Annotated in this window: 53 protein-coding genes (2 of these 53 running past the window's edge); 28 read left to right on the forward strand and 25 right to left on the reverse strand. The window is 70.4% G+C overall.

The genetic code is table 11. From position 1 onward, the window contains the following. Nucleotides 1-1550, reverse strand: partial view of an amidohydrolase family protein gene (locus ACFWXQ_RS39205; protein WP_386270291.1) — the start only. 1663 nt of this gene lie to the left of the window's left edge; only the first 1550 of its 3213 coding nucleotides appear in the window; its start codon is at nt 1548-1550; its stop codon lies beyond the left edge, outside the window. A 79-nt stretch (nt 1551-1629) separates the two neighbouring features. Further along, nucleotides 1630-2832, reverse strand: coding sequence for an FAD-dependent monooxygenase (locus tag ACFWXQ_RS39210; protein ID WP_383955620.1), 1203 nt, complete (start codon nt 2830-2832; stop codon nt 1630-1632). Nucleotides 2833-2999: 167 nt separating this feature from the next. Here ACFWXQ_RS39210 and ACFWXQ_RS39215 point away from each other — a divergent pair, with 167 nt between their 5' ends. Together ACFWXQ_RS39215 and ACFWXQ_RS39220 are read left to right on the forward strand one after the other, a co-directional pair. After that, entirely contained in the window at nt 3000-3275 is a 276-nt protein-coding gene (locus ACFWXQ_RS39215) for a YkvA family protein (RefSeq protein ID WP_189839133.1), read from the forward strand. Between the two features lie 61 nt (nt 3276-3336). Further along, on the forward strand, nt 3337-4083 hold the full coding sequence (locus ACFWXQ_RS39220) for an MBL fold metallo-hydrolase (RefSeq protein WP_383955613.1): 747 nt from the start codon (nt 3337-3339) through the stop codon (nt 4081-4083). Between the two features lie 5 nt (nt 4084-4088). Here the strand turns inward: ACFWXQ_RS39220 and ACFWXQ_RS39225 are convergent, their stop codons facing one another. Next, the gene (locus tag ACFWXQ_RS39225; protein WP_383955610.1) at nt 4089-4490 is read right to left on the reverse strand and encodes a MerR family transcriptional regulator; all 402 of its coding nucleotides are present in this window, start codon (nt 4488-4490) and stop codon (nt 4089-4091) included. Between the two features lie 64 nt (nt 4491-4554). Here ACFWXQ_RS39225 and ACFWXQ_RS39230 point away from each other — a divergent pair, with 64 nt between their 5' ends. Continuing rightward, nucleotides 4555-5772, forward strand: coding sequence for an MFS transporter (locus ACFWXQ_RS39230; protein WP_383955607.1), 1218 nt, complete (start codon nt 4555-4557; stop codon nt 5770-5772). 130 nt (nt 5773-5902) lie between these two features. Here the strand turns inward: ACFWXQ_RS39230 and ACFWXQ_RS39235 are convergent, their stop codons facing one another. After that, nucleotides 5903-6886 carry an aldo/keto reductase gene (locus ACFWXQ_RS39235; protein ID WP_383957124.1) on the reverse strand — a complete coding sequence of 328 codons (984 nt, stop codon included), beginning with the start codon at nt 6884-6886 and terminating at the stop codon, nt 5903-5905. A gap of 61 nt (nt 6887-6947) precedes the next feature. Next, complete coding sequence (locus ACFWXQ_RS39240; protein WP_383957127.1) at nt 6948-7883, reverse strand: SDR family oxidoreductase; 936 nt, start codon at nt 7881-7883, stop codon at nt 6948-6950. Between the two features lie 120 nt (nt 7884-8003). On the opposite strand from ACFWXQ_RS39240, the gene ACFWXQ_RS39245 reads away from it, so the two are divergent. The 5 genes from ACFWXQ_RS39245 to ACFWXQ_RS39265 all read left to right on the forward strand — a co-directional run bounded on the left by ACFWXQ_RS39245 (nt 8004) and on the right by ACFWXQ_RS39265 (nt 12592). Beyond that, nucleotides 8004-8684, forward strand: coding sequence for a TetR family transcriptional regulator (locus ACFWXQ_RS39245; protein ID WP_383957129.1), 681 nt, complete (start codon nt 8004-8006; stop codon nt 8682-8684). A gap of 107 nt (nt 8685-8791) precedes the next feature. Then, entirely contained in the window at nt 8792-10375 is a 1584-nt protein-coding gene (locus tag ACFWXQ_RS39250; protein ID WP_386270292.1) for a CAP domain-containing protein, read from the forward strand. A gap of 140 nt (nt 10376-10515) precedes the next feature. Beyond that, nucleotides 10516-11520: a cation diffusion facilitator family transporter gene (locus tag ACFWXQ_RS39255; protein ID WP_386270293.1), complete on the forward strand. Its 1005-nt coding sequence runs from the start codon at nt 10516-10518 to the stop codon at nt 11518-11520. 128 nt (nt 11521-11648) lie between these two features. Beyond that, complete coding sequence (locus ACFWXQ_RS39260) at nt 11649-12083, forward strand: hypothetical protein (protein WP_383955175.1); 435 nt, start codon at nt 11649-11651, stop codon at nt 12081-12083. A gap of 71 nt (nt 12084-12154) precedes the next feature. Continuing rightward, nucleotides 12155-12592, forward strand: coding sequence for a helix-turn-helix domain-containing protein (locus ACFWXQ_RS39265; protein WP_383955178.1), 438 nt, complete (start codon nt 12155-12157; stop codon nt 12590-12592). Between the two features lie 91 nt (nt 12593-12683). Here the strand turns inward: ACFWXQ_RS39265 and ACFWXQ_RS39270 are convergent, their stop codons facing one another. From ACFWXQ_RS39270 to ACFWXQ_RS39285, 4 genes are all read right to left on the reverse strand, one after another. Then, nucleotides 12684-13292 carry a ClpP family protease gene (locus ACFWXQ_RS39270; protein WP_384089846.1) on the reverse strand — a complete coding sequence of 203 codons (609 nt, stop codon included), beginning with the start codon at nt 13290-13292 and terminating at the stop codon, nt 12684-12686. A gap of 49 nt (nt 13293-13341) precedes the next feature. Further along, the gene (locus tag ACFWXQ_RS39275; protein WP_383955180.1) at nt 13342-13983 is read right to left on the reverse strand and encodes an ATP-dependent Clp protease proteolytic subunit; all 642 of its coding nucleotides are present in this window, start codon (nt 13981-13983) and stop codon (nt 13342-13344) included. 186 nt (nt 13984-14169) lie between these two features. After that, the gene (locus tag ACFWXQ_RS39280; protein ID WP_383955182.1) at nt 14170-14913 is read right to left on the reverse strand and encodes a GntR family transcriptional regulator; all 744 of its coding nucleotides are present in this window, start codon (nt 14911-14913) and stop codon (nt 14170-14172) included. Between the two features lie 21 nt (nt 14914-14934). Next, the gene (locus ACFWXQ_RS39285) at nt 14935-17130 is read right to left on the reverse strand and encodes an alpha-N-acetylglucosaminidase (RefSeq protein ID WP_386270294.1); all 2196 of its coding nucleotides are present in this window, start codon (nt 17128-17130) and stop codon (nt 14935-14937) included. A 197-nt stretch (nt 17131-17327) separates the two neighbouring features. On the opposite strand from ACFWXQ_RS39285, the gene ACFWXQ_RS39290 reads away from it, so the two are divergent. The 4 genes from ACFWXQ_RS39290 to ACFWXQ_RS39305 all read left to right on the forward strand — a co-directional run bounded on the left by ACFWXQ_RS39290 (nt 17328) and on the right by ACFWXQ_RS39305 (nt 21237). Continuing rightward, entirely contained in the window at nt 17328-18062 is a 735-nt protein-coding gene (locus ACFWXQ_RS39290; RefSeq protein ID WP_383939261.1) for a sugar isomerase domain-containing protein, read from the forward strand. A 70-nt stretch (nt 18063-18132) separates the two neighbouring features. Continuing rightward, the gene (locus ACFWXQ_RS39295) at nt 18133-19479 is read left to right on the forward strand and encodes an ABC transporter substrate-binding protein (protein ID WP_383939258.1); all 1347 of its coding nucleotides are present in this window, start codon (nt 18133-18135) and stop codon (nt 19477-19479) included. Next, nucleotides 19469-20413, forward strand: coding sequence for a carbohydrate ABC transporter permease (locus ACFWXQ_RS39300; RefSeq protein WP_383939255.1), 945 nt, complete (start codon nt 19469-19471; stop codon nt 20411-20413). The genes ACFWXQ_RS39295 and ACFWXQ_RS39300 overlap by 11 nt, the downstream gene beginning before the upstream one ends. Further along, complete coding sequence (locus tag ACFWXQ_RS39305) at nt 20410-21237, forward strand: carbohydrate ABC transporter permease (RefSeq protein WP_383939252.1); 828 nt, start codon at nt 20410-20412, stop codon at nt 21235-21237. The genes ACFWXQ_RS39300 and ACFWXQ_RS39305 overlap by 4 nt, the downstream gene beginning before the upstream one ends. Nucleotides 21238-21325: 88 nt before the next feature. Here ACFWXQ_RS39305 and ACFWXQ_RS39310 read toward each other — a convergent pair whose 3' ends face one another. After that, entirely contained in the window at nt 21326-21559 is a 234-nt protein-coding gene (locus tag ACFWXQ_RS39310; RefSeq protein WP_383939249.1) for a hypothetical protein, read from the reverse strand. A gap of 123 nt (nt 21560-21682) precedes the next feature. Beyond that, the gene (locus ACFWXQ_RS39315) at nt 21683-22843 is read right to left on the reverse strand and encodes an ROK family protein (RefSeq protein ID WP_383939246.1); all 1161 of its coding nucleotides are present in this window, start codon (nt 22841-22843) and stop codon (nt 21683-21685) included. A 161-nt stretch (nt 22844-23004) separates the two neighbouring features. On the opposite strand from ACFWXQ_RS39315, the gene ACFWXQ_RS39320 reads away from it, so the two are divergent. From ACFWXQ_RS39320 to ACFWXQ_RS39335, 4 genes are read left to right on the forward strand one after another with little or no spacing between them, the layout of a single operon-like run. Then, a complete protein-coding gene (locus ACFWXQ_RS39320; protein WP_383939243.1) occupies nt 23005-23973 on the forward strand; it encodes a carbohydrate ABC transporter permease in 969 nt (322 codons plus the stop codon). Nucleotides 23974-23990: 17 nt separating this feature from the next. Next, nucleotides 23991-24914 (forward strand): carbohydrate ABC transporter permease, encoded by a 924-nt coding sequence (locus ACFWXQ_RS39325; protein WP_383939240.1) that lies wholly within the window; start codon nt 23991-23993, stop codon nt 24912-24914. Between the two features lie 10 nt (nt 24915-24924). Continuing rightward, a complete protein-coding gene (locus tag ACFWXQ_RS39330) occupies nt 24925-26274 on the forward strand; it encodes an ABC transporter substrate-binding protein (RefSeq protein ID WP_383939237.1) in 1350 nt (449 codons plus the stop codon). Nucleotides 26275-26318: 44 nt separating this feature from the next. After that, the gene (locus tag ACFWXQ_RS39335) at nt 26319-27521 is read left to right on the forward strand and encodes a Gfo/Idh/MocA family protein (RefSeq protein ID WP_383939234.1); all 1203 of its coding nucleotides are present in this window, start codon (nt 26319-26321) and stop codon (nt 27519-27521) included. Nucleotides 27522-27573: 52 nt separating this feature from the next. On the opposite strand, the gene ACFWXQ_RS39340 is transcribed toward ACFWXQ_RS39335, so the two are convergent. Beyond that, nucleotides 27574-28269, reverse strand: a complete 696-nt coding sequence (locus ACFWXQ_RS39340) for a L,D-transpeptidase (RefSeq protein WP_200400703.1) — start codon at nt 28267-28269, stop codon at nt 27574-27576. A gap of 311 nt (nt 28270-28580) precedes the next feature. Here ACFWXQ_RS39340 and ACFWXQ_RS39345 point away from each other — a divergent pair, with 311 nt between their 5' ends. Together ACFWXQ_RS39345 and ACFWXQ_RS39350 are read left to right on the forward strand one after the other, a co-directional pair. After that, complete coding sequence (locus ACFWXQ_RS39345) at nt 28581-29147, forward strand: hypothetical protein (RefSeq protein WP_383939229.1); 567 nt, start codon at nt 28581-28583, stop codon at nt 29145-29147. Nucleotides 29148-29292: 145 nt separating this feature from the next. Next, entirely contained in the window at nt 29293-30687 is a 1395-nt protein-coding gene (locus tag ACFWXQ_RS39350; RefSeq protein WP_383939226.1) for a pyridoxal phosphate-dependent decarboxylase family protein, read from the forward strand. Here ACFWXQ_RS39350 and ACFWXQ_RS39355 read toward each other — a convergent pair. Then, complete coding sequence (locus ACFWXQ_RS39355) at nt 30674-31936, reverse strand: MFS transporter (RefSeq protein ID WP_383939223.1); 1263 nt, start codon at nt 31934-31936, stop codon at nt 30674-30676. The genes ACFWXQ_RS39350 and ACFWXQ_RS39355 overlap by 14 nt on opposite strands. 194 nt (nt 31937-32130) lie before the next feature. Here ACFWXQ_RS39355 and ACFWXQ_RS39360 point away from each other — a divergent pair, with 194 nt between their 5' ends. Continuing rightward, entirely contained in the window at nt 32131-33117 is a 987-nt protein-coding gene (locus ACFWXQ_RS39360; protein WP_383939220.1) for an SGNH/GDSL hydrolase family protein, read from the forward strand. Here ACFWXQ_RS39360 and ACFWXQ_RS39365 read toward each other — a convergent pair. From ACFWXQ_RS39365 to ACFWXQ_RS39375, 3 genes are all read right to left on the reverse strand, one after another. Beyond that, nucleotides 33086-34636 carry an AMP-binding protein gene (locus ACFWXQ_RS39365; protein WP_386270295.1) on the reverse strand — a complete coding sequence of 517 codons (1551 nt, stop codon included), beginning with the start codon at nt 34634-34636 and terminating at the stop codon, nt 33086-33088. The genes ACFWXQ_RS39360 and ACFWXQ_RS39365 overlap by 32 nt on opposite strands. Next, nucleotides 34633-36966 carry a CoA transferase gene (locus ACFWXQ_RS39370; protein ID WP_383939214.1) on the reverse strand — a complete coding sequence of 778 codons (2334 nt, stop codon included), beginning with the start codon at nt 36964-36966 and terminating at the stop codon, nt 34633-34635. Before ACFWXQ_RS39370 ends, ACFWXQ_RS39365 begins: the two co-directional genes overlap by 4 nt. Nucleotides 36967-37103: 137 nt before the next feature. Further along, entirely contained in the window at nt 37104-37964 is an 861-nt protein-coding gene (locus ACFWXQ_RS39375; protein ID WP_386270296.1) for an alpha/beta fold hydrolase, read from the reverse strand. 131 nt (nt 37965-38095) lie between these two features. Between ACFWXQ_RS39375 and ACFWXQ_RS39380 the strand changes: the two genes are divergently transcribed. Together ACFWXQ_RS39380 and ACFWXQ_RS39385 are read left to right on the forward strand one after the other, a co-directional pair. Continuing rightward, nucleotides 38096-38566, forward strand: a complete 471-nt coding sequence (locus ACFWXQ_RS39380) for a MaoC family dehydratase N-terminal domain-containing protein (RefSeq protein WP_383939208.1) — start codon at nt 38096-38098, stop codon at nt 38564-38566. After that, nucleotides 38563-38982, forward strand: coding sequence for an acyl dehydratase (locus tag ACFWXQ_RS39385; protein ID WP_383939205.1), 420 nt, complete (start codon nt 38563-38565; stop codon nt 38980-38982). Before ACFWXQ_RS39380 ends, ACFWXQ_RS39385 begins: the two co-directional genes overlap by 4 nt. Nucleotides 38983-39134: 152 nt before the next feature. Here the strand turns inward: ACFWXQ_RS39385 and ACFWXQ_RS39390 are convergent, their stop codons facing one another. The 4 genes from ACFWXQ_RS39390 to ACFWXQ_RS39405 are packed head-to-tail and all read right to left on the reverse strand — an operon-like array spanning nt 39135 to nt 42743. Continuing rightward, nucleotides 39135-40088, reverse strand: coding sequence for a zinc-binding alcohol dehydrogenase family protein (locus ACFWXQ_RS39390; RefSeq protein ID WP_386270297.1), 954 nt, complete (start codon nt 40086-40088; stop codon nt 39135-39137). Further along, nucleotides 40085-40903: an ABC transporter permease gene (locus ACFWXQ_RS39395; protein ID WP_383939198.1), complete on the reverse strand. Its 819-nt coding sequence runs from the start codon at nt 40901-40903 to the stop codon at nt 40085-40087. Before ACFWXQ_RS39395 ends, ACFWXQ_RS39390 begins: the two co-directional genes overlap by 4 nt. Further along, the gene (locus ACFWXQ_RS39400) at nt 40900-41745 is read right to left on the reverse strand and encodes an ABC transporter ATP-binding protein (RefSeq protein ID WP_383939195.1); all 846 of its coding nucleotides are present in this window, start codon (nt 41743-41745) and stop codon (nt 40900-40902) included. Before ACFWXQ_RS39400 ends, ACFWXQ_RS39395 begins: the two co-directional genes overlap by 4 nt. After that, complete coding sequence (locus ACFWXQ_RS39405; RefSeq protein ID WP_383939192.1) at nt 41745-42743, reverse strand: ABC transporter substrate-binding protein; 999 nt, start codon at nt 42741-42743, stop codon at nt 41745-41747. Before ACFWXQ_RS39405 ends, ACFWXQ_RS39400 begins: the two co-directional genes overlap by 1 nt. Before the next feature lie 251 nt (nt 42744-42994). On the opposite strand from ACFWXQ_RS39405, the gene ACFWXQ_RS39410 reads away from it, so the two are divergent. The 7 genes from ACFWXQ_RS39410 to ACFWXQ_RS39440 all read left to right on the forward strand — a co-directional run bounded on the left by ACFWXQ_RS39410 (nt 42995) and on the right by ACFWXQ_RS39440 (nt 49280). Beyond that, entirely contained in the window at nt 42995-44200 is a 1206-nt protein-coding gene (locus tag ACFWXQ_RS39410; protein ID WP_386270298.1) for a Rieske 2Fe-2S domain-containing protein, read from the forward strand. Nucleotides 44201-44315: 115 nt separating this feature from the next. Further along, nucleotides 44316-45719: a M20 family metallopeptidase gene (locus ACFWXQ_RS39415; RefSeq protein WP_383939186.1), complete on the forward strand. Its 1404-nt coding sequence runs from the start codon at nt 44316-44318 to the stop codon at nt 45717-45719. Beyond that, nucleotides 45716-46672 carry a catechol 1,2-dioxygenase gene (locus tag ACFWXQ_RS39420; RefSeq protein ID WP_383939183.1) on the forward strand — a complete coding sequence of 319 codons (957 nt, stop codon included), beginning with the start codon at nt 45716-45718 and terminating at the stop codon, nt 46670-46672. The genes ACFWXQ_RS39415 and ACFWXQ_RS39420 overlap by 4 nt, the downstream gene beginning before the upstream one ends. Beyond that, nucleotides 46669-47529, forward strand: coding sequence for an alpha/beta fold hydrolase (locus ACFWXQ_RS39425; protein WP_383939180.1), 861 nt, complete (start codon nt 46669-46671; stop codon nt 47527-47529). Before ACFWXQ_RS39420 ends, ACFWXQ_RS39425 begins: the two co-directional genes overlap by 4 nt. Nucleotides 47530-47539: 10 nt before the next feature. After that, nucleotides 47540-48352, forward strand: coding sequence for an IclR family transcriptional regulator (locus ACFWXQ_RS39430; RefSeq protein WP_383939177.1), 813 nt, complete (start codon nt 47540-47542; stop codon nt 48350-48352). Beyond that, nucleotides 48349-48870 carry a MaoC family dehydratase N-terminal domain-containing protein gene (locus ACFWXQ_RS39435; protein ID WP_383939174.1) on the forward strand — a complete coding sequence of 174 codons (522 nt, stop codon included), beginning with the start codon at nt 48349-48351 and terminating at the stop codon, nt 48868-48870. The genes ACFWXQ_RS39430 and ACFWXQ_RS39435 overlap by 4 nt, the downstream gene beginning before the upstream one ends. Continuing rightward, the gene (locus ACFWXQ_RS39440; protein WP_383939171.1) at nt 48867-49280 is read left to right on the forward strand and encodes an acyl dehydratase; all 414 of its coding nucleotides are present in this window, start codon (nt 48867-48869) and stop codon (nt 49278-49280) included. The genes ACFWXQ_RS39435 and ACFWXQ_RS39440 overlap by 4 nt, the downstream gene beginning before the upstream one ends. 74 nt (nt 49281-49354) lie before the next feature. Here ACFWXQ_RS39440 and ACFWXQ_RS39445 read toward each other — a convergent pair whose 3' ends face one another. The 5 genes in view from ACFWXQ_RS39445 to ACFWXQ_RS39465 are tightly spaced (at most 37 nt apart) and all read right to left on the reverse strand, a layout consistent with a single transcriptional unit that may run on beyond the window. Continuing rightward, entirely contained in the window at nt 49355-50608 is a 1254-nt protein-coding gene (locus tag ACFWXQ_RS39445; RefSeq protein WP_383939168.1) for a serine hydrolase domain-containing protein, read from the reverse strand. Between the two features lie 37 nt (nt 50609-50645). After that, nucleotides 50646-51461, reverse strand: coding sequence for an ATP-binding cassette domain-containing protein (locus tag ACFWXQ_RS39450; protein ID WP_383939165.1), 816 nt, complete (start codon nt 51459-51461; stop codon nt 50646-50648). Beyond that, complete coding sequence (locus tag ACFWXQ_RS39455; protein WP_383939162.1) at nt 51458-53446, reverse strand: dipeptide/oligopeptide/nickel ABC transporter permease/ATP-binding protein; 1989 nt, start codon at nt 53444-53446, stop codon at nt 51458-51460. The genes ACFWXQ_RS39450 and ACFWXQ_RS39455 overlap by 4 nt, the downstream gene beginning before the upstream one ends. 17 nt (nt 53447-53463) lie before the next feature. Then, nucleotides 53464-54405 (reverse strand): ABC transporter permease, encoded by a 942-nt coding sequence (locus ACFWXQ_RS39460; RefSeq protein ID WP_383939159.1) that lies wholly within the window; start codon nt 54403-54405, stop codon nt 53464-53466. Between the two features lie 24 nt (nt 54406-54429). Continuing rightward, a protein-coding gene (locus ACFWXQ_RS39465; RefSeq protein ID WP_383939157.1) for an ABC transporter substrate-binding protein crosses the window boundary here: on the reverse strand, nt 54430-55612 show its 3' portion. The gene runs 350 nt beyond the window's last position; the window shows 1183 of its 1533 coding nt (coding positions 351-1533); the start codon falls outside the window, past its right edge; its stop codon occupies nt 54430-54432.

A 55612-nucleotide genomic window follows, 5' to 3' on the forward strand; every position in this document is an offset into this window, starting at 1 on the left:
CGGAGGTTGAGGCGGTTGCGGTCGCAGAGGGCGAGGTGGCGGCCGTCGGGCGACCAGCTGGGCCGGCCGGGCAGACCGCCCCCGCCGAGCGGTGTCGCCAGCACCCGTTCCGTACCGGCCGCGAGGTCCCGGACGACGAGCCGCCCGCTCATGTCGAGGCAGGCGAGCCGTTTCCCGTCGGGCGAGAGCGCCGGATGCACCCGGCCGCCGGTGGCGAGCGCGGTCTCCTTGCCGGTGGCCAGATCTCGCCGGTACACGCCGAGCAGCCCGTCGCGGTCGTCCGCGTACAGCAGTGAACGTCCGTCGCGCGCCCACGAAGGGCCCAGCAGGTAGGTGGTGGGCTCCGCACGGCGCAACCGCTCCGGCGGCCGACCGCCCGAACTGTCCGCCAACCAGAGCGAGTTGAGCGCGGCGAAGGCGATCTGCCGCCCGTCGGGCGAGAGCGCGGGCAGATGGATGCCCCGCACCGGCCGCGCCCGTCCCGCCTCCCCGAGGTCGTACTCCTTGACCTGGTAGTGCGGCCGGTCCACTGGCAGTACGCCCTCGAAGGGGATCGCGTCCGCCTCGGCCGGCTTCTCCGGTCGCACGACGGTGAAGCGGCCGTCCACGGTGAGCAGCAGTTCCCCCTCGGGCGTCCAGCGGGGCGGCACCGGCGCGATGTCCCCGGCGACCGCGACAGGTTCGCCGTCGACGACGAGCGTGCAGGAGCCGTTGGGTGACGCGGTGGTCCGCAGGTACGCCAGGCGGCGTCCGTCCGCCGCGAGGGCGGGGGCCAGGATCTGGGCGGCCACGGTCTCGGTGTGCTCCACGACGACCGGGCCCGCGCCCGAGGCGGGGACGGCGGCGACGGTCCGGGCGTCGAGTCCGAGGCCGTTGGCGGTGGTGACGCCCTTCGCCCGGACGAAGAGGATCCGCTTCCCGTCCGGCGACCAGGTGGGGTCGAAGTCCTCCCACGCCCCGTCCTGCGACGGCCCCTCCTGGCCCGGCAGACCGGTCACGCGGGCGATGTCACCGGTGCGCAGGTCCAGTACATGGATGCGGTACGGGCTGCCGGTCACCTGGTCGCCGCCGCGCTCGGAGGCGAAGGCGATCCGGGTGCCGTCGGGCGACCAAGCAGGGCCCCGGTCGTCCCAGGGCCCGTCGGTGCGCTGCTGTACGTCCGAGCCGTCGGGCCGCATCGTCCAGATGTGGAAGCCGCCGCCACGGTAGGCGCAGAAGGCGATGAGCCTGCCGTCGGGGGCGTGCACGGGCCGGTTCGGTTCGAGGTCCGCCGGGGTGAGCGGTACGGCCTTGCCGCCGGTGCGCGGGAGGGACCAGAGCACGTTCTGGACCTCGGCGATCAGCCGGTCCCCGCCGGGCGCGAGGGTCGCCGAGCCGTTGGTGGCCGCCGTGAAGGACAGCGAGAGCTCGCCGGACGGCTGCGCGGCGGCCGGCGCGACACCTATGGCGGTGACGGCACCGGCGACGCCCGCGGCCGCGAGGAGCTGACGACGGGACAGGGGGAGAGCGAGGGCGGGGGTGAAGGCGGCGTTGCTCCGGTCACGGTCCATGACTCAGAACGCTCGCGCATCGCTCGGCGCCTGAGCAACACCGCCATTCTCGCCAAAGGGGTGGGATGTTGACGAGGCGTCAGCCCCTCTTGGCGTGCAGGGTCCGCGCGACCTTCGGGCCCAGCCACCGCTTGAGTCTGCGCAGCGCTTCGAGCTGTCCCGCCGCCCGGTCGATCCGGTAGTAGAGCTGCGGGGGGATGTACGGGAGCAGCGGGGAGTGCCGCTGGCCCAGGAGCGCGAACATCTGCGCCGGAGGCAGGCTGATGTAGCGCGGCAGGCTCTCGTACCACTGGGCGCTGTGCCGGGCCGCGCTCTGCACGGACAGCAGCTCCGCTTTGCGCTTCTTCTCGTACGCGACGAGGGCGGGGGCAAGTTCGGGCTCCGCGCGCAGGGAGTGTGCGAGTGCGATGGCGTCCTCCAGGGCGAGGGTGGTGCCCGCGCCGATGGAGTAGTGCGTGGTGTGGGCGGCGTCGCCGAGCAGGACGACGTTGCCGTGGGACCAGGCGCGGTTGGTGAGGGTGCGGAAGTTCAGCCACTGTGCGCTGCCGCCGGTGTTCGCCCGGCCGATCAGCCGGTGGCCGTCCAGCAGTTTGACGAAGAGTTCTTGGAGGCGGACGAGGCCCTCCGCCTCGTCGGCCCGGTCGAGGCCGAGGCCAGTCCAGGTCTCCGGGGAGCACTCGACGACACAGGTGCTGTGGTCCGCGCTGAACCCGTAGGCATAGCACCAGATCCAGCCGTGCGGTGTGTCCACGAAGGCGAAGGTGAACGCGTCGAAGACCTTCGTGGTGCCCAGCCAGATGTACTTGTTCCTGCCGAGCCCGACCTCCGGGCCGAAGTGGTCGGAGTGCCGCTCGCGCACCCCGCTGTGGACGCCGTCGCAGGCGACGACCAGGTCGGCTTCGGGCAGTCGGGCCCCGTCGGCGATCTCGTCCTCGTACTCGACGCGTACGCCCAGGGACCGGGCGCGCTCGGCGAGGAGGTCCAGCAGCTGCCGGCGGCCGATGCCGAAGCCCTCGTCGCCGTGGTGTGTCGTCGTACGGTCTACGACGTGCGCGACCCCGTCGCTCCAGCGGACCGAGTTCTCCTTGACGGCGCGCGCCGACTCGGGGTCGCCCTCGTGCAGTTTGTCGAGCAGGCTCCCCCAGTACGTCACCCCCCATCCGTAGGTCGAACCGGCCGGGTTCCGTTCATGGACCGTGATGTCGTGGTCCGGGTCCTGAAGCTTCATCAGGATCGAGAAGTACAGACCGGCGGGCCCACCGCCGACGCAGGCGATCTTCACACGCGCACCCCACTGTTCGCTCAAGGTGATCAATCGACAGCACAGAGTAGGGGGCGGGCCGGGGGCATGCCGACGTCCCGCGCCGCGTGTCGGACCGGCTCGCCGGTGGTGAAGCGGGCGAACCTGGGCATCCGAAGAGGAGCAGCGGACGAGTCGGGGAAGGGCTGATGGACACCAACACATGGATTCTGGTTCTCGTCGTCGCGGCCGTGCTGGCGGTGGCCCTCGGGGCGGCGGTCGTACTGCTGGTCCGGCTGGTCCGCACTCGGCGGGACCTCCGCCGGGCCGGGCTGCCGACCGGGCCCCGCTGGGTCTTCTGGGGAGCGGTCGCCTATGTCGTGCTGCCGACCGACCTCATGCCCGACCCCGCCTATTTCGACGACATCGGCGTACTGCTCCTGGCGCTGCGGTCGATGCGCGCTTCGTCCGACCCCCTGCGCTGAGGTGCCCGCGGATCTGCTTGGCTGTGTTCCGTCAGGCAGGGACCTCTAGGTCGGGACGATCATGCAGGCAGACATTCTTCAAGTCGCCGACGGCATCCATCTCGTACACGGCAGCAACACCAACTGGGTGATTCTCACGGAGGGGGACGCCGTCACCCTCGTGGACACGGGCTACCCCGGAGACCGCGAGAGCGTCCTCGCCTCCCTGTCGGCCGTGGGCAGTTCACCCGAAGCGGTCGCGGCCGTACTCGTCACGCACGCCCACAACGACCACATCGGCTCGGCCGAGTACCTCAGCACTACGTACGGCACGCCGGTCTACGCCCATGAGGCCGAAGTCCCGCACGCGCGCCGGGACTTCCTCCATCAGGTGACCATCGGCAAGGTGCTGCAGAACGCCTGGCGGCCCGGCGTGGTGCCATGGGCCGTGCACGCGCTGCGCTCCGGCGGCACCGCACACGTCCCGGTCACCGAGCCGCGGCCGTTCCCCGGTGAGGGCGCTCTCGACCTGCCCGGCCGACCCGTTCCCGTGCACACCCCCGGCCACACGGCGGGCCACTGCGCCTTCCATCTGCCGGACGCGGGGGTCGTCATATCGGGCGACGGGCTGGTCAGCGGGCACCCCACCTCACGCGCGAGCGGCCCGCAGCTGCTGCCCACCATGTTCCACCGGGACCTCCCCGGTGCGCTGTCCTCGCTGGACGCCTTCGAGGCGCTCCCGGGTGACATCCTGCTGCCCGGTCACGGTCCCGTGCACCGCGGTTCCGTACGCGAGGCGGCCCAGCGGGCCAGGGAACGGGCCGCCTGACCCGGTCAGGCCTCCACGGACCGGCCGTCGCCCATGGACCGACCGTCGCCGTCGCCGCGTACCACTTCGAGGTACGCGGCGATCGCGTCCCGGTTGCGGGCGAGGCAGTCGATGCGCCGGGTCATACGGTCGAGTTCGAGCTCCAGCGTGGTCAGCATCTCCGGGGTCGGATCGGGGAAGTGGATGGTGCCGGGCCCGTCGAGGCAGGGCAGGATCTGCTTGATGATCCGGGTGGGCAGCCCGGCGTCCAGCAGTCCGCGGATCTGCTGGACACGGTCCACGAGGCGTTCGTCGTAGGAGCGGTACCCGTTCTCGCAGCGCTCGGGCGTGATCAGCCCCTGCTCCTCGTAGTAGCGCAGCAGCCGCCGCGGGATGCCGGTGCGCTCCGACAGCTCTCCGATCCGCATCCGGCCGACCTCGCACTTCGCCGCTTGACCTTCTCATCAATGTGAGGGTTCGAGCATACGCGGCATGAGCACCCACACCACGGAACCGGCCGGTTCCTCCGAGCCCGCCCAGGGAGCCGAGAGGCGCGGGCTCCCTCTCCGGGCCCTCCTCGCCCTGGCCACGGCCGTCTTCGTCACGAGCCTCACCGAGACGCTGCCCGCGGGCGTGCTGCCCGCGATGAGTGCCGACCTCGGCGTCGGTGAGTCCGCGATGGGGCAGTCGGTCACCGTCTACGCGATCGGCACCGCACTCACCGCGATCCCCCTGTCCGCGGCCACCGCGGGCTGGCGGCGCAAACGGCTGCTGCTCACGGCGATGGCGGGGTTCGCCGCCGCCAACACGGTGACCGCCGTCTCCACCGACTACTCCCTGACCATGGCGGCCCGGTTCGTCGCCGGTGTGGCCGCGGGCCTGGCCTGGGCGCTGCTCGCCGGGTACGCCCGGCGACTGGCGCCCGCCCATCTGCAGGGCAGGGCGATCGCGATCGTGATGACGGGCATACCGGTCGCGCTGTCGCTCGGGGTGCCCGCGGGGACCTTCCTCGGCGAAGTGCTCGGCTGGCGGGTGACGTTCACGCTGATGACCGTGCTCGCGGTCGCCCTGCTCGGCTGGATCGCGGCGGGCGTTCCTGACCAGCCGGGTCAGCGGCGCGGGGCGGGCCGGGTCCCGATACTGCGGGTCCTGACGATTCCGGGGGTGGCACCGGTCCTGTTCGTCACGCTGGTCTTCGTACTGGCCCACACGATCCTGTACACGTACATCGCCACGTTCCTGGACGGACTGGGCATGGGCGGGTCGACGGATCTCGTACTGCTGGTGTTCGGCGTCGCGTCCCTGTTGAGCATCTGGTTCGTGGGTGCGCGCATCGACCGGCGTCTGCGCGCCCTGACACTCGCGAGCGCGCTGCTCGTCGCCGTGGCGGCCGCGCTCCTGGCCGTGCCGGCCGACAGCCCCGCGCTCGTCTACGCCGCCGTGGCGCTGTGGGGGCTCGGCTGGGGAGGCGCCCCCACGCTGTTGCAGACGGCCGTGACCGACGCGGGTGGTGACGCGGCGGATGCCGCGCAGGCCGCGCTCGTCACGCTGTGGAACGCGGCGATGGCCGGCGGCGGGGTCGCCGGAGGCGTCCTGCTGGACCACCTCGGCACGGGTTCACTCCCGTGGGGTGTGCTGTTGCTGGTGGTTCCGGTGGTGAGTGTGGTGGCTGCCCGGGCCCAGGGGTTCCCTGCGGGGGGTGAGCGGTAGTTGTGAGGCTGCGGGCCGTCGGTGGCTTGTCGCGCAGTTCCCCGCGCCCTGAAAGGGGCGCGGGGAACTGCGCAGTCTTTGGGGGCGCGGGGAACTGCGCGACAAGCCCCCACCGGCCGGCAGCCGACAATCACCAGCGAGCTTCGACCTGCTCCTTGATGCGCCCGTCGTACAGGTCAGAGATCGCGGCCAGCGTCTCCGCGGAGAGCGGCGGCAGCTTGCCGGCCGCCGCGTTCGCGCGGGCCTGCTCGGGCGAACGGGCGCCGGGAATGACCGTGGTCACGCCGGGCTGCTGGACGATCCAGGCCAGCGCCAGCTGGGCCGGGGTGACACCCTCCGGGGTGAGCCCGGAGAACTCGGCGGCAGCCTCGACCCCGGTGGCGTAGTCGACGCCGGAGAACGTCTCGCCCTGGTCGAAGGCCTCACCGTGGCGGTTGAACGTACGGTGGTCGTTCTCCGCGAAGACCGTGTCCTTCGTGTACTTGCCGGAGAGCAGCCCCGAGGCGAGGGGCACGCGGGCGATGATGCCGACGCCGGCCTCCAGCGCCGCGGGCAGGACCCGCTGAAGGGGCTTCATACGGAACGGGTTGAGGATGATCTGGACGCTGGCCACACTCGGCCGGGCGATCGCGGTCAGCGCCTCGTCGCACGTCTCGACGCTCACGCCGTACGCGGCGATGCGCTCCTCCTCGACCAGGGTGTCGAGGGCGTCGAACACCTCGTCCGACGAGTAGACGGGGGTCGGCGGGCAGTGCAGCTGCACCAGGTCGATGCGGTCGACACCGAGGTTGCGGCGCGAACGGTCGTTCCAGGCGCGGAAGTTGTCGAGTACGTAGTTCTCGGGAATCTGGTCGACCCGACGGCCCATCTTGGTCGCGACCAGTACGTGCAGGTCGGGCCTGCTCTGCACGAAGGTGGAGATGGTCTCCTCGCTGCGCCCGTCCCCGTACACGTCGGCCGTGTCGAAGAACGTCACGCCCGACTCCGCGGCGGCCTCCAGGACCGCGAGGGCTTCCTTGTCGTCCACGTCGCCCCAGTCGGCACCGAGTTGCCAAGTGCCGAGTCCCACGACCGATGCGTGCTGTCCTGACCTGCCGAATACGCGCTCATCCATGGGGGCAGTCTGGCACCCGGTCGCGGGTTCTCCGGACGCCGCCCCCGTGCGGCGGGCCCGTTCAGGCGACGGCCGCGGAGAGGGTGACTCCGGTGAGGCGTTCGGACTCGGCCCACAGCCGGCGGTTCGCCTCGGTGTCGAGGGCGCGGCGTGTGACGCGGGCGGTGGTGGTTGGGCCGACCAGTCCGAACCTGCCGCCCGGGCCGTAGTACGCGCCCGCCGTGGCCTCAGGGCTCGTGGCGGCGTGCAGCAGCGGTTCGGCGCCCTCCTCGACCTGCTGCTTGGGCAGGAAGTCGAGCGCGTTGAGCAGGGATCGCTTCGGCTTGTCACGGCCGAGGCTCGCGCCCGCGCTCTGGAGGTTGGTCACGGTGTAGCCGGGGTGGGCGGCCGTGCTCAGCAGGTTCCAGCCGCGCTCCGCGGCGATGTCGGCCAGCTGCCGGGCCATCATCAGGTTGGCGAGCTTGGACTGGGCGTACGACAGGTTGGAGCTGTAGCGGCGACGCTCCCACTGGAGGTCGTCGAAGTGGATGCGGCCGTAGTTGGCCGTGCCGCTGCTCATGGTCGTCACGCGGGGCGCCGGTGCCGCGAGCAGGGCGGGCAGCAGCCGGACGGTGAGGGCGAACGGGCCGAGGTAGTTGCTGCCCATCTGGAGTTCGAAGCCGTCGGCGGTGGTCATCCGGGTGGGCGGAGCCATCACTCCGGCGTTGTTCACGAGCAGGTCGAGCGGGGTGCCGTCGGCCAGGATCCCGTCGGCGAACGCCTCGACGGAGGCCAGGTCCGCCAGGTCGACACGCCGCACCTCCAGCTGTGCGTGCGGGTGCCGGGCGAGGATCTCGGCGCGGGCCTGCTCGCCCTTGGCGACGGTCCGTACGGCCAGGACGACACGGGCGCCGGCCTCCGCGAGGCGGCGTGCGGCCTCCTTGCCCGTGCCGCTGTTGGCACCGGTGACGACGGCGAATTTCCCGGTCTGGTCGGGGACGACATATGAGATGGCCACGATGACTCCTTCGGTGTTCGCACGGCACTCCCAGCGATAGGAGACCGGCGGTCTGTTGCATTTCAAGCTAGCAGACCGCCGGTCCGATAACAACAGACCGGGGGTCTGTAGACTGCGTGCATGGCAAACACCTTCCAGCGCGCCCGCAGCGAGGAGCAGCGCGCCGTGCGCCGCAAGGCGATCCTGGACACCACGGCCGCGATGCTGGGCGAGATGCCCGTGGCGCAGGTGAGCCTCAACGAACTGAGTCGCCGGGTGGGGCTCGCGAAGTCGAACGTGCTGCGCTACTTCGAGTCCCGCGAGGCCGTCCTCCTGGAGCTGCTCGCCGCCGCGTCGCAGGAGCTGCTGGAGCACCTCGACACCGTGCTCCCCGGGGCCGTCGCCGCCGACGCCCCGGTGACCGAGCGGGCCGACCAGGTCGCCGCGGCTCTCACCGACGCCCTCGCCGAGCGTCCGGTGCTGTGCGACCTGATCAGCGCGCAGGGCTCGGTCCTGGAGCGGAACGTGTCGACGGAGGTCGCCGCCGAGTACAAGCGCTCCACCATCGCGCACGTCTTCGCCCTGGCACAGCGGGTCCGCACACACGTGCCCGAGCTCCACAAGGAGGACTCCGTACGGTTCGTCGCCAGCGCGCTCATGGTGGTCACGGCCGCCTGGCCGCACGCGCACCCGTCGCCCGCCGTGCTCGCGGCCTACGAGTCCGATCCCGAACTGGCGGTCCTGCGCCTCGACTTCGCCACCGTCCTGCGCGAGTCGCTCGAAGTCCTGCTGTCCGGCCTGCTGGCACGGGCGGCACGCTGACAGAACCGCGGGGCGGCGCTCAGGAACCCTCACGCACCCGTGGCGCGTTGTCCGGGCAACGCCCCACGGGGCGCGCACAGTGATCCGGCACCCCGACAGGCGGCATGATGAGCGAGTTGGTTCCCGGCGGCAATCTGCCCCTGCCCGGCGGCACCCTGACCCTTCATGTGCCCGGCCCGTTCGACGTGTCGGCGCTCATCACCGACGACAGCGGCAAGGTGCGCGGCGACGGCGACTTCGTGTTCTACAACCAGCCGGCCGCACCCGGCGCGCGGCTGCACGGCGAGACGCTCACCGTGGACCCGCCCGCGCTGCGGACCGGGGCGAGCCGCGTCACCGTCGTCGTCAGCCCCGCCGAGCCCGGCACCGCACTGGGCCGGCTGCCCGCTCCGACCCTGCGCGTGACCGGCCCGGGCGGCGGTGTGCTCGCCCGCTTCACCCCGCCACGCCCCCAGCAGGAGACCGTGCTGCTGCTCGCCGAGATCTACCGCCGCGGGACCACGTGGAAGCTGCGCGCCCTGGGCCAGGGGTACGCCGACGGACTCGCCGGGATAGCCCGGGACTTCGGGGTCGAGGTGAGCGAGGACGCCGACGCGGGGGCGGGAACAGGGGCGGGCGCGGGCGGCGGTGCCTCTCCCGGTAGCTCCGGTGTCCCGGGTTCCAGGGGCGCCGGTGTCGCGACGGCCCTGAACGCCGCGCGTGCCGGGCTCGGACGGCTCCGGGGCTCGGGTCGCACTCCGGCCGGGAACACCGGTCGCACACCGGCCGGGACCGCGGGTCATCCCCCGGCCGGGAACACGGCTCGTCCGCCGGCCGGGAACACCGGACGCACGCCCGCAGGGAACACCGCCTGGAACACCGGCAGCGCTTCGGCCGGAGGTTCCTCTGCCGCCGCTCCCGCCGTCGCAGTGGCTGCCCCCGACGGCTTCCTCCGTCTCGTGAACTCCGCGCGCGCCGCCGTCGGCGCCCCGCCCGTGTCCCTCGACGCCCGCCTGACCACCGCGGCGCACACGCACGCCGCGGGCATGGCCGCGCGGGGCAGCCTGGGCTCCGAGGGCGCGGACGGGCTCTCGGTCTACCAGCGCCTCACGGCGAGCGGCTACGCGTATCTCACGGTCGGCGAGCACCTGGTCTCCGGCCCGCTCGACGCCGCGGGGTTCGTGGAGTACTGCCTGTCCTCGGAGCAGTCCCGGCGCACGATCCACGACCCGGCGTTCACCGAGGCCGGTGTGGCGTACGTGCCGGACAGCCGCTCCGGCACCCTCTACTGGACGGCACTTTGGGCCCGTCCCCTCACCCCCGCCGGACTGGCGCAGACGGCCGCCGAGGTGGTGACGCTCACCAACACCGAGCGGGCCCGGGCCGGTCTGCGACCGCTGGCCGTGGACACCCTGCTCACCAACGCGGCGCAGGCACACAGCGCGGACATGGTGGCCCGCGCGTTCTACTCCCACACCTCCCCCGACGGCAGCGAACCCTGGCACCGGGCCGCGGCCGCGGGCAGCACCCGCCGCACCATCGGCGAGAACATCGCGTGCGGCCAGCGCTCCGCCGCCGAGGTCGTACAGGGCTGGATGGACAGCCCCGGCCACCGCGCCAACATCCTCAAGCCCGCCTTCACCCACATAGGCGTCGGCTTCGAGGGCGGCGGCTCGGCGGGCACGTACTGGACACAGCTCTTCGGCGCCTGACCCGGACCCCACCGAGAAATCTTCGCCGCAGGTCAGAGCCCTGTTAACGATGATGACAACGGTCACCGGTGCAGCCTTTGCCGATCTCCGCCAGGTGCGCTTCACTGCGGAGGTCGGACACCGCATCGAGGGGGACACACATGACCAGCGCGCACCACGACCACCACGGGTCGGACGGGCACGCGGGGCACTCGCACGGTGTGTCGGCGGACGCGGACCGCCGCTGGCTCGCGATCGCGCTGACGCTGATCACCTCGTTCATGGCGGCCGAGGTCGTCATCGGCATCCTGGCCCAGTCGCTCGCCCTGATCTCCGACGCGGCGCACATGCTGACCGACGCCGTGTCCATCGTGCTGGCGCTCATCGCGATGCGGCTGGCCGCGCGGCCGGCCCGCGGCGGCTTCACGTACGGCCTCAAGCGCGCCGAGATCCTCTCCGCCCAGGCGAACGGGCTCACGCTGCTGCTGCTCGGCGCCTGGCTGGCGTACGAGGCGGTGCGGCGGCTGATCGACCCGCCCGAGGTGGAGGGCGGGCTGGTGTTCGGCACGGCCCTGGCGGGGATCGTGGTGAACATCGCGGCGGCCTGGTGCATCTCGAAGGCCAACCGCACCTCGCTCAACGTGGAGGGCGCCTACCAGCACATACTCAACGACCTGTTCGCGTTCATCGGCACCGCGATCGCCGGTCTCATCGTGCTGCTGACGGGCTTCGCGCGGGCCGACGCCATCGCCACACTGGTCGTGGTGGCCCTCATGTTCAAGGCGGGCTACGGGCTCGTACGGGAGTCGGGGCGGATCTTCCTGGAGGCGGCGCCCGCGCACCTCGATCCGGACGGCATCGGCGATCAGTTGGTCGCGCACCCCTCGGTCTCCGAGGTGCACGACCTGCACGTGTGGACCATCACGTCGGGGCAGCCCGCGCTGTCCGCGCATGTCCTGGTCGAGCCCGTCGCGGACTGCCACACGGTGCGCCGGGACCTGGAGAAGATCCTGCAGAGCGACCACGAGATAAGCCACACCACCCTGCAGGTCGACCACGCCCCGGCCGAGGTCCTGGAGGTCCGCACCGGGGCCGCCTACGACGACGGCTCGCACTGCGAGGCCCCGCACGGCCCGGTGCACCGCGACGAGCCGCACGCCCACTGAGCATCACTGAACACCGGGGGCGCGGGCGGGAGTTCACGAGGGACGGTGACCGCGCGCGGGAGAAATCCGGTCGCGCCCGGCCGACGTGGTCGTGCACGATGCCCGCATGACGTCGACCCGAAAGGGCCGTGCCGCGTAGGCGGCCCGGTGCCGTCCGCGCCGAGCGGTGGCAGCCCTCCAGACATGTGACCGTCCGCCGGATCGGCGGTGTCTCCTCGCGCACGCGCGCGGCCGTCCGCCGGGTGGAGGCGGACCATCTGTGGCCCGATGCCGTCGCGAAGGCGCTCGCCACGTACGAGTCCGTCCTTCGCCGGCCCAGGCAGGACCTGGCCGCCTGGCTGATCGATGTGAACTGCCCCTGCTGCTGCGCGCTCGAAGCCAGGGACACGCTGGAGGACGCCCTGTACCGGCTGCCCGCCGGCGCCCGCGCGGATCTTCGGCGCCGACTCGCCCGCGCCGACGAGGAGTTGGCGCGGCGGACCCTTCCCGAACCGTGGGGACGCGAGACCCCTCAGTGGCAGCCGCCCGGGGCGTGGTGGCGACAGCGGCTCCTGGAACGGTGACGCCCCGGCCTTCGCCGAGGGCAGAACGCGATGACCTCGCCGAATCGCGCCGCGCTTTCTAGGGTGGAGGGGTGAGCAGCCACGCGTCCGACGAAGCCCGTGTCATTCCCCTGCGACCCGTACCGGCCGCGCCGGTGAAGCCGGAGGAGCCCGCGCCCAAGGAGCCGTTGTGGCGGGACGTCGTGGGTGACGTCCTGCGGCGTGAGCGGCTCGCCCAGGAGCGGACGCTCAAGGACGTGGCCGATGCCGCCCGGATCTCGATGCCGTACCTCTCCGAGCTGGAGCGGGGCCGCAAGGAGGCCTCGTCCGAGGTCCTCGCGGCCGCCGCGCACGCGCTCGGGCTCGGCCTCGCCGATCTGCTCGCCCTGGCACACGGCAGGCTCGCGCGGCCGGCCCAGCCCGTCAGGTCCCGGCCCCTGACGTCCCAGCCCCTCAGGTCCGGGTCCAGCACCGCACCCCGGCGCACCGAGGCGCGGTCCCGGCTGGGCGACATCCGGCTCGCCGCCTGAGGCGCGCAGGGCCCGAGCTGCTGGGGCCCTGAAGCCCTGGCTCCTGAGCCCTGAACCCTGAACCCGCTGAGGCTCCGCGGCGGCGACCCGCTCAGGCCGCCGCGGGAAGCAGTCGTCGGCTGAGCACTTCGTCGGCCAGCCCGTACTCCACCGCCTCCCGCGCGGTGAAGATCTTGTCGCGGTCCATGTCGGCCCGCAGGGTCTCGACAGGGTGGTGGGTGTGCAGGGACAGGACCTCCTCGACCTGGGAGCGAATGCGGATCATCTCCTTGGCCTGCAGGCTCAGGTCGGAGACCGTGCCCCGCGCGCCGCCGCTCGCGGGCTGGCCGAGCAGCACCCGCGCGTGTTCCAGGATGAAGCGCCGGCCGGGGTCTCCCCCGGCCAGGAGCACCGCCGCGGTCGAGGCGGCCTGGCCGACGCAGAACGTCGAGATGGGCGCGCCCACGTAGCCCATCGTGTCGTAGATCGCCATGAGTGAAGTGAACGATCCACCGGGCGAGTTGAGGTAGATCGCGATCTCCCGCTCAGGTGCGGACGACTCCAGGTGGAGCAGTTGCGCGATGACGACGTTGGCGACGCCGTCGTCGATCTCGGTGCCGAGGAAGATGATCCGCTCGGACAGCAGCCGGCTGTAGATGTCGTACGCGCGCTCGCCCTGCGGGGTGCGCTCGACCACGCTCGGGATCGTGTACTGGCTCATGGTGATCGCGTACGGGTCCGTGACCCTCATGTCTTGGTCCTGGTCCATGTCAGAGTCCCATCCGTCGCTTCGAGGAGGCCGGGCGGACGTCGTCGAGGGACTCGACGACCCGGTCGACCATGCCGTACTCCCTCGCCTGTTCGGCCGTGAACCAGCGGTCGCGGTCGCCGTCTCGGGCGATCGTCTCCACGCTCTGGCCGGTGTGTTGGGCGGTGATCCGCTCGATGCTCTCCTTGGTGAACTGGAGGTTCTCGGCCTGGATGGCGATGTCGGCGGTGGTGCCGCCGATGCCGGCCGAGGGCTGGTGCATCATGATCCGCGCGTTCGGGAGCGAGTAACGCTTGCCCGGGGTGCCGACGGTGAGCAGGAACTGCCCCATGCTCGCGGCGAAGCCCATGGCGAGGGTCGACACGTCGTTCGGGATGAGCCGCATCGTGTCGTAGATCGCCAGGCCCGCGTGCACCGATCCGCCCGGGCTGTTGATGTAGAGCCCGATGTCCGTGCGCGAGTCCTCCGCGGAGAGCAGAAGCAGTTGTGCGCAGACCCGGTTGGCGGAGACCTCGTCGACCTGCGTACCGAGGAACACGATGCGCTGGTTGAGGAGTTGGGCGGCGAGATGGTCGTCGAACCGGGACGGCGGGGTGTCCCCCTCCTCGGCCCTGGGTTCCAGGGTGCTGCTGAATCGTGCCATCGCTCCTCCTTGTGGTGACGCGGCCAGGATCACCGCGGTGTCTCCACCCTCGGCCGGACGACGACGGCACGGAAGGAATCTCGGCCCGCAGCAGATTCGCCGTCAGCAGAGCCACGGCGGAGCAGCAGTGGACCAGCAGCGGACCAGCAGCGATGCCACGGGCGGATCACACGGAGCGAGGAGGGGCTACTTCGTCACCACCAGCGAGAACTCGTACAGATCGCCACGGCACAGCGACTCGCCGTACTCCACGACATGCCCCGTGTCGTCGAAGGCCGTGCGTCGTACGAGCAGGGCGGCGGAGCCCTCCTTGACGCCGAGGAGGCGAGCCTGGCGGCCGGTCACGTTCACCGCCCGGATCTGCTGGGTCGCCCGTACCACCCTGACGCCGTGGGTGTTCTGCAGCGCTTCCGAGAGCGAGCCCCTGAGGAGTGACTCGTCCAGGCTCGGGAAGCGTTCGGCGGAGAGATAGACGGTCTCCAGGCAGATGGGGAAGTCGTCGCCGAGGCGCAGCCGTTCGATGCGGTGCAGGGCGGTGCCGGGATCGACGCCGAGGGCCGTGGCGTGGTGCAGGTCGGCCTCGACCACCTCCGCGGCGAGGAGTTCGGCACTGGGGTGGTAGCCGCGTGAGCGCAGGTCCTCGGAGAACGAGGTGAGCGTCGACGTCTTGGTGATCTGGGGGTGCGAGACGAACGTGCCCACGCCTCGGACACTGCGGATGAGGCCGTCCTCGCGCAGTGCCTGGAGGGCGCGCCGGGCGGTCGCTCTGCTGACGTCGTACCGCTCGGCGAGCTGCCGTTCGGTGGGCAGTGCCTCGTCGGGCCGCATCCGGGCGATGTCGGCCTGGAGCAGCCGCCGCAGCGCCTCGTGCTTGTAGGACTCCGTCCCCGGGCCGTCGTCTCTGCGCCTGTCCTTGAGCGTCACAATCACTCCGCGGTTCGCACGTGTCCGCTAGCCCCGAGAGGCGCGGTAACGGGGCATCAGCGTACGCACCACGTCCAGGGGCGCCCCGGCGGTGTCCGGACCGGGCGTCGCCTTCTTGCTCCGTTCGGCCGTCCAGTCACCCCGTTCAGTGATCCAGCGCTCCTCCCATTCGATCAGGGACGCCTCGAACTCCTGGGCCCGGTAAGGGGATCCGGTCTCCAGTGCCCGGGCGATGTGCTCGTACCAGCGTCGCCAGCGCGGGAGGTAGAACGAACTGACCAGGCCGGCCCAGTGCCGCCCCGAGTAGTCGTGCAGCTCGCTTCGGGAGTGTCCCCAGACCGTGAGAAGGCGTCGCGCGTTGGCCTCGTACAGCTCGGCCTCGGCAGGGGTGGACGCCCAGCTGCCGGCTTCGGCGAGCCAGGTGTCCAGGCGGTACTCGGGGCGGGTGGCCAGCAGTGTGTCCAGGTCTTCGATGGTGGTGAGCAGTTCGGTGGCGGCGGCCCGGAAGCGGTGGGCGTCGCGTGCCAGGGCCGCGTCCGCCGCCCGTCGCTGCCGGCCGCACGCGACGTGGGTGAGCACCTGCGCGGTGACGTCGCACAGGTCCCGGCCGAGCGGGCCCGCGCTGTCCTCGTCCGTCGCCGCGGAGGCCAGGAGCGTCGACGCCTCGGCCAGGCCGGGTGGCACGGTGGGTGAGGGCGGCGCCGCGAGGTGCACCGGCGGTTCCGGGCGCAGGTCGCCCGCCACCGTGGGCCGACAGACGATGACCGAGCCCGGCGGACCGGGGCCGTCCGCGTCGTACACCGTTTCGTGCAGCAGCACCCAGGCGCGCAGCAGGCCGGGGGTTCGCCGCCCGTACCGGGCCTCCGCCCAGCTCTCCAGCCACGCTCGTACGTCCTTGACCGAGCCGTGCCAGGCGACGTCGGCCAGCAGCTCGTACAGGACCGGGTCGCCGCCGAAGGCCTCCATGCTGGCGCCGATTCCGGAGAGCGAACCGCCGCGGGCGTCGGTGCTCGCCTCGGCGGGGCCTGCGGCGATCTCGTCCAGCTTTCCGTAGAGCCCGGGTCGTCCGCCCAGGCTGTGGAGCATGCACCACACCCAGGGCTTTCCCCGGTAGCCGTCGGTGTGCCGCCAGACCGGCTTGTGCTCGGCCCACAGGTCCAGGATCAGCATGCGGTCGTCCGGGATGGCGTCGAGGAAGGCCCGGGTCCGGTCCCGCGTCCAGTAGTCGGCGCGGTAGGAGAAGGGCCATGCCTGGAGCACCCAGGTGGCCTCGTCGTCCACCGCGGTCATGGCACCGTGCACGGCCCGCGCGACCCGGGCGATGCCGGCGGGGTCGGACACCGGCGGAATCGTCTCGATGAAGGGGTCCGCCGCGTAGAGGTGGTCGGTGCCGAAGAGGCGGGTCTGCTCGGTCAGGAGCGCGGCGCCGAACTCCTCGAACAGGGGGTCGCGCGGGTCCAGGACTCCGACCTCGAAGTCCCACCAGGGCAGGGTCGTCGAGCGGGCGCCCCGGTCCGCGATCAGTTCGCGGGGCACATGCCCGGAGAAGCCCTGGAGGACGGGCCGCATGCCGAGAGCACGTTCCCGGTCCAGGATGCGGCGGCCCAGGTCCGCGTGGCCGTCGATCCAGCTCTGTGGCAGTGGTCCGCACCAACTGTCCAGCGAGGCGAGCCAGTTCCACGGGAGGTAGGCCGGGCCTCCGAGGAACCGCAGGGCGGTCTCGTCGTCCAGTCCGGTACGCAGGAGTGCTTGTTGCCATGCTGCCTCCGCGCCGGTCATCGCCAGCGGTGTGGTCACGCCGTGCAGCGCCATCCAGTCGATGTGGCGCTCCCAGCGCGCCCAGTCCCAGAAGGCCGTGGTGTAGCCGAAGGTGCAGACATTGAAGTGGTAGCGGTGGAGGTAGGGGGAGGTCGTCCGGGCGGGCGTGCCGGTGTGGGGCAGGCGGTCCGGCAGCCGGGGCACGGGGGCGTCCCAGGTGATCTGAGTCCGGCAGGCGGTCCGCAGGTACCAGCGCAGTGCCGAGGCGACCGCGACACCGCTGGACCCGCGCAGCGCCACACCGCCCGGTCCGGCGTCGACCTCGAACCAGTCGGGCCTGCCGACGTCGTGCCCGTCCCCTACGGGCACGACGTCGGCGGTGAACTCCGCGGCCCGGTCCCCTAGGAGCCGCTGGAGGAGTTGTCGGACGGTCTGGTTCTCCGAAGCCTGTGGTCCGTACCACATGCGGCTCAGGTTAGGACGGGCGTGCGGGGTGGTCAAGGAACAAAGCTGTTGTGACAGCACACTTGTCCGGAGGACTGGGCAGTCGCACGGCCCTCTGGTACGGTCCACAGCCACGCGGACGGCTCCCGCAGCCACACAGACGGCCCTCGCAGCCACGCAAACGGCTCCCGCTCGACACCCCAGGTGGTCTCGACACGATGAACGCCGATCTCGCCTACTTCGCCGCTCTCCAGGAGAACCTCACCGCGCTGGCCGATGCCGAGCGGCCCGCGATCGATCGCGCCGCCCGTGTCATCGCGGACAGCATCGCCGCCGGAGGTGTCGTCCACTACTTCGGCAGCGGCCACTCCCAACTCGTAGCGATCGAGCCGCTGTTGCGCGCGGGTGGCCTCGCGCCGGTCAATGTGATCGTCGACCCGGCGCTGTCCCCCGCCGCCCCTCGGCACGCGGGCGCTGCCGAGCGCGTCGGCGGCTACGCGGCGGCGATCCTGAGTACGGCGGACATCCGGGCCGGCGAGGTGGTGATCGTCGTCTCCAACTCCGGCATCAACGCCGTGCCGGTCGAATTCGCCCTGGGCGCCCGCGCGTTGGGTGCGACCGTCGTCGCCGTCACCAACCGGGCCCACTCGGTGAACGCCGAGTCCCGGCATGTCGACGGGCGGCGTCTGCTCGACGTGGCCGACATCGTCATCGACACGCACGGCCGCCCGGGTGATGCGGTGGTGCCCCTGGGCGACCTCACCGTCGGCGCCCTGTCGACCGTCGTCGGGGCGGCGATCGTCAACGCCCTGACGTGCCGGGCCGCCGAGCTGCTCGTCGAACTCCACGGCCAGGAACCGCCGTTGATCGTCAGTCAGAACACGGGCAGCGACGCCGAGCTCCACAACAACGCCCTACTGGAGAAGGTCAAGGACCGCTGTCCGCGGGGCTGACGCACCGATCCGCACACCGACTCGCCAAGGCGCCAAGACGCCGAGACGCCGAGATCACGCAAGGAGGCCGATGATGGAGAGGACGCACCGGGTGCGCCGCCGCGTCGCGGCAACGGTCTGTGCCGCCGCCCTCGTGCTGCCGCTCACCGCCTGCGACGCCCTGACCCCCGGGAGCGCGGCCGCGGTGCCGGGTCCGCGCAGTGTGCCGTCGTCGACCGCCGTCCCGGACGGGGACATCACCCTGCGCCTGCAGTTCGCCGACGCCCCGTTGATGGTCGACGCGCTGATCGCCGCGTTCGAGAAGGGCCACCCGAACATCAGTGTCGAGCCGCAGTACAAGACGTTCTCGGACTACGTCCAGAACCTGAAGCTCACCATGACGTCCGACACCGCCCCGGACATCGCGCAGTACGCGGTCGGGATGACCGATCTCGCGGCGGACGGCCACATCCTCGACCTGGCGCCCTATCGGGAGGCGTACGGCTGGGACAAGGCCATTCCCCCGGTCAGCCTCGACCAGTTGACGGCGGGGCAGACCAGTGAGGCCACCGGCGGGCGTGCCCTGTTCGGGGTCCCGGCGGGTCTGTCGATGACCGGCATCTACTACAACAAGGAGCTCGCCAAGAAGGCCGGGATCGACGGTCCGCCCAATACCGTGGCGGAGTTCGAGGACCAGCTCGCCGCGGCCAAGGACGCCGGCCTGACGCCACTCGGGGTCGGCGCGCTCGACTCCGGCGGCCTGCACCTGTGGGCCGCGCTCCTCAACCAGCTGATGCCGACGGACGATTACTGGGACTGGGTCAACGGCACCAAGGGCGCGACGATCGAGACGCCGGCCGCCGTCACGGCGAGCAAGCTCGTCATCGACTGGGGCCGCAAGGGCTACTACAACGACTCCGCGAACGGCACCGCGCAGGTCGACTCCACCGCCCAGTTCGCCAAGGGCGACAGCGTCTTCCTCATCAACGGCAACTGGGCGGCCGGGCAGTTGGCGACCGTCATGGGAGACAACGTCGGCTTCTTCCCGATGCCGGGCGAGCAGGCTTCCTCCCCCACCGTGGCCTCGGGCTTCAGCGTCTCCTACGCCGTCTCGTCCAGGACCGAACACCCCGAGGCGGCAGGCGCGTTCCTCGACTTCCTGACCACTCCCGAGGCCGGCCAGATCATCAGCGACAACGGCTTCATGCCGCCCAACCCCGACGCCGTGAAGAAGCCGGAAGGCGTGCTCGCCGACATCGCGGACGGCCACCGCAGGGCCGTCGCCGGCGACGGGATCACCACGTTCCCCGACTTCGCCGCCCCCGCCATGCTCGACCGGCTGCGCTCGGGCGTCCAGAAACTCATCGCGAACCGCATAGATCCCTCGGACTACCTCGACTCACTGCAGGACGAGTGGGAGGAACACCATGCCGAGTAGGCCGCCGGTCCAACAGCCCCCTGACGTCCGGGTCGAGTCGCCGGAGGTCCGGGTCCAGTCCCGGGGCCCCCGCAGGCGCAGCGCGTATCGCGGCTATGTGTATGTGCTGCCCGCGTTCGCCGTCTACTTCTGCTTCGCGGTGCTGCCCGCCCTGCACACTGCGTATCTCTCGCTGTTCGAGTGGGACGGCGTGACGCTGGGCGACTGGGTCGGTCTCGGCAACTACCAGGAGATCTTCCAGGACTCCATCCTGCGCCGGTCCGTGCTCAACGCCCTGGTACTGGTGGTGTTCTTCTCCTTCATCCCCATCGTCGTCGGCCTTGCGATGACCGGTCTGCTGGCCCGTTTCCGACGGCCCGGCATGGGGGCGTACCGCTTCCTGTTCATGCTGCCGCAGGTCGTCCCGCTCGTCGCCGTCGGCGTGACCTGGCGCTGGCTGTACGGGGACGACGGGCTGGTGAACCAGACGTTCCGCGCGGTCGGTCTGGACGGGGTGACCCGGGCGTGGCTGGGTGACTTCGGCGCCGCGCTGATCGCCGTGGGCCTCGTCGGCACCTGGGTGCTGAGCGGCCTGTGCATGATGCTCTTCCTCAGCGGCGTGCAGAAGGTGGACCCCAGCCTGTACGAGGCAGCCCGGCTCGACGGGGCAGGGCCCGTCCGGGAGTTCGTCTCCGTCACCCTGCCGCACCTGCGCGGCGAAATCGCCGTCGCGATGACCGTGACCACGGTGGCCGCGCTCGCCAGCTTCGACATCGTGTACGTGACGACGAACGGCGGGCCCGGTGAGCAGACGACGGTCCCGGGCCTGCTCGTGTACCGGCTGGCGTTCTCCGAGGGCAAGGTGGGGCTCGCCGCGGCCCTGGCCGTCGTCCTCGGCTGTCTGATACTCGGGATCGTCTACCTCATCAACCGTCTGTCGAGGTCGGAGTCATGAACACCGCCACGCGCCCGGAACGCTGGTCGGGTTACGCCCTGCTGACGGTCATGGCGATCGCCGTCGTGATCCCGTTCCTCAGTGTCTTCCTCGCCTCGCTGCAGCCCGCGGGCACGCCGGTGGTGGGACTGACCTGGCCGGAGCGGTGGAGCTGGGACAACTACGAGCAGGCGTGGTCGGTGGCCGGGTTCTCCGACCTGATCCGGCACAGCCTCACCATCGCGGTCGGCGTGGTCCCCGCCTCCCTGGTCCTGGCGGCGCTGGCGGGCTACGCGCTCGGCACGATGAAGCTCCCGGGCGGCAACGCGGTCGCGGCGTTCTTCATCGCCGGGCTCACCATCCCGGTCGAACTGATCGTGGTCCCGCTCTACTTCGACCTGCGGGGTCTCGGTCTGACCAACTCGTATCTGGGGGTGATCCTGGTGGAGATCGCGCTGTTCATGCCGTTCAGCGTGTTCTGGATGCGCACCCACTTCCAGTCGACCCCGCCGTCGCTGGTGGAGGCAGCCCGTATCGACGGAGCCTCGTCGGGCACGATCCTGCTGAGGATTCTGCTTCCACTGGCCCGGCCGTCCCTGATGACGCTCGGGCTCCTGGTCTTCATGTGGTCGTGGAACCAGTTCCTGCTGGTGCTGGTGCTCATCCAGGACACGACCAAGCACACGGCGCCCGCGGGTCTCGGCTTCTTCGTCGGTCAGAACAGCACGGACATCCCCACGCTGGCGGCGGGGACGATCATCGTGATGCTGCCGATCCTGATCCTCTTCGTGATCTTCCAGCGCAGCTTCATCGCGGGACTGCTCCAGGGGGCGATGAAGGGCTGACGCCAGGCGCTCGGAAAGAGCTCGGGAGGTGCTCGGAAGGCGCTCCGGAGGTGCTCGCGAGGCGGCTCGCCCGGTCAGGCCGGACCGGTCAGGCGGCCTTCGACGAGTCCGTGTGCGAGCGGGCGGAATCCGTGTGCGAGTGGGCGCGCGGAGAGGCCGCCGCCCACTCCAGGACGAGGCGCTGGTACTCCCGCCGCTGCTCGCCGCTCAGCGTCCCACCGCTCCGGAGCCACAGGGCTCGGATCTCCTCGTTGACCTCGGCGGCCGACCGCCTGGGCCCGCTGGGTGCACGTCGGTGAGTGATGGACATGCCGTGAATCATACGGGGCCCGGCGTGAAGACCATGTGAGGAGTCACTGTCAGCAGGACTACTTACCGGTAGCCAACCCATGACCTGTCCGGTGGCCGTCCAACAGCCATGTCCGACGGCCGTTCCACAGCCAGGTCAGGCCGCCCCCGCGCCGAGGACGAGCACCTGGATCGCCAGCACGGCGCCGCCCCGCGCCCAGTCGTGGAAGTCGGACACCTTGGTCTCCAGGTTGACCGGCTCCGCGTGCGGGTGGCGGTTGGCGAGGATGGCCTCCTCGACGGCCGGTCCCGCCACGTCGACCAGGCCCACGCCCTCGCCGGCCAGGACGATCTTCTCGGGGATGGCGAAGTTGGCGATCTGCGCGACCAGGGTGCCCAGGGCGCGGGCCGCCTCGCCGACGACACGGGCCGCCATGGGCTCACCCTCGGCGGCGAGGGCGAGGATCTCGTCGTACGTGATGTCGCGGCCGGTGGCCGCCCTGATCTGGTAGCGGATGCTGGGGATCGACAGCAGGGAGATGGCGCTGCCGCGCTCGCCGTCGGGGGTGAGCGGGCCGTTGGAGTCCACGATCCAGAAGCGGCCGACGCCCAGTCCGTCCTCGGCGGTCGCGACCCGCTTGCCGCCACTCACCAGTCCGTAGCCGATACCCGCGCCGATGGTGAGCACCGCGAACCGCTCCAGGCCCCGGCCGGCGCCGAACCACCGCTCGGCCTCGACGAGGGCGGCCACGTCGTTGTCGACGACGACGGGCAGCCCGGTGCGCTCCTCGACGAGCCGGGCCAGCGGGACGTCGCGCCAGCCGAGGAAGGCCGAATCGTCGACAACGGACCGGTCCGAGGCCCGGCCGCCCAGGCCGATGCCGATCCCGGCGAGACCGGGGAAGTCACGTGCGAACGCACCGGTCAGCTCCCCCAGCACGTCCACCACATGGGCCGGGTCATGGCTGGTGATGGGCAGGTCACGGCGGGCGACGATATCGCTCTTGAGGGTGGTGACGACCCCGTAGACCATGTCCTGGGTGATCTTGAACCCGGCGAAGGTGCGGGACTCGGCGACGATGTCGAGGGGCTGGGACGGTCGGCCCTGGCGCACCTCGGGAAGCGAGGCGCCCTCGGGGACCTCGATCAGCAGACCCGACTCTATGAGCGGCTTCGTCAGCCGGGTGAGGCTGCCCGCGGAGAGGTCGAGCCGGCGGGCGATGTCGCTGCGCGACAGGGGGCCGTGCGTCAGCACCTCGATGGCGACGGCACGCTCACCGGGACTGAGCGGCAGCCAGCTGGCAGCACGTGTGGTCACGACCGAACCCCCACATCATTTCTTTCGGCACAGAAGTAATGACACCACCCTATGTCGCGGAAGCTCCTCAGGAAAGATGCACGCACACCCCTTGACGGCTGGATTCTTTCGGACCAAAAGTAAGTGACCCGAGGACGAGCCGTAGACGAGGGAGTCTCCTGATGACCGTCGCCTCCAGCCCTCCGTCGCGTCTGCCAGTGCGCGACATCGAGGGGACACAGCCGAAGCCGAGAACCCGCGAGAAACGAGAACGTGACGGTGGCGGACGTGGTGACGGCGCCCTCGCGGCCCTGTTCATCGCTCCGGCCATGCTGGGCTTCCTGGTCTTCCTGCTGTGGCCGACGCTGCGGGGCATCTATCTGAGCTTCACCCGCTTCAATCTGCTGACCCCGGCGGAGTGGGTGGGCCTCGACAACTACGTCCGCATGGTCAAGGACCCCATCTTCTGGGACTCGTTGACGGTCACCGTCGAATACGTCTTCATCAACATCGGCGTCCAGACGGTCTCGGCGCTCGCCATCGCCGTGCTGCTCCAGCGGCTGACCCAGTCGGCGGTACTCCGCGGGATCGTCCTCACGCCGTATCTGATGTCGAACGTGGTCGCCGGCATCGTCTGGCTCTGGATGCTCGACACCCAGCTCGGCATCGGCAACGAGATCATCGCCGGGCTCGGCTTCGACCGCATCCCGTTCCTCGCCGACGACACCTGGGCGATTCCCACGATCGCCCTGATCAACGTCTGGCGGCATGTCGGCTACACCGCCCTGCTGCTCTTCGCCGGACTCCAGGCCATCCCGAACGATATGTACGAGGCGGCCAAGGTGGACGGCGCGAGCGAGTGGCGGATGTTCTGGCGGATCACCATGCCGCTGTTGCGGCCGGTGCTCGCGGTGGTCCTGATCATGACGGTGATCGGTTCGTTCCAGGTCTTCGACACCGTCGCGGTGACCACCGCGGGCGGTCCGGCGAACGCGACCAACGTCCTGCAGTACTACATCTACGGCTCCGCCTTCGGCCGCTTCCAGTTCGGCTACGCCTCCGCGATGTCCGTGGCGCTGCTCGTGGTGCTGAGCGCGATCACCTTTGTCCAGTACCGGCTCACCCGGGCCGGCCAGACCGACCTCGGCTGAAGAAAGGAGCGACCGACATGACTGCCGTGACGGCAACGACGACGAAGGTACGGCGCACACAGCGCCCAAGGATCACCCCCGGGAAGGTCGTGGCCTGGACGGTGATGGCCGCGATGGTGCTCATCACCCTGCTGCCGTTCTACTGGATCCTGCGCACCGCGCTGTCCACGAACACGGCGCTCGCGGCCCATCCCGGCGATCCGCTGCCCGTGGACCTGACGACCGGCGGTTTCGAACGGGCCCTGGGCCTGCAGTCCACCGAGGAGGCGATAGCCCAGGGCGGCTCGGGCGGCGGGCTCAAGTTCTGGCGCTATCTGATCAATTCGACGATCGTGTCCACCCTGATCACCGTCTTCCAGATCCTCTTCTCCGCCATGGCCGCGTACGCCTTCGCCCGGCTGCGGTGGCGCGGCCGGGACACGGTGTTCGGGCTGTTCCTGGCCGGGCTGATGGTGCCCACGATCTTCACGCTGCTGCCGAACTTCGTGCTCATCAAGCAACTCGGCCTGGTCGACTCCCTGTTGGGCATCTCCCTGCCGACGATGTTCATGACGCCGTTCGCCGTGTTCTTCATGCGGCAGTTCTTCATGAACGTGCCCCGGGAGGTGGAGGAGGCGGCCCTGCTCGACGGGGCCGGGAAGATCCGGATCTTCTACCGCGTGATGCTGCCGATGGCGTCCACCCCGATCCTCACGCTGGGCGTGCTGACGTACATCACCTCCTGGAACGACTACTTCTGGCCGCTGATGGTCTCCTACAGCGACAGCTCGCGCGTGCTCACCGTGGCACTGGCCATCTTCCGGGCGCAGACCCCGCAGAGCGGCTACGACTGGTCCGGCCTGATGGCGGCCACGCTCATCGCCGCGCTGCCGATGCTCGTGCTCTTCGGCTTCTTCGCGCGCCGCATCGTCAGCAGCATCAGCTTTACCGGCATCAAGTAAGGGGACGGGCATGCGAATTCGTACACGCACGGTCGTGGCACTGACCGGGGTGCTCGCGCTGTCCCTGGTGACGGGCTGCGCGCAGGGCGGGGCCGCCGGAGCGGGCTCGAACACGGTGACGTACTGGCTGTGGGACGCCAACCAGATGCCCGCCTACCAGGCGTGCGCCAAGGGCTTCGAGAAGCAGAACCCGGGCCTGAAGGTGAAGATCACCCAGATGGGCTGGGCCGACTACTGGACCAAGCTCACCGCGAGCTTCATCGCGGGCACCGAGCCCGACGTGTTCACCGACCACATCCAGAAGTTCGGGCAGTTCGCCGACCTGAACGTGCTGGAGCCACTGGACGACCTGGACATAGACAACTCCGCCTACCAGCCGGGCCTTGCCGCCAACTGGACCGGCCAGGACGGCCACCGCTACGGCGCTCCGAAGGACTGGGACACCGTCGCCCTCATGTACAACAAGAAGATGGTCGAGGACGCCGGGCTCTCCTCGGCGGAACTCAACGGCCTCGCCTGGAACCCGAAGGACGGCGGCACCTTCGAGAAGACCATCGCGCACCTGACCGTCGACAAGAACGGCAAGCGCGGCGACGAAGAGGGCTTCGACAAGAACAACGTCAAGGTCTACGGGCTCGCCACCGGCGGCGCGGGCGACAGCGACGGGCAGACCACCTGGAGCCCGTTCACCGGCTCGGCGGGCTGGAGCTACACGGACAAGGCCCGCTGGGGCTCCAAGTACCAGTACGACAGCAAGACCTTCCAGACGGTGGTCGACTGGTACTTCGGTCTGGCGAAGAAGGGCTATCTCGCGCCCTTCACCGACTACACCGACGGCGCCAACCCGGCCAACGCCCAGGTCGCCTCCGGCAGGGCGGCGACCTCCTTCGACGGAGCCTGGATGATCTCCACCTACTACGACACCAAGGGCCTCGATGTCGGCACCGCCCCCACGCCGACCGGCCCGACCGGCAAGCGGGCCACCATGATGAACGGCCTGGCCGACTCCATCACCAAGAACGCCCCCAACAAGGCGGGCGCCAAGAAGTGGGTCCAGTACCTGGCCTCCAACGAGTGCCAGAAGACCGTCGGCGGCTACGGCATCGTCTTCCCCGCGACCCCGGAGGGAACCCAGGCCGCCGTGGCCGCGTACAAGAAGAAGGGCATCGACGTGTCCGCCTTCACCGAACCGGTCACCGACAAGAAGGACTCCACCACCTTCTCCTTCCCGATCACCGACTACGCGGCGGACGTGTACTCCCTGGTGCGCCCCGCGATGCAGGACGTCTACGCCAACGACGCCCCGGTGAGCGATCTGACCAAGACCAACGACCAGGTCAACTTCATCCTCGGACAGTGAATCCTCGGACAGTCAGTCCCCGGACAGTGAAAGGCACACATTCCATGACGTTCTCCCTCGGCATCGTCGGCGCCGGCCAGTTCTCCGGCCAGTTCGCGAAGCTGTTTCTTGCCCACCCGGGCGTCGGCGAGGTCCACGTCACGGATCTCCTGCCCGAGCGAGCGGAGCAACTGGCCGCCGCCGAAGGCCTGACGGGGACCTTCCCCTCGTACGAGGCGATGCTGGAGTCGGACGCGATCGACGCCGTCGCGATCTTCACCCAGCGCTGGACCCACGGCCCGCTGGTGCTCCAGGGCCTGAACGCCGGCAAGCACGTCTACTCGGCGGTGCCCATGGCGATCACCCGCGAGGAGATCGCGGCGATCATCGACGCGGTACGGGCCACCGGACTGACGTACATGATGGGTGAGACCAGCCAGTACAACCCGGCGACCGTGCACGCCCGCAACCAGATCGCCGACGGGGCGTTCGGGCGGCTCTTCTACGCCGAGGGCGACTATGTGCACGACATGGACCTCGGGTTCTACGAGGCCTACCAGTACAGCGGCGGCGAGAACTGGAAGGCGACCGCAAGCTATCCCCCGCTGCTCTACCCCACGCACTCGGTGGGAGGGGTCCTCGGCGCCTGGCAGACTCACGCCGTGAGCGTGTCCGCGATCGGAGTCAAGGACGATCGCGGGGACGGCGTCTTCGACGAGGACGTCAGCCAGTTCGGCAACGACTTCTCGAACGCGACCGCGCTGTTCGAGGTCGCGGGCGGCGGCTCGTTCCGTACGAACGAGTTCCGGCGGGTGGGCTATCCCTCGCACATCCGGGAGTCGCGTTTCCGGTTCTTCGGGACGGACGCCAGTATGGAGCAGCTGGCGACGGTGGCCTTCTGGCAGGACAAGAAGGGGGTGAAGGACATCAGTGAGTTCCTTGAGCCCAAGCCCACCATGTCTCCGGACGACCCGTCCCTCCAGCACATCGCGCCGGATCTGCGGGCCGCCTTCACCTCCGGCTCGGCGCCGGTGCACGACCGGGCGCGGCTGCCGCGGGAGTTCGACAACCTGCACAACGGGCACGAGGGGAGCCACCACTTCCTGGTGGACGACTTCGTCACCGCGGTGAACACCCGCACATTGCCGTCGGTGAACGCCTGGGTGGCCGCCCGCTACACCCTGCCGGGCATCGTCGCGCACGACTCGGCGCGGCAGGGTGGGGCGAGGCTGGAGATCCCGGACTTCGGGGACGCCCCGGAGGCGTGACGTTTCCGCGCGGTCCGGTCGTTCTCAGGAGCGGCCGGACCGGCCGGCCCGGTCAGGTGCCCGGCTTGCGGCCGTACACGTAGACGTCGTCGTTCTTCTTCAGGAGCGACCAGTACTTCTTGGCGTCCGTCTTCGTCATGTTGACGCAGCCGTGCGAGCCCGGCGGGTTCCACATGCTCACGCCGACCGAGTGGAAGGCCTGGCCGCCGTCGAAGAACTGGCTGTAGGGCATGGGCACGTCGTAGATCGTCGAGACGTGGTCGATGTTCCGCCAGTAGATCTTCTTCAGACCGGTGCGGGTCTCGTAGCCGTTGCGGCCCGTGCGGACCGGCACCGGGCCGTACACGAGGGTGTTGCCGTCCTGGATCCAGCTGAGCTGGAGCGTGAGGTTCACACAGGCGATGCGGCCCTTGTTGACCGGGCATTTGCCGTCCTTGTTGGGGTTTTTCCCGACGGCCTTCTGCTTGTTCATCAGGTCCATCACGCCCCAGGTGACGGAACCGGCGTAGCCGATGTTCGGGGTGATGCCGTGCTTGGTCTGGAAGGCCTTGATCGCCTTGCAGTCGGCGGCCGACTGCCTGCCGTCCACCGGCCGGCCGAGAAACTTCTCGACCTTCTTCTGGTACGGGCCGGTCTGTGTGGTGCAGCTCGCCGCCTGGGCCGGAGCCGCGCCCAGCGCGACGGCCAGCGGCGCCACCAGTGCGGTGACCCCCAGTACGACGGCTGCCCGTCTGCGTGTGTCCCCCATGATCAGGCCTTTCTCGTTCGTTCCGGTCAATCTCTGCCAGCTAGACCCGCGCGGGGCGGCATGGGTTGTGGGGGCGGCCCGGCTGAGACGAAACGATGACATTCGGGCGCCGCGCCCGGCCTCGTGTGGCGGGTGCCACACCCAGCCCGTGGCGCCCTGCCGAGCACACGCCCGCAGGGGTTGTCGCCAGCGCTTTCCGGCCGCCGGCTCCCAACGCGGCAAGTGCCGGACAAGGACTGCGGCGGCCCAACTGCCGTATCAATCGGTCAAGTTCAGCCATTGACGGGTGTCACGGCGGCATGATGTGCCGCATGGACCAAGCCAACACGGTCATCTGGGCGACCGCCCTGGGCATAGGGGGAACCCTGACCGCCGGGCTGACCGGACCGCTTCTCCATGCCAGGTCCTCGCGTCGGCAGGCACAGGAGCAGGAGACCTTCCAGGTCCGGCACCGTCTGCGCGACGAGCGCCGTGCCGCCTTCGCGACCGTGCTCGACGAGTGCGAGGCGTTCCGACAGGGCATCAACGCCGTCATCGAGGCCCGCGTGGCCCTCGAATGGCGGAGCGAGGACGAGCATCGGGGGCTGTGGGAGCCGACCATGACCGCCCTGGGCGCACTGAGCCGGGCGGCCACGAACGTCGCCATCACCGGTCCCGCGCCGATGGGAGAGCTGGCCGACACCGTCCACGCGGCAGCCGTCCGGCAGGCGGACGTCTGGCGCATGCGGCTGGATCTCGACGACCGCCTCGTGCAGAACGGTCAGGCGGACAGTGACCTCATCGACGCCCGCAGACAGTTCATCGCCGCGGCGGAGAAGGTCCTGGCGCCGCCCGACCGGGGCGCCCGGCAGCGGGGCGTACTGCGGCGCTCGCGGTGACGAGGGGCGGACGAGAGGCATTCCCGCCGCGTCGGGGGTTCCGACCACGGTCCATCGAGGGCGGCGGCGACGCCCGCCGACATAGGGCCAGTTTCCCCCGACTGGACCGGGATTTCCGTATGGCCGCCTGCCTACGCTGCCGCTCATGGACCGCGTACTCGCCGACGATCTCTCCCGGCTCCCCGAACTCCTCCAGTCCGCCCGTGACTTCGCCGCCCGTGAGGTGTCGGAGCTCGACACACGGCCCGTGGCCCACCTGGGCAAGGCTCCGGACCCCGAGCCGCTGCCCGCCGGAGGCGCGGGTGCCGAGGGTGCGCTCGCGCGCTTCGCCGAGCGGTGGGCGCCGGGGTTCTCCGCCTCCGCGGGCCCGCGCTATCTCGGCTTCGTGACCGGGGGCGCGACCCCGGCCGCGCTCACCGGGGACTGGCTGACCAGCGCGTACGACCAGAACGCCACCGGCAGGGGCGACTCGTCGGCGACCGCGCTGGAGCACGAGACGCTGGGCTGGCTGCGGGAACTGTTCGGGCTGAGCGAGGCGCACACCGGCGCGTTCGTGACGGGTGCGACCGCCTCGAACACCGTCGGGCTGGCCCTCGCGCGGGAATGGCTGGGCGAGCGTCTGGGCGTCTCCGTGTCCGAGGCGGGTGCCGCCGCGCTCGGGCCGGTCGACGTGCTGTCCGGCAGCCCGCACTCCAGCATCCCCAAGGCCCTGTCCGTCCTGGGCATCGGCCGCGACCGGCTGCGTACGGTGCCGGTGCTGCCCGGTGGCCGGGAAGCCGTCGACGTGGCGCGGCTGGCCGAGGCGCTCGAAGCGCTGGGCGGGCGCCCGGCCGTCGTCGTGGCCAATGCCGGGACCGTGAACACGGTCGACTTCGACGACCTGCGGGCGATCGCGGGGCTCAAGGAGCGGTACGACTTCTGGCTGCACGTGGACGCCGCGTTCGGCGGTTTCGCCGCGTTGTCCCCCGAGCACGCGCATCTGACCGACGGCCTCGACGCCGCCGACTCGGTCTGCGTCGATCTGCACAAGTGGCTCAACGTGCCCTACGACGCGGCCGTGCAGTTCACCCGCCACCGGGATCTCCAGGTGCGGGTCTTCCACAACGCGTCGCCGTATATGGGACCGCCCACGAGCGAGCCCGACTTCGTCCACCTCACGCCCGAGAACTCGCGTCGGCTGCGCGCGCTCCCTGCCTGGTTCTCGCTCACCGCGTACGGCCGTGAGGGACACCGGGAGATCGTCGAACGGAACGTCGCACTCGCCAGGCGCCTCGGCGACCGGATCACGGACGCCCCGGGCCTGCGACTGCTCGCGCCGGTCCGCCTGAACATCGTGTGCTTCACGCTCGACGAGGATCCCACCCGGGAGCGGGTTCACGCGCTGGGCCGGGCCGTCGCCGAATCCGGCGAGGCGTTCATGACGCCGACCGTCTACGAGGGGACGCACGCGCTACGGGCCGCGTTCAGCAACTGGCGTACGACAGAGGCCGATACGGACCGGGTGGCGGATGCCCTGGAGCGTGCGGTCAGTTCTTTGTGACGGGTACTGCTCCGAAGGGCTGTTCGTGGGGCAGTTCGCGGCGTCCGCGGACCGGGGAGAGGAACACCGGCAGGAAGGCCGTGGCGAGCAGTCCGGCGCCGACCCACAACGTGGCGCGCACACCGGCCAGTTCACCGATCAGCCCCGCCACGGCCGCGCCGACGGCGAGGGCGCCGGTGAGGACGAACCTGAACGTCGCGTTCATTCGGCCGAGGAGCGCGTCCGCGGTCATCCGCTGGCGCAGACTCACTCCGAGCACGTTGTCCACGCCCGTCTTGAACAGGACGAGGACTCCCCCGGCGCCCGCGAGCCACAGCCACGGTCCGCGATCGATGAGGGGGACGAGCAGTCCGGCGGGCGCGAGACACAGGCCCATGACGCCGAGGGTGCGGCCGTATCCGAGGCGCCCGGCGAGGGGGCGTGCGCAGCGGGCGCCGAGCAGGAGGCCGACGCCGCCAGCCGCCCAGTACAGGCCCAACGCGCTTGCGGGCAGCCCCAGTTCGCGCACGAACAGCACGGGGAGCATGGTGTTGATGATCTGCGAGCCCAGGTTGGTGAGGGCGGCGGTGAGCGCGAGGGCACGCAGCTCCACATTGCCGAAGACGTGGCGGACCCCCTCGCCGATCTGCTTGCGCAGTCCGACCGTACGGCCCGGTGCGGGCGGCGCCTGACCGGAGCGGACGCGGGTCAACTGGAGTGCGGAGGCCAGATGACTCGCCGCCGTGCAGAGAACGGCCACCGGTGCCGTGAGGAACTGGACCAGCGCGCCGCCCGCGCTCCGGCCCGCCACATTGCTCACGGCCATGAGGCTCATCATGGCGGCGTTGGCCTGCACGAGGGCCTCGCGGCCGACGAGTCCGGGCAGGGTGCTCTGCGAACCGACGTCGAAGAAGACGGTGGCGCAGCCGTTCAGCAGCACCACCGCGTACAACTGGCCCAGTGTGAGCGCGTCCAGCCACCAGGCCAACGGGACGGAGGCGAACAGCACGGCCCGCGCCAGGTCGGCCGCGATCAGCACCCTGCGGTGACGCATCCGGTCCACCCAGGCCCCGGCGGGCAGGCCGATGAGCAGAAAGGCGAGCGTGCTCAACGTGGCCAGGGCGCCGACCTGGCCGGGGCTCGCGTCCAGTTCGGCCACGGCGATCAGCGGGACGGCGACACAGCTGACGTTCGTGCCGAGCTGGCTGAGCGCGGTCGCACTGAAGAGCGTCCTGAAGTCGGGCGTCCGCCATGGGGAGTTGGGCTGCATGATCCACAACCGTGCCCGACGTCGACAGCGCAGCACAAGTGAAGAGTTCTCCACGTTGCTTTAAGTAGAGCTACATTGTCACGGTCCGGCGCCGGCCATGTCCGAGCGGGCCGAGGCCTGAACAGCTCTTCCCCCTTGGGTCCCGCTGTGCTTGTCTGGGGGCCGTTTTCGGTGGCCGGGGCGGGAGTTGCCGTATGCGCAAGCCGTGGATGGCCGGGGTGCTGGCCGGGTTACTCCTGCTCGGCGCCTGCGGGGACCCCTCGTCCGGCCCCGAGTCCGCTGCGCCCGTCCCCTCGGCACCCAGGGCATCCTCGACCACGCATCAGCGGCCGGCCGCCACGCCCGGGACCGACACCGGGGCCGAGCCGAAACCCGAGGCCGAGCCGAACACCGAGCACAGCACCGGAGCCAGTACCGCGGCCGGGGCACCCGCACAGCGCACCCGCCCCACCGTCCTCTACCTCGGCGACTCCCTCGCCATGGAGAACCAGAAAGTCCTCGGCGGCCTGATGCGCGACGAGTTGAAGGCGCGCTACACCAGCGCCCCCTACTCGGGCACCACCCTCTGCGACTACCTGGAGGGCACGGGCAAGGACTCGCTCGTGCCGCCGAAGGACAAGGCCGCCGCACTGGTGCGTACGCTGCGGCCGGATTTCGTGGTGCTGCAGTTCTGGGGCAACGCGTGGGGCTACACGCCGTGCATGGACGGCATCACCCATGGCAAGGCGCAGAGCAAGTACTTCGCGCGCTACACCGCCGACGCGCGGCGGCTGACCGACCAGATCGCGGGCGCGGCGGGCGGGGCCCGGCCGAAGGTCGTCTGGGTGCTCCAGGGTCCCGACCCCATGACGCCCGACCGGGTCCGCCGCGTCAACGCGATCTACGAGCGGCAGGCCGCCGCCTCCGGGGACCTGCTCGCGGACGCCGGCAAGGCGGTGAGCCCGGCCTCGGCCCGCTACACCTGGACCCAGTACCTGCCGTGCACCGCGTACGAGCGCGAGCACCCGGCGTACTGCACCCAGCCGGGCAGCGGCCGGACCGCCCTGCACATCGACGACGACTACCTGCACTTCTGTCTGGTCCCCACCACCACGACACCCAGGCCCTGCCCGGTCCGCTCCCCCGGCATCCTGCGCATCACCCGGGCGATCACCCGGGCTGTGGCCTCACAACTGGGCTGACCCCCGCGGCCCGGTCCCAGGTGCCGGCGGTGACGCCCCGTTCACGCAGTACGGTCTTGCGGACCTTGCCTGTCTCGGTGAGCGGCAACTCCGGGACGGTCTCGATGAACCGGGGCACGGCGAACGCGGGCAGCTCACGCTCGCAGTGACGTACGAGGTCGTGGAGGTCCAGGGCGCTCCCCGGTCGCGGGAGCACCGCCACCATGACCTCGTCCTCCGCCAGTTCGGAGGCCACCGGGAAGGCCGCGGCATCGGCGACCGCGGGATGCGAACGGACCGCCGACTCCACCTCGAACGAGGAGATGTTCTCGCCACGGCGTCGGATGACGTCCTTGACCCGGTCGACGAAGCGGTACGAGCCGTCGGGCTCGCGGACCACACGATCGCCCGTACGTCGCCAGGAGGCGGGAGGCCGTTCAGGGGCGCCCAAGTAGCCGGTGGAGAAGGCGAATCGCCGGTGGCTGCGGACGACCAGCTCACCAGCCGTGCCGTCCGGGACGGGTGCGAGGTGTTCGTCGACCACCCGGGCTGAGAAGCCGTCGCACAACGTGCCGATGCGGCCGGGGCGTTGGGCTTCCGGGGTCGATCCGATGACGAGGTTCGTCTCCGTGGAGCCGAAACCGTCGACGAGGGTGACGCCGAAGCGCTCGCGGAACGGCTGCCACGCGGAGGCGGGAGTGGCCGGTGAGAGGCCCCGCCAGGCGCGGTGCGCCCGGTCGTGCCGGCCGGGCGGCTGCGCCAGCAGCATGGGCGCCATCGCGCCGAGCAGATACACGGCGGTGGCACCGCTCTGGGCCACCTGGTCCCAGTACCGCGTGGCGGAGAACCGCTCCCCGATGACGCAGGTCGCGCCCACGGTCATGGCGTGCGCGAGCGTGTTGAGGGCGTTGGTGTGGAACAGCGGCAGGCACGTGTGGAGCACGTCGTCGGCGGTGAGACGCAGCGAGTCCGCGACGTTGCGGCCCCACCAGACGGTCTGGGCATGGGGGCAGAGCACACCGCGCGGGGTGCCGGTGGTTCCCGAGGTGAACAGGACGAAGACGGTGTCCTGAGGGCGGGCGGGGGCCGACGGGACCGCGGGGGCCTCACCCGGTGCCGGGACGTCGTCCTCGCCCAGGATCCACAGCGTGCCGCGGAAGCCGGCCTCCACGGCCCTGTCCGCCGACTCGGCCTCCGCGAGCAGGAAGGACGGCCGCGCCTCGCGCATGATGTGCCGGAGTCCCTGGCCGCGCAGACCGGTGTTCAGCGGTACCAGCACCGCGCCGAGCCAGGCGCAGCCGAGGATCAGGTCGACGAACTCGATCCGGTTGCCGGCCATGACGGCGACGCGGTCACCCGGCCGGCAGCCGCGCGCCGCGAGGGCTCCCGCCATCTCGGCCGCGGCCCGCCGGGACTGCCGGTACGTCCGTGTCACGTCCCCCACACGCAGGAAGACCCGGTCGCCGAACTCCTCGGCGGCCGCGGCCAGGAGTCCCGGCACGGTCATGGCGTCCACCGCGGCACCGGGGTGTCCGATCACCTCAGCACACCGTCGGCGCGCAGGTGTTGGATCCGTTCCGGGGTCAGTCCCGCCACATCGCGCAGTACCGCGTCGGTGTCGGCGCCGAGTACGGGCGCGGGTTCACGGATGCCGCCTGGTGTACGGGCGAGGGTGATCGGCACGCCCTCGTGGAGGAAGGCTCCCGCCACCGGATGCTCCTTGCTCACGTAGAAGCCGCGGGCCCGCAACTGCGGGTCGTGTTCCACGAGTTCGCGGCCGTCCTGCACGGCTCCGGCGGGGATGCCGCGGGCTTGGAGCAGTTCGGCGGCGGCGTCGGCGGACATCGTGCGGGCCCAGGTGCCGAGCGCGCCGTCGACCAGCGCGGATTCACGCCTGCGGGCCTCGGCGGTACGGGTCCGCTCGTCGGTGGCGAGTTCGGGGCGGCCGATGACCTCGCAGAGGGCCGACCATTCGGTGTCGTCGCGCACGCTGACGGCCAGCCAGCGGTCGGCGCCCAGGGACCGGTACACGCCCTGCGGGCTCCACGTCGGGTGGCTGTTCCCGGCCGGACCCGCCGCCGTCCCGTGCAGGAGGCTCGTGCCCATGTGGGCCGTGATCGCCTCCAGTTGGGACAGGTCGACGTGCTGACCGCGCCCGGTCTCGTCCCGGTGTTCCAGCGCGGCGATCGTGGCGAGCGCCGCGTGGAGGCCGGCCACGATGTCTCCGTGGCCGTAGATGACCCCGACCACGTCGTCCGGACCCCAGCCGGTCAGCCCGGTCAGCCCCGAACTCGCCGAGACGGTGTCCGCGTACGACACCCAGCCGTTGCGCGGGCCGGTGTGCCCCATGCCCGACATGCTGACGTACACGATGTCCGGGTTGATCGCGCGCAGCGCCTCGTGTCCCAGGCCGAGCTTGGTCATGACCGTGGAGCTGAAGTTCTCCACGACGACGTCGCAGTGGGCGATGAGGTCGCGCAGGACGGCGACGCCCTCCTCGGTGCGGGTGTCCAGGGCGATGCTCTGCTTGTTCCGGTTGACCTCGTTGAAGTAGCCGTTGGTGTTCGGGTCCTTGTGAGGGCCCCGGGACAGGTGCATGAAGGGTGCGAACCGCGTGGGGTCCGGCCGGCCCGCGGACTCGACTTTGATCACTTCGGCACCGTGGTCGGCCAGGATCTTGGTGCAGTACGGGCCGGCGAGCACCCAGGTCAGGTCCAGGACGCGGACGCCGTGCAGGGCGGGCCGTACGGGCTGGTCGTGCGCCGGTGCCGTACGTGCCGCGCGGGGCGGCTCGTCGAGCAGGCTCTGGTCGTCGCCCAAGCCCGGCACGACGAGTTCCGTCCTGCGGCGGCCTTCGGGGAACGCGAAGGGGAAGCCGAGGTCGGTCCGCTCCCCGTCGGGTGTCGTGACCCGGGTGAAGAAGTCGCGGGCGGCGAGCTGTGGGTTGTCGGGGAGTTCGTGGGGCAGGTCGACGGCGGCCCAGGGCAGCTTTCTTGCCTGGGCCTGCCGGGCGAACTCGGCTTTCGGCCGGGTGCCCACGAAGTCCTGGACGACCTTGAAGACATGGTCCTGGTGCTTCTTGCGTTCGACCGGGTCCTGCCAGCGCGGCTCGGCGAGATCGGCGTCCGCGTTCTCCTCGCGCAGCCAGTCGAGCAGCGCGTCCCACATACGGGGGCTGCCGCCGAGCCCGCCGCCGAGGTGGCCGTCGGCCGCGCGGAACAGCGCGTGCGGGACCAGCGGATGGACGCTGCCGGGGCGCGGCGGGACCCGGTCCTCGTGCAGGTAGGCGAGGGTTCCGGCCTCCAGGGCCGCCGCCACGCACGCCTGCGCGGAGACGTCGATGAGCTGTCCCGGTCCGCGGCGCCGGGCTCGCAGGCCGAGCAGGGCGGCGATCGCCGCGTTGACGCCCGCGAGCTGCTCGGCCTGGTTCTCCGGGAGCCGCAGCGGCGGACCGTCGGGATCGCCGACCTGCGCGAGCATCCCGCCGAGGGCGGCCACCACGAGGTCGGTGCCCTGCCAGTCGCTGCGGGGTCCCACCAGCCCGAACGGGGTGACGCGTACGTGCACGAGCTGGTCGAGTCCCTCGGTGGCCTCCTCCGCGCCGTGCTCGGTGCCGTCGAGCAGGATGTCGGCGCCCCGCAGCAGCCGGCGCAGCTGTGCGGTTCCGTCGGGCGCGGCGAGGTCGACCGTCACCGAGCGCTTCCCGGCGTGCCAGTGGACGAACGCGTCACCGCCCTGTTCCCGGCGGGTCTCGTCACCTTCCGGCGGCTCGACCAGCACCACCTCGTGACCGAGCCCGACGAGCAGCCGCCCCGCGAACCGGGCGAACGGGCTGGACAGTTCGACAACACGCGGTGCCGGCTCGGTCACGTTTCCTCCGGGAGGGTCAGTCGGATACAAGCGGCCTGTGTGGGCTCCGGTGCAGTGCCGCGCCCCGTAGGGGGCGCGGGGAACTGCGCGATCAACCCCCACCGGCCCGCAGATTGATCACTGCTGCCGAGCGGAGCTCAACGCTGGTTCAGAAAGCCGCTGACCACGCTGTGGTAGTCGTAAGGCCGCTCCTCCTGCGGATGATGCGAGGCCTCACTCATGATGTGCAGATTGCCCTTGGGAACCATGCGGGCGAGCATCAGCGGGTAGTCCGGAGTCAGGAACGCGTCGTACATGCCCCACAGGAAGAGCACCGGCGCGGCGATGCGGCCGAGTTCGGCGGTGAGGTCCTGCCAGTCGCCGCGCGGGTTGTCGGAGGCGCCGGCCAGCGCGGTCTCCTCGGGGTCCAGGCTCTGCTCGAAGCGGAGCGTCACCGTGCCGTCGGGGACGGCGTCGGCGTCGTACCACTCAAGGCGCGCGATCAGCTCGCGCATCTTCTCCCAGGAGGGGCCGGTGCCGCCGTAGTACACGTCTCGGGCGTTGCGTCCGCGGCGGCCGCCTTCCGGGAGGGGGGCGAGCGGCCCGTAAAAGACGGGCATGCTGCCGGTGATCACCAACGACCGTACGCGCTCGGGGTACTTGGCGGCCAGGTTGAGCGCGATCGTGCCGCCCCACGAGTTGCACACGAAGTCGGCGCGCTCCACGCCGAGGGTGTCGAGGAGTGCCACGGTCTTGGCCGCGTGGTAGTCCCACATCGGGCCCTCGATGACGGGCTTCGCGGACTTCCCGTACTGCAGGATGTCGACGAGGAGGCACCGCCGGTCCGCGGCGAACAGAGGTGCCACCTGCCCGAAGTCGGACCAGCCGGTGCACCCGGGGCCGCCGCCGTGCAGGAAGACGGTGGGGCTGCCCTCCCCCAGCTCGACGTAGTGGTATTTGACGCCGTCCGCTTCCGCGTAGGTGCCCTCCGGGGGCGCCTGGATGTCCATGAGGTCCATCCCTCGATGGTGTGACAGCGGTGGTGATCCGCCCAAGCGGTTCGGTCCGCTGAGCGAGCCGGGTCCATGGCCGTCGTGCGCCGCGTACGTCTACCGTCCCCCGGACACGAGCGAGCGAAGGGAGGCCGCGGATGTCCGAGTGGCAGTCGGCGGAGGAACGGGCCCGGGCGTTGACCGGTCTCTGGGAACAGCGGTCGCTCGGGGTCGTACGGGCCGAGGACGCGGCCGAGTTCGCGCGGGCGGCCGGGGAGAGCGACCTGCGGCTGATCGATCCCGGCCGGGCCGACTTCATGGTCCATCCGATGTACGCCGTGAGTCTGCTGCGCGCGGCTCCCGGCGCGGATCCGGCGGAGTTCCGGCCGGACGGCATGTACCGGGACGAGGTCCCCGGCACCGACGGCCTCGACGTCCGCCTCATGGCCGGCGGCCAGCATGTGCGCTGGCTGGGCGAGGTGCGGGTCGGCGACCGGATCGAGGTGCGGCGCGCCGTGACGGCCGTCGAGCGCAAGAGCACGGGGTTCCTGCTGCTGACGGTCGAGAAGGCGTACGGCACGGAGAAGGGCACGTTGGTCGAGGTCACAGAAAGGTTCATCGTGCGATGACCGATCAGGTCCAGTCCGTACAGCCGGTCGAGCTGACGCCGGACGCCGTCACCCTGCTGCGGTTCGGTGCGGTCACCCGCAACGCCCATCGCATCCACTACGACACCGAGTTCGCCCGCTCCGAGGGGCTGGCCGGGCCGGTCGTCATGGCGCAGCTGCACGGCTGTCTCTTCCACCGCGCCGCGGCAGAGTTCGTGGGCCCGGGCGGCCGGGTACGGGAGGTGAGCTGGCAGAACCGGGCGCCCGCGTACGCCGGTGATCGCCTGGTGGTGACGGGCGAAGTGCGGTCGGTGGACCCTGTGGGCGGAGAGATCACCCTCGACCTGGTGGAGCGCTGTGGGCCGGAGGGTGTGGTGTGCTGCCGGGGCCATGCGGTGGTGCTCCCGCCGCGGGACGGCGATGCCGTACCCGTCTGACACGGTTCCCGGACGACGCCTTCGCACGCCGAACGGCAAGCTCCTGTCGGTCTCATCGACACCGTCGACCACGTCTTGCACGACCACGTCTTGCACAGGTCCGGCCCGAGGTGCTGCCCGCCCTTGAGGGCCGGCAGCACCTCGGCCCGGGGTCAGCCCAGTTCCAGCACCACCTTGCCGATCGCCTCCCCGGTGCGAAGCCGGTCCACCGCCTCCTCCAGCCCGTCGAGGCCGTACCGCTCTATCGGCAGGGTCAGCTCCCCCGTGCGCAGTTCGCCGAGCAGCCGTTCCGCGTCCGCCGCGACCTCTGCGCCCCGGGTCATCAGGTTGACCGGCAGCAGGGAGACGTCCGCGAGGAGGAAGTCCGCGAGGTCCACGGCGAACTCACGGCCCGCGGTGTAGCCGACCAGGACGGCACGGCCGCGGGGGCGTATCAGGGGCAGGGCGTCCCGCAGGACCGGGCCGCCGACCGTGTCGATGAGGACGTCGACCGGGCCACCCACCGACTCGGGCGACAGGTCCGCCGCCAGCAGGGGCTTGGCGGCGGCCGGGACGTGGTCGAGTTTGCCGGGGCGGCCGACCACGCCGATCACCTCGGCCCCGGCGCGCGCGGCGACCTGCACGGTCAGGGATCCGACCGCGCCCGCCGCCCCGGTCACCAGCACCCGCTCCCCCGGCCGGACGTCGGCGACCACATGGACCGCCGCCCAGGCCGTGCCCGCCGGCGAGAAGTAGCTGCAGGCCAGCGCCGGGTCGGTGCCCTCCGGAACCGCCTGCACCGCCGCGTCCGGCACCAGCGCGTGCTCCGCCCAACAGCCGTCCCGCCGCATGCCCAGGCCCTTGCCGCCGAGCCGGACCAGGCTGCCCTCGGGGTGGGTGTCCGAGGCGAGCACGATTCCGCAGCCGGTGGTGCCGGGTACCGCCGGAAGGTCGGGCAGGATCCCGAACTTGCCGTCCACGACGTTGAGATCGAGGTGGGCGACCTGCGCCGCCCGCATCCGTACGAGGGTGCGGCCGGGCTGCGGCTCCGGAACGGGCCGCTCCACCGGACGCGGCAGCGAGCCGAACCGGTCGAGCAGCAGGGCGCGGGAGGTCCCGGAACTCACAGTTTCACTCCATATCGAAGCAGGACCCGGGACGCCACGATCCGCAGCACCCGGTCGAACACGAACCCCAGGATGCCCAGGGTGATGATGCCGACGAAGACCCAGTCGATCCGCCCGTAGTTGCGGGAGGTCCAGATCAGCGAGCCGAGCCCGACCTGGGCGGCGACGATCTCGGCGGAGACGATGGTCAGGAAGCTGTTGCCCATGGCCAGGCGCGCCCCGGTGACGATGTGCGGAACCGTCGACGGCAGCACGATCCCCACGAGGATCTGCCGGCGGCCCGCGCCGAGACTGGCCGCCGCCCGCAGCTTCGACTCGTTCACCGCCATCACCCCGGCGCTGGTGTTGAGGGTGACGATGAAGACGGCCGTGTAGAAGATCAGGACGACCTTCGACGACTCCCCGATGCCGAGCCACACCACGGCCAGGGTCACGAAGGCGATGGGCGGGATGAAGCGGAAGAACTCGATGTACGGGTCGAGGAGTTGGCGTACGACTTTGATCTGGCCCACCAGCAGGCCGACCGGGACCCCGACCAGTACGCCGAGTCCCCAGCCGATCAGGATGCGGCGGCTGGAGGCGATGATCGAGTTGGTGAGGGTGCCGTCGCTCGCCAGTTCCCGGGCGGCGGACAGGGTCTGGCTCGGGGAGGCGACCAGTGAGGGGCCGTACTTCATCGCCAGCAGTTGCCAGATGCCGACGCCTGCGAGGACGGACAGGATGTAGACGCCGGCGGTGCGCAGTGTCCGTACGCCCGTCCGGATCGCGCGGCGATCAGTACTCGTGGCGGTGGCGCCCGCCGCAACGACGGTCATCGTGCGTCCCCCTCCGTGTCGAGGCCCTGGTCGCGCAGGGCTTTGCGTACCTCTTCGCCGATGTCCTGCCGCAGGGCGCGGCGCAGCTCCACGGCGGCCGGGTCGGACTCCTCCCGGGGCCGCGGAAGGTCCACCGCGTAGACGTTCTTGATGGAGGCCGCGGGGCCGGCCGTCATCACCGCGATGCGGTCGGCGAGCAGGATCGCCTCGTCGATGTCGTGGGTGACGAAGACGACGGTGCAGCCGGAGGCGCGCCAGATGCGGTCGGTCTCCTCCTGCATGACCTGCCGGGTCTGCGCGTCGAGCGCGCCGAACGGCTCGTCCATCAGGACGACGTTCGGTTCGTTGGCCAACACCCGGGCGATCTGCACGCGTTGGCGCATGCCGCCGCTCAACTGGCCGGGAAACCGGTCCGCGCAGTGCCGCAGTCCGACCAGCCCGAGGTATTCGTCGGCCAACTGTGCCTGCACCGCGCGGGAGCGGCCGCGCATCCTCGGCCCGAACAGCACGTTCTGACGGACCGTCATCCAGTCGAAGAGGGCCTCGCTGCTCTGGAAGACCATGCCGAGGTCGGGATCGGGACCGGTGACGGGCGCGCCGCCGACCGTGAGGCTGCCCGAGTCCACGGTGGTGAATCCGGCCATGGCGGACAGCAGAGTGGACTTGCCGCAGCCGCTCGGGCCGAGCAGACAGAGGAACTCGCCGGCGGCGATGTCGAGGGAGATGTCCCGGACGGCCTCGAAGGAGCCGAAGCGGATGCCGACGCCGTCGGCGCACAGGGCCGCGCCGCTTCCGTCGCCGAGCCCGGCTTCGGGGCGGTCGGTCTCGATCGCCTTCGTCATCAGGATCCCTTCACGTTGTCGGTGAACCAGCCGCGCTGGACGACCGCCGTGACATCGGGTTTCGCCTTGACCTTGCCGCTGTCGAGGACGAACCGGGCCGTGTTCTCGTACCCCTTGAGGTCCGCGTCGGTGAAGTCACGTACCCCGAAGTCGATTTCCTTGATCGCGGTCACGGTCTGGGCCGTCGGGACCTTCACGGCCTTCTCGGTCGCCTCGGCCGCCTTCTGCGGGTCGGACTCGGTCAGCCGGGCCGCCTCCTCCAGGGCCTCGGCGACCTTGACGGCGGTGTCGGTGTTGGACTTCAGCCAGTCGGACTTGGCCAGCAGCCACTGGGCGTACGTCACCCCGTAGGCACCGGTGGTCTCCAGGACCTTGCCGCCCTGCTCGACGCCCTTGGTGGGCCACGGCTCCCACAGCACGTACGCGTCGATGTTGCCCTTCTTCATCAGGGCGGGGATCTCCGGCGGGTCGGCGGTGATGAACTCGACCGACTTCGGATCGATGTCCTTCGACTCCAGGAACCGGGTCGCCGCCATCTCGGACAGTCCGGGGGCGACGGCCATCTTGCGGATCTTCGCGGGGGAGGTCACCTTCGGCCCGAGCACCACCTTCAGATACTCCCCGGACTGTTCGAACACCAGCAGGGACCGCAGGTCGGGGGACTGCTGGAGCATGCTGATGGTGGTGGTGTCCGAGTTCCCGGACATCTGCACCTGCCCGGCAATCAGGTTGTTGACGCCCTCGCTGCCCTGCCCGAACTGCACGAGCTGCACATTGACGCCGTGCTTGGCCCACAGCCCTTCGGCGTCGGCGAGGAAGAAGGGGGTGTAGGCGGCGTCGACACCGACGCCGATACGGATCGTGGGACCCGCGGCGTCGTTGCCCGCGGCCGCGTTCGAGTCGGTGGTCCCCGCGCCGCACGCGGTGAGCGTGAGAAGCATGGCGGCGAGTGCTGCGGGGCCTGCGAGGAAGCGTCGGGTGCTGAACGGTGTCTGCATGGGGCACCTCAGGGGTTGCGGCAAGTCGTCGGAATGGGGCCCTGGAATTGGCGCACCGTAGAACGCGGGATGCCGAAGGCGCATCGACGAAGGTCCGCTGAGCGGGACTCGCAGGTCATGGCCGGGTCCTCGGCCCGGCCCCACCGCCCGGACGAGTGCGGTCTGCTCAGCGGGACAGGTCCCTTGGACGGATCCCTCGTCCACCGCATGCTCGCAATCACCGTTCACCCGGCAGCAGGAGGACACGCACGATGACGGTCGAGGACTCGCCCGACGCACCACCCCCTGTCCGGAGCCGCCGCAGACCGGCAGAGCCCGGCCGGCAGGACTGGAAGTCGTGGCCCCACTACGACGCGGCCGGAGCGGGTTTCCGCGGCTACTGGTACCCGGTCACCTGGTCCAGCCAGATCACGGACAAACCGCTCCCGTTCACGATCTGTGGCGAGAAGATCACCCTGATCCGGGACGGCGGCACGGCGTACGCGCTGCACAACCGCTGCCCGCACCGAGGGGTTCCGCTCTCCGAGGGCGACCAGCAGTTCCCCGGCACGGTGAGCTGCCCGTACCACGGCTGGACCTTCGACCTGCCCACCGGGAAGCTGGCCGCGGTCATCACCGACGGACCCGGCTGCCGGCTCACGGGCAAGGTCTCCGTCCGCACGTACGCGGTCGAGGAGCGGCTCGGCATGGTGTGGGTCTACATCCCGCTCGCCGACGAGGAACCGCACCCGATCGACTCGCAGCTGCCGGAGGAGCTCGTCTCCAACGCCTTCGTGATGGGCGGCCGGATCGACCCGCGCGGCGGCAACTGGCGCTTCGCCTGCGAGAACGGCTTCGACGAGGGCCACGCCAAATACCTGCACCGCACGGCACTCTGGCGCCTGTTCAAACCCATGCCGACCTGGAACATCACCCGGATCGTGCCCAAGGGCCGCTGGATCTTCCGCGTCCAGGACGAGGTCTACTGGGAGGCGGAGTTCCCCGGGGTCGGCCGCTGGTCCAACAAACGCTGGTGGAAGTTCCAGCCGCCGAAGGAAACCTTCAACATCGGCAACACCGGCAAGGCAGACAAGATCAATCCGACGATCGAGGCCCAGGAGTTCCCCGGCTTCGCGTCCCTGTCCATGCCGGGCGTGCTGCGCATCGCCTACCCGAACTTCATCCACTACGAGTTCTATGTCCCCGTCGACGAGGACAACCACCGCTATGTCGGCGTGATGGTCAACTTCACCGAGGGCTGGGACACCCTGCGCTTCTACGGCAAGTACCTGGGCGCGATCCGCTGGCTGTTCCACGGCCAGTTCTCCGGCCAGGACGCCTGGATGGTCGACATCACGGACGCGCCCCCGGAGAAGCTCTACCGCCCCGACATCTCGCTGACCGCCTGGCGGAACCTCAGCGAGGAGGAGTACGGCAAGAAGCTGGCCGGCGCCGGAACCCACGAGAAGGAGGCCTGACCATGGGCCGCACGCTGCTGACGCTGCTGATCGGGGCCGGGATCGCGATCGGGCTGCCGCTCGCGAAAAAGCGCTTCGAGCGCACCACCATGACCCAGGTCCACAGGATCAACCAGTGAGCGCCGCCGAACTCATCGGTGCGGAGCGGCCGTCGACCGCCGACGGGCTGGCCGGTCTGGACGGCCGGCGGCGCGGCTGGGTCGAGGACGCCTGGCGGCACGTCACCGCCGACCGGTTGCGCGACCTGATCGCCGGGCTCGTCGACATCCCCTCCCCGACCGGTGACGAGGGCTCGCTCGCCAAGCACATCGCCGACACGCTGAAAGCCGCGGGCTGCCGGTCGGCGGTCCAGCCTCTCGACGACCGGCAGGCCAACGCCTGGGCCCGGCTCGACGGCGACGGCACCGGTCCGGACCTGATGCTCTACGCGCCCATCGACACCCTGACCGTCGGTGAGGAGAGCGAGGATCTCCCCTGGATCGGCCCGGAGTTGCGGGACGACATGCGTCCGCGGGCCACCGTCTACGACGACCTGGTGGTCGGGCTCGGGGCCTCCAACCCGAAGGGCCACGCGGCCTGCGTGATGATGGCCGCCGAGGCGATCGCCCTGGCCGGCATCCCGCTCACCGGGGACCTGGTGGTGGCGTTCGGCGCGGGCGGCATGCCCACCAACTCCCGGCCGGGCAGCGCCAGGCGCAACACCGGCCAGGGAGCGGGCTGTTCGTTCCTCCTTGAGCAGGGCCTGTGGACCGACTACGCGGTCATCGCCAAGCCCGGCTGGACGGTGTCCTGGGACGAGGTCGGCCTCGTCTGGTTCGAGGTCACGGTCGGCGGCACGCACACCTACGTCGGCTCGCGCCATCGGCTGCCGTACGACAACGCCATCGCCCGCGCGGGAGAGGTCACCCGGCATCTGGAGGAGTGGTTCGTCGAGTACGCCGAGCAGCACACCGTCGGCACGGTCGCCCCGCAGGGCATCGTCTCCTCGGTGCGCGGCGGCTGGCCGCGGATGGCGGCGGTCACCCCGGCCGTCTGCACCCTGATGGTGGACCTGCGCATCGGCCCGGACACCACCCCGATGCGCGCCAAGCGGGAGTTCTCCGCCGCGCTCGACGCGATCCGCGACAAGCTGCCCGGACTCGACGTCACCGCCGAGATGATCCTGGCCATCCCGGGGACGCGCACGGCCCCGGACAACTGGATCACCCGCAGCGCCACGGCCGCCTGGGAGGCGTTCGAGGGCCGCGAGCACGAGGCGATCCGCGGCAACAGCGGCGCCACCGACGCCAACATCCTTCGCGGACGCGGCATCCCCACGGTCCGCGTCGGCATGCCGAAGGTCAGCGAGGCCGAGACGCCGTTCGACATCGACTTCGCCCGCGGCATGAACACCGTCTCCGTGCGCGCGATGGAGAGGCTCACCCGCCATCTGATCCGTACGGCCGTCGACACCGTCACCCGCTCCCGCGCCGAACTGGACCTGGATCTGGACCTGGAGTCGGAAGGAGAACCGGCATGAGCGAGATCGTCCTGGGTGTGGGCGCGTCGCACAGCACGCTGATGAACACCCACTGGGAGGAGACCTTCCACAAGGACCGGGCCGAGCGGTTCCGGGACGCGCTCGCCGAGGCCCGCGAGGCGCTCGCCGAGGCCCGCCCCGACACGGTGATCCTCGTCGGATCCAACCACTTCCGCGGCTTCTGGCTCGACCTGATCCCCAGCTTCACCATCGGCGTCGGCGAGTGCGTGTCCAGCGGCGAGTCCGGCACGCCGAAGGGCCCGCAGCCGGTCGACATCCCGCTCGCCCGGCACCTCGCCAACTCCCTTGTCGAGCAAGGCACGTTCGACCCCGCCTTCTCGGCCCGCCTTCAGATCGACCACGGCCAGTCGCACGCCATCCAGTACCTCCTCGAAGGCCTGGACGTGGAGCTCGTACCGATCGTCGTGAACGTCTTCGCCCCTCCACTGCCCACCCTCGAACGCTGCGAGGCGCTGGGCCGGGCGATCCGGGACGCCGTACTGGCCTTCCCGGAGGACCGCCGGGTCGCGGTGGTCGGCTCAGGCGGGCTCTCGCACCGGCTGCCCTGGCCGGACTGGCGCGAACCGGACGGCGACGACGAGGAGTTCATGGTCGGCGCCTGGCTGAACGGCCGGGAGAACTGGCAGGACTACGACGTCAGGCGCCGCGAGATCATCCGGGCCGCCGAGGCCTCGCTCAACCCGGAGTTCGACGAGGAGTTCCTGTCCCTCGTCCCGCGCGGCGAGATACGGAACATCACCGCCTACTCCACCGAGGAGTTGGAGAAGGTCGCGGGCAACGGGGCGCAGGAGCTGCGCACTTGGCTGCTGATGTCGGCCGTCCTCGACCATGTGCCCGGCCGGCGGCTGGCGTACGAACCGATGCCCGAGTGGCTCACGGGGATGGCCGTCGCCGTCCTCGACCCCGCACACCCCCAGGAAAGGCAGTCATGAGCATCTGGACCGAGCTGTCGGGCATCGACTACCGCCACGCGTACGTCGAGACCGGCGATGTCACCACCCGGGCCCTGCAGGCCGGCCCCGAGGACGGCGAGCACGTGGTCTTCCTGCACGGCACGACCGGCCATCTGGAGGCGTTCGTCCGCAACATCCCTGCGCACGCCACGGCCGGCTACCGCTGCCACGCCATCGACATGCTGGGCCACGGCTACACCGGCAAGCCGGACCGCCCGGGTGAAATCCCCGCGTACGTCGACCACTTGATGGCCTACCTGGACGCGGTGGGCGCCGAACGCGCGCACCTGGTCGGTGAGTCGCTCGGTGGCTGGGTTGGCTCCTGGGCGGCGAGCGAGTACCCGGAGCGCGTCGCCTCCCTCCAGCTGCTGTGCATGGGCGGCACGAAGGTCAACCCGGCGGTGATGGAGCGGCTCAAGACCTCCACCCGGGCCGCCGCCGTCAACGAGGAGATCTCCTACACCCGGGACCGGCTGCGGCTGCTGTGGGCCGACTGGGACGAGGAGCTGGGCGAGGAACTGACCCAGGTGCGGTACGAGATCTACCACCACCCCGACTTCCAGAAGAACCTGCACAACCTGCTGGCGTTGCAGGAGCCCGAGGCGCGCGAGCGCAATCTGCTGCGGCCCGACCGGATGGCGCGGATCAAGGCCCCGACGCTGGTGGTGTGGGGCAACAAGAACCCGCTCGGTGACGTCCCGGAGGCCGAGGCGATCACCGCCGCGATTCCGGGGGCCCGCCTTGAGGTATTCAACGAGTGCGGGCACTGGCCGCAGCACGAGAAGGCCGATCTCTACAACCCGCTCAGCCTGGCGTTTCTCTCCAAATCGTCGTGAGGTGCCTGCCATGACCGTCATCCCGATCGATCACGCCGTGTCGCCCGTCGCGTCCGCGAATGCGTCTGCCTCTCCCTTTCCCGACCCGATGAACTCCGTGCTCGGCAAGGTCCGGCCCATCCTTGAGGCGTTCACCGTCGACGACAGTTCCCTCTCCCTCGCCGACCTGGTGCGCCGTACGGGCGTGGCGAAGGCAACCGTGCACCGGCTCTGTCAGGAGCTGGTCGTCTGGGGGCTGTTGGAGAGAGCGGGGTGCAACTACCGGCTCGGGCTGCGGCTGTTCGAGATCGGTCAGCGGGTGCACCGGCAGCGGATCCTGCGCGAGGTGGCCCAGCCGTACATGGAGGATCTTCTGCTGGCCACGCAGGAGACCATCCACTTCGCGATCCACGACGGGCTCGACGTCGTCTATCTGGAGAAGATCCTGCCCCACCGGGGGCTGAGCGAGGAGTCCCGGGTGGCGGGCCGGCTTCCGCTGTACTGCACGGCCACCGGCAAGGCGATCCTCGCCTTCTCCCCCGCCGCGCTGTTCGGTGAGGTGATCAGGAACGGGCTGAAACCCTTCACGCGCCGCACGATCACCTCACCCGGCCTGCTGCGCGGGCAGCTGGAACGGATCCGGGAGCAGGGCATCGCCACCGAGGCGGAGGAGATCCGCCTCGGCTACATGAGCATGGCCGTGCCGGTCTTCGGCCGGCAGGAGACTCCGGCGGGCGCGCTGTCCATCACCGCTCCCACCTACCGGGTGGACGCCGCCGCACACGCGAGCGCGCTGCGCGCCGCGGGCCTGGGCATCGGCCGGTCGTTGCGGGCGGCCCTGTGAGCGTGCTGGACGACGTGCTGTCCCGGGCCCGTGGCCTCATCGGCCGGTGGGAGGACGAGGACTGCGGCACGGTGACGGTCAAGGAGTTCTGCCGGTACGCGGCCGCGGTCGACGATGTCGGCTATCTGCGGCGGGCGCGGGCCCGTGAGGCGGCCGGGGAACCGGTCGAGGCTCCGCCGCTCTTCCTCGCGGCGACCATGAGCTGGGAGGACGGGCCCGCCGAGGAGGACCTGCGCCCCGACGGCCTGGCCGTCAGGGAGTCGCCCTGCACCCAGGGCCTCGCCGTCCGCCAGGTGCACGGCGGACAGGCGGTGCGCCTGACCCGGGCCCCGCTCGCGGGCACCCGGGTCACCGCGTCGCGTACGGTCACCTCGGCCGAGCGGAAGCACGGCCGGTCCGGCGACTTCGTACTCCTCGGCCTCACCACCCGCTACACCTCGCCGGACGGGAACGAACTGACCGCCGTGGACGAGACGATCGTCGTCCTGGACGCCCTGCCGAAGGAAGTCACCGCGTGAACGCCCCTGCCGTCGTGGGCGATGTCTGCCCACCGCGCCGGTACACGCACAGCAGGCTGCAGCTGTTCCGGTTCAGCGCGGTGTCGTGGAACTCCCACCGCATCCACTACGACGCCGGGTTCGCCGCCTCGGAGGGCTTCTCCGACGTGGTCGTACAGTCGACGCTGCACGGTCAGACGCTCACCCGGTACGCGCTGGAGTGGGCCGGTTCCGACGCGTGCCTGGAGTCGGTGAGTTGGCGCAACGTCACGACCGCCGTGGCCGGTGAGCCGCTCACCTGGAGCGCCACCGTGCGCGCGGTGGCGCCCGGCGACTCAGGGGTGCGGGTGACGCTCGACGTCTCCGTGCTCCGGGACGACGGCGCTCCCTGCGTCACAGGACACGTCGACCTCACTTGCGGAAGTCGATGATCTTGCGCGACTCGACGGCATCGGCGTCGCCGATGCCGCGAGCGGCGTAGGTGATCTCCGGCAGCACCCGCGGTTCAGGTGGTCATGGCCTGGTACACAAGGTTTCGCAACTGACGGCGGACGGGCGGTCGGTGCTTGCCCCAGGTGACGACCTGGGTGCAGAACACGGCCGTGACACCGTCGACCGGGTCCACGAAGAAGTGGGTGTTCGCCGCACCCGACCAGCCGAACTCCCCCTTGTTGCCGAACGAACCGGCGGCCACGGGATCCGTGACGACGTAGAAGCCCAGCCCGAACCCACAGCCGCGGTGCTCGTCGTCGGGGTACCGCGCGAAGGTGCTCAGATCGGCGCCGCCGGGCAGGTGGTTCTTCGTCATGAGCGCGAGCGTCCGGGGGCCGAGCAGCCGCTCGCCGTCCAGTTCGCCGCCACGCACCAGCATGGTCACGAACCGGTGGTAGTCCTCCAAGGTCGACACCAGCCCGGGAACACCGCTCCCGGACGGGAACTGGGCCGGCTCCCGGAAGGTGCGGCGCAGTTCCTGGTTCACGGCGAGTCGGCCCGACTCGGGGTCCGGGCTGTAGACCTCCGCCAGATCCGTCACGCGCTCGGGCGCGAGCGAGAACGTCGTGTCGGTCATCTTCAGCGGGCCGAGCACGTTCGTCCCGATGAACCTGTCGAGGGTCTCGCCGCCGCAGACCTCGATGATCCGGCCCAGTACGTCGACGCCGAGGGAGTAGTTCCACGCGGTGCCCGGTTCGAACAGCAGTGGCAGACCGCCCACTTCGGCACACATCTGCTGGAGTGTCGTGCCGGGCAGCGGGAGCACGTCATGGCCCGCCTGGCGGTACAGCGCGTCCACCGGGTCCATGTGGGCCAGCCCGAGGGTCAGTCCGGCGGTGTGCGTGAGCAGATGGCCCACGGTCACCGGGTGAGCTGCCGGGCGGACCCGTACGCTTCCCGGCGCCCCGCCGTCGTACACCGCCATGTCCGCGAACTCGGGGATGTACGCGCTGACCGGGTCGTCGAGTCCGAGGAGACCCCGCTCCACCAGCATCATGGCGGCGACGGACGTCACCGGTTTCGTCATGGAGTAGAGGCGCCACAGGGTGGTGGGCTCGACCGGCAGTCCGAGTTCGAGGTCGCGGAGTCCGCCGCCCGCCGCGTAGACGGGTTCTCCGTCGCGGGCCACGAGTGCCGACCAGCCCGGGATGACTCCGAGTTCCGTCTGCCGGTCGAAGAACTCGGCGATCCGCCCCAGCCGTTCCGCGCTGAAACCCGACTTCTCCGGGGGCCTGGTGACGCCGAAACGGTCGGCGAACTGCTGCATGCGTACCTCCGTGTACGGGAGTTGGGGACTGACCGCGTCAACGGGCGGAAGGGGCAAGGGTGTTGTCGACCCCGGCCGCCGCCAGCAGCCGTCGCGTGTAGGGATGCTCCGGGGCGGCGTAGACGTCCTCGGTCGTGCCCGTCTCCACGACGTCGCCGCGGTACAGGACGACGATCCGCTGGGCGAGGTGCCGGACCACGGCGAGGTCGTGGGAGATGAACAAGTAGCTGACACCCGTCTCCCGTTGGAGATCGGTGAAGAGGTTCAGGACCTGTGCCTGGACCGACAGGTCGAGCGCGCTGACCGGCTCGTCGCACACGATGAGTTTCGGCGACATCACCAGGGCCCGGGCGATCGCGATCCGCTGCCGCTGTCCTCCGGAGAACTGGCGCGGGTAACGGTCGGCCGCCTCGGCCGGCAGCCCCACCAGCGCCAGCACCTCCCGTACCCGCTCAAGGACCACGGACCGGTCGTCCCGCGAGTGCACCAGAAGCGGTTCGGCCAGGGTCTGGCCCACGGTCAGGGCCGGGTTGAGCGAACCGTTGGGGTCCTGGAAGACGGCCTGGATGCTCTTGCTCAACTCCCTGCGCCGGGCACCGACGGCATGGGTGATGTCCTGGCCGTCGAACAGGATCGTGCCCTGCGAGGCGGCCGTCAGACCGAGCACGGCACGGCCCAGGGTGGACTTGCCTGAACCGGACTCCCCGACCAGAGCGAGGGTCTCGCCCGGCCGGATGTCCAGGGACACGTCCCGGATGGCCGGAGTGCCCTTGCCCCGACGGTGGTACGACACCGACAGATCGCGGATGTCGAGCAGGGACTGTCCCGTCGTGCTGACGTCGGTCGTGGTCACGAGGACACCTCCAGCTCTTCGGCCGGCTCTTCCCCGGCCAGGATGCAGCGGGCGACACCCAGGTCATCGGGCTGCACGAGGACGATCGGCGCCTCCGTGCACCGGGAGACACGATCGGGACACCGCTCGGCGAAGTGACAGCCGACGGGCCACTGCCCCGGGGGTGGCACAGTGCCGGGGATGGTCGGGATGGGTTCGCCCACCGTCGCCAGCCGCGGGTTCGCCGCGAGCAGCTTGCGCGTGTACGGGTGCCTCGGCGCGGTCATCACGCGGTCCGTCGGACCGGCTTCCACCACCTGGCCCGCGTACATGACCAGGGCGGTGTCGCATGCCTCCGCGAGGACGTCCCAGTCGTGGCTGATCATCAGCAGGGCCATGCCGGTGTCCCGCTGGATCGTGCGCAGCAGCTGGACGATCTCACGCTGGACGGTGACGTCGAGCGCCGTGGTCGGTTCGTCGGCGACGAGGATGCGCGGGCGCCCGGCCAGCGCGACGGCGATGGAGACGCGCTGCGCCATACCGCCCGAGATCTGCGACGGGCGCAGCTTCAACACCCGGTCGGGATCGGGGAGTTGGACCTGGGCGAGCAGTTCGCGCGCCCGGAGGGTGGCGTCCTTGCGGGAGAGCTTCTCGTGGGTGCGAACCGCCTCGCGCAGCAGGTTCCCGATGGTGAACAGGGGGTCGAGGCCGACCATGGGTTCCTGCGAGATGAAGGCGATGGTGCCGCCGCGCAGTGCACGCCACTGAGCTGCCCGGAACGGGCCGACGTCGGTGCCGTCGATCTCGACCGTGCCCGAGGAGACGCGGGCTCCACTGGGCAGCAGGCCGAGCACCGCCAGCCCTGTCATGGATTTGCCGCACCCGGATTCGCCGACCAGTCCCACACTGCGGCCCTGCCCCACGGACAGGCTCACGTCGCTGATCAGATCGACCTCGCCCTGCGCGGTGTCCGCGGTGACGGTCACGTTGCTGAGCTTGACGACCGGGTTGGGCTCCGCCAGCAGCCAGGCGTCGTCGGGTTCCAGTACCTTCGCGGCGGCCACCGCCGGGGCGGACGTCCTGCGGCGCCGGGTCGGCGTCGCGTGTGACGTACCGGACCAGCGCTCGGCGAGCATGTCTCGCAGGCCGTCGCCGAGGACGATCAGCGCCGCGGCCGTGACGGCGACCAGACCACCGGTCGGGATGGCCAGCCAGAGGCTCTCGTTGAGAGTCTGCGCTGCGTCGGCCATCATGCCGCCCCAGGTGGGAGCGGGCGGCTTCACTCCGAGACCGATGGCGTTCAGGCCGGCCGCGATGAGCAGGGTGTTCACGCTCGCCAGCGCCGCGTTCACCAGGATCAGGCCGGTGATCCGCGGCAGCACGTGCCGACGGGCCACGCGCCAGGTGCTGAGCCCGGAGACCTGCGCCGCCGCGACGTAGGTCTCCCGGCCGACCGTCAGCGACGCCGACCGGACGACCCGCATCATGCCGGGGATCGACAGCAGGCCGACCACGACCATGGCCGCGGTCATGCTCTGCGAGAACAGGGCCAGCACGATCAGCAGCAGGATGATGCCGGGGATCGACATCACCACGTCGGCCAGTCGCATCAGCACCGCGTCGATACGGCCCCGGCGCAGGCCGGCGATCAGGCCGAGGGGAATCGCAATCACCAGGGTGATGGCCACGGCGATCGCGATCTGCTGGAAGGTGTCCGAGCCGCCGTACATCAGACGCGACAGCACGTCGCGGCCGAGCCGGTCGGTACCGAGCAGATGCTGCGCGCTCGGCCCGGTCGACGCCGCGGCGAAGTCCGCCTGCTGCGGTGGGTACGGCGCGAGCCACCGGGCGCCGAACGACGCGATCAGCTCCAGGACCAGGATCACGGCCGGAATCGCGATGCGCGGCCTGCGCAGGGCGCGGCGCAGGAGGGACACGTGCGGCGGGCGCGCCGGGGCTGAGGCGACAGAGACCTGAGCGATCTCGGTCTGCTCGGGTTTCGTCATCGATGTCTCCTGCGTGCTCATGCGGCGACCGCCTGTGGGTTGAGCCAGCCGATGGCGAGGTCGAGCAGGAGGTTCAGTCCGACCACGATGAGGGTGAAGTACACCGCTACTCCCTGGATCACCGGAATATCGCCGCTGGACGCGGCCGTGACCGCCGCACTGCCCAGACCGGGCAGACCGAAGAGTTCCTCGATCACCACGGCCGATCCGAGGAGGCCGATGAGGTTGTTGCCCGACACGGTCAGGACGGTGACGGAGATGTGTCGCAGAGAGTGCTTGAAAAGGATCGACCGCTCGCTGACGCCGTTGGCCCGCAGGTTCCGCACGAAGTCCCGGTTCAGCACGTCGGCGAACTGCTCCCGCGTCTGCTTGGCGATGACCGTGACCAGGGCGAAGGCCAGGGCGGCCACCGGCAGCAGCAGCGAGCGCAGCCAGCCGCCGGCGGACTCCCCGAAGAACACGTATCCGTTCGCGGGCAGCAGGCCGAACTGGGTGTTGAAGATCCAGATGCCCAGCAGACCGACCCAGAAGGCGGGGATGGTCATGCCGGCGATGGACGCGGAGTCCGCGGCGAGCCGCGTGGTGCGGCCGCCGCGAGCGCTTGCCATGCCCAGCACGACTCCGATGAGCAGCGCGAGCAGGGTGGTCGCGATCACCAGGGACAGCGTCACCCCCAGCCGGGTGTTGAGCGAGCCCGCGACCGACTCGTTGCTGCTGATCGAGCTGCCGAGGTCGCCGTGCACCGCGTCCCGCAGCCAGGCCCAGTAGCGCTCCCAGACCGGCTGGTCGAGGTGGAGGCGGTGCCGCAGCGCGGCGATCGACTCGGGTGAGGCGGTCAGGCCTCCGATGGACCGGGCGGCGTCACCCGGAATGAACAGCTGGAGGAAGAAGGTGAGCGCCGAGACGAAGAGCAGCAGGGGCACAGCCTGCACGATCCGCATTCCGCTGGTTCGCCACATGACGTGATGCCTTTCTCGGGAGGGTCACTTGGCGGCGTAGAAGTTCGTCAGGTCCGGCGTGAGGTTCGTGGTCGAGAGGCCGACGCCCTGCAGACCGGGCCGTACGTAGACGATCTTTTCCATGGAGACCATGGGAATCGTCCACGACAGGTCGGACAGGCGCTGTTCGAACTTCTGCCAGCCCTGCTCCTGGAGCTCGGCGGTCGGTGCGGAAGCCGCCTGGCTGTAGAGCGTGTCGAGCTTCTTGTCGCTGACCTTCAACGGGTTGCCCCAGCTGAACAGGAGATCGTTGCCCTGGGCGTACGGCGGGGCGATTCCGGCGCCGTAGTCGAACATCATCCCCGCGTACTTCGCGTAGTTGGAGAAGAGCTCGTTCACGTTCGCCGGGACGTTGATCTTGACGTTGATCCCGATGTTCGCCATCTCCGCGGCGAAGGCTTCCGCCGCCTGGGACTCTCCGACACCCGTGAGGTTCACCGTGATGGGCAGGGTGAAGCCGTTGGGGTAACCCGCCTCCGCCAGAAGCTTCTTGGCCTTGTCGACGTCGTAGGGGTACTTTCCTTCGCTGCCCTTGGTGTAGCCGCTCGTGCCCGCGAGAACGGGATAGTCCCAGCCCTTGGCGTACGTCCCGTACAGGGCCTTGGCTATCGAGTCGCGGTTGATGCCGTGCATCATGGCCTGCCGTACACGCAGGTCACCGAGGGCCTTGACCATGGTGCCCGCCCGGTCCTGGATCATCAGCTGCATGATCGAGTAGGGGTTCGACAGGACCTGCAGCCCGGCGGACTTCGCGGCCTTCGCGGTCGTGGAGTCGCCTAGCGCGTAGTCGACCTCCCCGGAGCGGAAGGCGCTGAGCACGGTGTTCTCGTCCTTGATGACCTTGACGACGACTTTCTTCCAGTGCACGCGCGACTTGTCGTAGTACGTGGGGTTGGGGACGTACGTATAAGTCTGGCCGGAGACGGTCGCCGACGTGTCGATCATGTACGGCCCGGCTCCGTGCGTGGTGGTCCCGAGTTCGTCCGTCTTGTTGAGGCCGATGGGGCTGATGATCTCTCCGGTTGTCGGTCTGGAGAGATAGAGCGGCAGCAGCGGATCGGACGTCTTGAGATTGATGCGGAGTTTGAGAGCGGAAACGACGTCGATCGATTCCACAGGTGCCAGGTTCGCGGCCAATGGACCGCCGGCCTTGGCGTAGTACTGGAGC

The organism is Streptomyces sp. NPDC058697 (assembly GCF_042715345.1).
Classification (GTDB): Bacteria; Actinomycetota; Actinomycetes; order Streptomycetales; family Streptomycetaceae; genus Streptomyces; species Streptomyces liliifuscus.

Bases quoted from the DNA above. Each gene is read 5' to 3' on its own strand.
- ACFWXQ_RS39345 (WP_383939229.1), top strand. From the start codon at position 28,581: ATGGACCAAGCCAACACGGTCATCTGGGCGACCGCCCTGGGCATAGGG.
- ACFWXQ_RS39215 (WP_189839133.1), top strand. From the start codon at position 3,000: ATGGACACCAACACATGGATTCTGGTTCTCGTCGTCGCGGCCGTGCTG.
- ACFWXQ_RS39255 (WP_386270293.1), top strand. From the start codon at position 10,516: ATGACCAGCGCGCACCACGACCACCACGGGTCGGACGGGCACGCGGGG.
- ACFWXQ_RS39325 (WP_383939240.1), top strand. From the start codon at position 23,991: ATGACTGCCGTGACGGCAACGACGACGAAGGTACGGCGCACACAGCGC.
- ACFWXQ_RS39375 (WP_386270296.1), bottom strand. From the start codon at position 37,964: ATGGACCTCATGGACATCCAGGCGCCCCCGGAGGGCACCTACGCGGAA.
- ACFWXQ_RS39275 (WP_383955180.1), bottom strand. From the start codon at position 13,983: ATGGCACGATTCAGCAGCACCCTGGAACCCAGGGCCGAGGAGGGGGAC.
- ACFWXQ_RS39340 (WP_200400703.1), bottom strand. From the start codon at position 28,269: ATGGGGGACACACGCAGACGGGCAGCCGTCGTACTGGGGGTCACCGCA.
- ACFWXQ_RS39300 (WP_383939255.1), top strand. From the start codon at position 19,469: ATGCCGAGTAGGCCGCCGGTCCAACAGCCCCCTGACGTCCGGGTCGAG.
- ACFWXQ_RS39380 (WP_383939208.1), top strand. From the start codon at position 38,096: ATGTCCGAGTGGCAGTCGGCGGAGGAACGGGCCCGGGCGTTGACCGGT.
- ACFWXQ_RS39285 (WP_386270294.1), bottom strand. From the start codon at position 17,130: ATGTGGTACGGACCACAGGCTTCGGAGAACCAGACCGTCCGACAACTC.
- ACFWXQ_RS39330 (WP_383939237.1), top strand. From the start codon at position 24,925: ATGCGAATTCGTACACGCACGGTCGTGGCACTGACCGGGGTGCTCGCG.
- ACFWXQ_RS39305 (WP_383939252.1), top strand. From the start codon at position 20,410: ATGAACACCGCCACGCGCCCGGAACGCTGGTCGGGTTACGCCCTGCTG.
- ACFWXQ_RS39250 (WP_386270292.1), top strand. From the start codon at position 8,792: ATGAGCGAGTTGGTTCCCGGCGGCAATCTGCCCCTGCCCGGCGGCACC.
- ACFWXQ_RS39245 (WP_383957129.1), top strand. From the start codon at position 8,004: ATGGCAAACACCTTCCAGCGCGCCCGCAGCGAGGAGCAGCGCGCCGTG.
- ACFWXQ_RS39290 (WP_383939261.1), top strand. From the start codon at position 17,328: ATGAACGCCGATCTCGCCTACTTCGCCGCTCTCCAGGAGAACCTCACC.
- ACFWXQ_RS39230 (WP_383955607.1), top strand. From the start codon at position 4,555: ATGAGCACCCACACCACGGAACCGGCCGGTTCCTCCGAGCCCGCCCAG.
- ACFWXQ_RS39220 (WP_383955613.1), top strand. From the start codon at position 3,337: ATGCAGGCAGACATTCTTCAAGTCGCCGACGGCATCCATCTCGTACAC.
- ACFWXQ_RS39360 (WP_383939220.1), top strand. From the start codon at position 32,131: ATGCGCAAGCCGTGGATGGCCGGGGTGCTGGCCGGGTTACTCCTGCTC.
- ACFWXQ_RS39235 (WP_383957124.1), bottom strand. From the start codon at position 6,886: ATGGATGAGCGCGTATTCGGCAGGTCAGGACAGCACGCATCGGTCGTG.
- ACFWXQ_RS39425 (WP_383939180.1), top strand. From the start codon at position 46,669: ATGAGCATCTGGACCGAGCTGTCGGGCATCGACTACCGCCACGCGTAC.
- ACFWXQ_RS39385 (WP_383939205.1), top strand. From the start codon at position 38,563: ATGACCGATCAGGTCCAGTCCGTACAGCCGGTCGAGCTGACGCCGGAC.
- ACFWXQ_RS39270 (WP_384089846.1), bottom strand. From the start codon at position 13,292: ATGAGCCAGTACACGATCCCGAGCGTGGTCGAGCGCACCCCGCAGGGC.
- ACFWXQ_RS39395 (WP_383939198.1), bottom strand. From the start codon at position 40,903: ATGACCGTCGTTGCGGCGGGCGCCACCGCCACGAGTACTGATCGCCGC.
- ACFWXQ_RS39320 (WP_383939243.1), top strand. From the start codon at position 23,005: ATGACCGTCGCCTCCAGCCCTCCGTCGCGTCTGCCAGTGCGCGACATC.
- ACFWXQ_RS39400 (WP_383939195.1), bottom strand. From the start codon at position 41,745: ATGACGAAGGCGATCGAGACCGACCGCCCCGAAGCCGGGCTCGGCGAC.
- ACFWXQ_RS39420 (WP_383939183.1), top strand. From the start codon at position 45,716: ATGAGCGAGATCGTCCTGGGTGTGGGCGCGTCGCACAGCACGCTGATG.
- ACFWXQ_RS39355 (WP_383939223.1), bottom strand. From the start codon at position 31,936: ATGCAGCCCAACTCCCCATGGCGGACGCCCGACTTCAGGACGCTCTTC.
- ACFWXQ_RS39430 (WP_383939177.1), top strand. From the start codon at position 47,540: ATGACCGTCATCCCGATCGATCACGCCGTGTCGCCCGTCGCGTCCGCG.
- ACFWXQ_RS39310 (WP_383939249.1), bottom strand. From the start codon at position 21,559: ATGATTCACGGCATGTCCATCACTCACCGACGTGCACCCAGCGGGCCC.
- ACFWXQ_RS39295 (WP_383939258.1), top strand. From the start codon at position 18,133: ATGATGGAGAGGACGCACCGGGTGCGCCGCCGCGTCGCGGCAACGGTC.
- ACFWXQ_RS39445 (WP_383939168.1), bottom strand. From the start codon at position 50,608: ATGCAGCAGTTCGCCGACCGTTTCGGCGTCACCAGGCCCCCGGAGAAG.
- ACFWXQ_RS39225 (WP_383955610.1), bottom strand. From the start codon at position 4,490: ATGCGGATCGGAGAGCTGTCGGAGCGCACCGGCATCCCGCGGCGGCTG.
- ACFWXQ_RS39405 (WP_383939192.1), bottom strand. From the start codon at position 42,743: ATGCAGACACCGTTCAGCACCCGACGCTTCCTCGCAGGCCCCGCAGCA.
- ACFWXQ_RS39335 (WP_383939234.1), top strand. From the start codon at position 26,319: ATGACGTTCTCCCTCGGCATCGTCGGCGCCGGCCAGTTCTCCGGCCAG.
- ACFWXQ_RS39455 (WP_383939162.1), bottom strand. From the start codon at position 53,446: ATGACGAAACCCGAGCAGACCGAGATCGCTCAGGTCTCTGTCGCCTCA.
- ACFWXQ_RS39410 (WP_386270298.1), top strand. From the start codon at position 42,995: ATGACGGTCGAGGACTCGCCCGACGCACCACCCCCTGTCCGGAGCCGC.
- ACFWXQ_RS39460 (WP_383939159.1), bottom strand. From the start codon at position 54,405: ATGTGGCGAACCAGCGGAATGCGGATCGTGCAGGCTGTGCCCCTGCTG.
- ACFWXQ_RS39350 (WP_383939226.1), top strand. From the start codon at position 29,293: ATGGACCGCGTACTCGCCGACGATCTCTCCCGGCTCCCCGAACTCCTC.